The following is a 57164-nucleotide window of genomic DNA, read 5'->3' as shown; positions in this document are numbered from 1 at the left end:
TCGATCATGTACTTGAAGTATTCGACGTGGCCACCCTGGTAGCTCGACACGGCAATGCCCTGCACGTCTTCCTGCAGCGCGGCGTTGACCACCTCGTCCACCGCGCGGTTATGCCCGAGGTGGATCACCTCGCAGCCCATCGACTGCAGGATGCGCCGCATGATGTTGATCGACGCGTCGTGCCCGTCGAACAGCGAGGCGGCCGTCACGAAGCGCACCTTGTTGCGCACCGGGGCAGGTTCGCTGACGGGCGTGGGATCGGCCGCGCGGGCAGCGGAAAGATCGGTCATGTCTCCACCTTCGTTGAGTGGGCGCCGGCGTTGGATGTGTTGTGGGCCGCACAGGGCGCGGCATGCCGGTCGGAAGATCGAATAGACAGTATTTTCGGGGTTGACGTAAACATCAACTCCCCCTGTGATAGCAGCTTGCAAACAACCTGCCTTTTCTATATACCGTCCACTTTTCATCAAAATAAACCAGTGGCATAGATTGCCGGGGGCTGAGGTTCGCGTCAGTCGCTCTATCGCTACCATCGGCATGCATCCGCGCTGGAAATACGAAAATCATGGCAGTTGGCAGCCCCGCAGAAAGAACAATGCCCAGGCTTGGCTCGGGTGCGCCAGAATCCGAGTCCCTAGCCTCTCCGCAACAAGCCGTCTCGCCAAAGAAGTCCAGCTACTACCGCCCAGATATTGACGGTCTGCGAGCAATCGCCGTACTCGCTGTGATTCTGAGCCATGCACAGATTGCAGGCTTCGCTGGCGGCTATATCGGAGTCGATGTCTTCTTTGTGATCTCAGGTTTCGTGGTCACAAACTCGATCCGGCGCGACCAAGTGGCGGGAATCTTCTCTCTTGGTGATTTCTACGCAAGGCGGGTACGTCGGCTCGCGCCAGCGCTGTATTGCATGGTCGGCGCGACGCTTGCGTTCTGTCTGCTCTACCAGTTCCCCGCAGAGAGCTTCGATACCCTGAAGAACGGGCTGTTCATTGCCATTCTGTCTTCAAACATCTTCCTAGCTCGCAAGACTGGATACTTTGATCCGACGGCCAATCAACTACCTTTCCTGCACACCTGGTCCCTGTCAGTGGAGGAGCAGTTCTACCTGATGTTCCCGCTACTGCTGATTGGACTCAGGAGGCTCAAGCCGGCAGCCCTGTTTGGTGTGATGTGCGCCCTCTTCATACTGTCTCTCGCGTACTCGCAGTATGCCGTTTCGCATTTCTTGCCAAGATCCTATTTCCAGATTCAAACCCGGGCATTCGAGTTCTTAGCCGGCGTCCTGCTGGCCTGCCTGCCCACGCGCTGGCAGGAGGTGAAACCACGGCTTTACCACGATGGCTTGTTGCTCCTGGGCCTCGCGATTGTCGTTGCATGCGCAGTTGAATTCACATCAAACACCCCCATGCCCGGCATGTATGCGTTGCTGCCGTGCCTGGGGGCAATGCTGGTCATTGCGTTCGGTTCTCGGGCGGCCATCCTGGGCCCAGTCCTTACAAATCCGGTGATGGTCTATTGGGGAAAGCTGTCATACACCCTCTACCTGTGGCACTGGCCAGTATTCTTCGCTCTCCGCAAATTCCATCTGACGTCTAACGCATGGGTTGTTGGCGGAATTGCGCTGTGTTTCGCCATTGCTGTGCCGACGCACCATTTGGTGGAACAACGCGTTAGGCATGCTCGATGGTCCAAGCTGAAAAGCTTGTTGCTCCTGCTCCTTGCGCCAGCGGCCTTGCTTGGGGCACTGACCCTCGCCTCCAAATGGACGAACAACTTCGAGGCGCTATACCCGGCGCCCCTGCGTCAAACCTTCGAACTGACGGGCCGGTCCATTTTTGATGGCGAGCGATCCCAGAAATGCTGGAACAAGGTCGAGATCACCTCACCGGAAGACTGCACCGTGGGAGATCCGCAAGCGGCTACGCATGCAATTTTCTGGGGTGACTCCCACGCGTATCACCTGATCAGTTTCATGGACAGCCTGGGGAGAGACTATGGGCTCTCCATTCATGATGTCACCCACACGATGTGCCCCCCTATGAGCGATGGCCCCGCTCGCGCGGGCACCCCCTTCCATCAAACACAGCGAGAGAACTGTCTCAAGCACAACCGTTTGGTCATGGACCATGTGCTATCGCACCCTGACATCACGGTGGTCATCATGTCGGCTGTGTGGCCAAACTACATCAACCAAGCCACGGGAGACCACGTTCAACCGACTCTCCATGGTTTCATGCCAGGCGACCACTATCTTGAAGATACCGTCGCCAAGCTGCATGCCGCTGGGAAGCGCGTCGTTCTTGTTGATGACATTCCAGGGGCCCCGCCCGAACTCGAAAACTGTGGGGCGAATCGCCTATACGGGATTAGCTTGCCGAACGGTGACTGTTCCTATCCCGCCTCGTATGCGAAGGACATGCATCAATCGACCGAGGCGTTGTTCGCAAAGATCACGAACGCCTTCCCTGAGGTCAAAGTCATTCACACATACTACGTACCCTGCGACGGCGAGCGGTGCACAACCGTGCTTGACGGCATCGATCTGTATAAGCACAACGACGTTGGCCACCTCGGATTCGGCGGCAGCGTCTCCTACTACCGCGCTTATCAAGCCCGACACCCCAATGAGCTAGCGGAAATTTTCTGCAGCGTGGGGCGGAATTGTTCGTACCGGCCAGAGGGTAGCCAACCTCACTAGGACCGCCCAGCACCCGTGTCATACCCGTGAAACAGCGAGGCCGCCATCACGAAGCGCGCCTTGTTGCTCACCGATGTGGGTTAAACGTCCACCGTCCTGGTGCGACGGGCACCTGATCAGCCGGCTCTTGTTTTCGGACCAATCCTAGCCACCTCCAGGCCGCCTTTCGGACTAATCCGACGGAAACCTCAGGCCGCTTCGCCCAACATTCCCGTCACACAAAACTTCACGGGAAATCACGTTGGGCCCCAAGCAAGGGCCGGGCGAGCCTTGGGCTCGGACGTGTTGACGTCGTATGGCACTCTCTTCTTCTTTAGTCACCAAGCTTCGCGGTATTGCCACCGGTGTGGCGCTCCTGTTCGGCGCATCGCCCGCCTTTGCCGACATCTTTGAACCCGGCGACGAAATCTCCGTCCAGGCCAGCATCTACAACATGCACTACAGCCGGGACGACCACTACATCAAGTACTCCCCGCTGCTGGGTGTTGAATGGCGCCGTGACAACGGCTGGCTGGTGGGCGCGGCGGCGTTCCAGAACTCGTTCGGCCAGCCTTCTCAACTGGTGTATGGCGGCTACCTGTGGAACCTGGGCAATACCAACTTCTACGGCAAGCTGACCGGCGGCATCCTGCACGGCTACAAGGGCGAGTACCAGAACAAGGTACCCCTCAACTACAAGGGCTTCTCGCCTGGAATCCTGCCGACGCTGGGCTACAAATATGGCCAGATTCGCACTGAGGTTCAGTTCTTCTGGACCAGCGGCTTCATGGTGACGGTGGGCTACTCGTTCAAGTAGGTCGCTGCGCCGCGCTTATTTGCGCAAACCGCGTCAGCGTGGGCGTGCGCAATCCGTGCACGAAGAACACAACGCCCCCCCTCCTTCCTTGGGGCAAGCCCCGTCTTGCGCACAATCCATACATATCGCTAGAGTCGGACTTTGGTCGGAAACGGGTCCGGCCACAGGGGGATATTCGAATGCCAAGCCGCGCAACGATGCGCTGGTGTCTGACCGCCATGCTGGCGTGCTCCGGCCATGCGCTGGCGTGGGACTACACGCCTGGCGCCATCCCCGGGCTGATCAGCGTGCTTGGCTTTCTGACCGCGCAAACGCAGGCGCTGGACCGCGCCATCCAGCGGTTCCCCGGCCAGCGCGAAGAGCTGATCCGCGCGCGCAACCAGTTTGACAACACCTTCCCGCAAGCGCTGGCACGCACACGCCGCCTGATCGCCGGGATTCCGCTGACGGATGATGAGCGCCAACTGTTGATCGAGCGGGCGCTCGACCTGCACCAACCCAGCGTGGCGATCTCCACGCAGACCCCGCAAACCGCCCACGCCCTGGCCCAGCGCGTAACGGACCGCGCCCAGGGCAGCCAGGACCGCCCGACGCTGCAGACGTTGCTTGCGGTGGTCTACGACGACCGGCCCGCCGAGGAATTGAGCAGCCGCTTCACGCAAAGCATCACGCTCTCTGACTGGCCGAACGCCAATGGCGCGAACGTGGCGCTGCGCTTGCCGTTTTCCTGGGAGCGCGTGCCACCCACGCCGCCGCGCAGACCTGATCCGGCGCGCGTGGCGATTGGCGCCTGGGCCAACCAGGGCGGCGCAGGGCTGTCGCGCATCGAGCTGATCGTGCGCCCCACGGAAGGCGAGCCCGAAGCTGTGCCTGACAGCCGCGAGCCCCGCTGGATGCGCGATGCCATCCGGCAGGCCGTGGCGCTGCCCTGCCGGATGACAGGCTGGGGCACACAGTCATTCGGCGGGCGCCCCGGCATCTGGGCCAGCTACATCGGCGATGCCCCCGGCCCGCACGCGCCGCGCGCCACGAGCAACACGTTCATCGGTCGCGTCTATATCGTCCCGACCGATGGCGCACTGGTGATGCTGCACATGCAATCCCCCGCCGCCTCACCTGAACAGGCCGGTGTCCTGCGGCAGCGCTACGAGCCGCTCTGGACGGCTGTGGCCACCTCCTTCGCCGTGTCCGTGCCCAAATCCTGACGGCACGCGCACCATCCGCGCGCACATCGCGGACCATTCGCACCAAATCAAGGCAGAAACGCACCGAAAGCGGGCTCAAGTTGGGCCGCGTTCGGACTCACTGGGCGAGCGCACGGCCGTGGTGCGCCAATTCGCGCTTCTGCACAGAGTTGGAACAACTTTTGCATCTGTCGGCGGCTTTTGCGTCATTTAAGGGCATCCTGCACTTGAACGGCGCTGGTCCCAACCCGCACGACAACCATAATGAACACCATCAAAACCGGGGGCGACGCGCTCTTCATCCTGCTGGGCGCGATCATGGTGCTGGCCATGCATGCCGGCTTCGCGTTCCTTGAGCTGGGCACCGTCCGCAAGAAGAACCAGGTCAATGCGTTGGTCAAGATCCTGGTCGACTTTGCCGTGTCGACCATCGCGTATTTCTTCATCGGCTATTCCGTGGCGTATGGCGTCAACTTCTTCACCGGCGCCGATGTGCTCGCGCAGCAAAACGGCTACGAGCTGGTGAAGTTCTTCTTCCTGCTGACGTTCGCGGCGGCCATCCCGGCCATCATCTCGGGCGGCATTGCCGAGCGCTCGCGCTTCGAGCCGCAACTGGCGGCGACCTTCGTGCTGGTGGGCTTCGTCTACCCGTTCTTCGAAGGCATTGCCTGGAACCAGCGCTTCGGCATCCAGCACTGGCTGCAGACCACGACGGGCGCGGAATTCCACGACTTTGCCGGCTCGGTGGTGGTGCACGCGGTGGGCGGCTGGATTGCGCTGCCGGCGGTGCTGCTGCTGGGCGCGCGCCATGGCCGCTACAAGGACGACGGCCGCATCGCCGCACATCCTCCCTCGAACATCCCGTTCCTGGCGGCCGGTGCGTGGGTGCTGGCGGTGGGCTGGTTCGGTTTCAACGTGATGAGCGCACAGACGCTGGACAAGATGAGCGGGCTGGTCGCCATCAACTCGCTGATGGCCATGGTGGGCGGCACGCTCACCGCGTGGTGGATAGGCAAGAACGACCCGGGCTTCTCGTACAACGGCCCGTTGGCAGGTCTCGTGGCGGTGTGCGCAGGGTCTGACGTGATGCATCCGCTGGGCGCACTTGCCACCGGTGGTATCGCTGGCGTGCTGTTCGTGTGGATGTTCACACGCGTGCAGAACGTCTGGCGCATCGACGACGTGCTCGGCGTGTGGCCGCTGCACGGGCTGTGCGGTGCGTGGGGCGGGATTGCAGCCGGCATCTTCGGGCTGAAGGCGCTGGGTGGCCTGGGCGGCGTGTCGTTCTGGGCGCAGGTGGCGGGCACCGCGGGCGGCATCGTGATCGCGCTGATTGGCGGCACGGTGGTGTACGGCGTGCTGCGCAAGCTGGTGGGCCTGCGGCTGGATCGCGAGGCCGAGTTCATGGGGGCCGACCTGGCCATCCACCGCGTGTCGTCCACACCAGAGAGCGAGACGCACTGGTAACACCGGCGGATGGCGTGCCGGCAATATCCGGCACGGGCCAACACGGAAGGCGGTCTTCCACTAGAGTGAGAGAGCGCCCCGCACCAGCGGGGCCGCATCCTTCGACGCAGGAGCACCGCATGCCCGATACCGCACTCGCATCCCCCATCATTGTTGAAGCCAATCCGCGTCGCGTCACGGTCACGTTCAACGGCCACACCATCGCCGACACGCGCGCCGCGCGCACGCTGCGTGAGCGCTCGCTCCCGCCCGTGCTGTACATCCCGCGCGACGACGTGCGGATGAACCTGCTGGAGCGGACCCAGCATCACACCCAATGCCCGTACAAGGGGCAGGCGTCTTACTACACCATCGTGGCCGGCGACGAACGCGCCACCAATGCGGTCTGGACGTACGAGCACCCCATTCCGGCAGCCGAAGCCGTGGCCGGCATGCTCGCGTTCTATCCGAACATCGTGACCATTACCGAGGCGTGAGCATTGCGCGTTGGGCGTTGACACGCCGGTGTCACGCGCACAGCGCAGGATGTGCTCGTTCCTCTTCTCACGGATCCTCATCCGTGAAAGTTCTGAGCCCGGCGCGGGAGTCACCTGTGGCCGGGTATTTTTTTGGGCAGGCGCCGGTACGGCCCTCGCCCGATCACGGTCGTTTGGTGAATTTGACACCGGTACAGACTCCCTGCCGTCGGTTCGAAAGCCCAGTACGCCGACATTGCAAACCCGCCTAGACCATGCGCAAGAACGCGAGTGCAAGTCGCAAGAAAGCCGACCGCAGCATCACCACGTTACTGTTTCCGGGCGAGCACTGACTGCAGATGTGTCCATTGACCGGAGCGCTTTAGAACTGCTTGCCAATGGACACGCCGGCAGTATCCTCGGCCAGGCGGACATTGGCGTTGCCGCCCCCGAATGCTGCCGGAATGGAGTTCGCGCCGTTGACCGTCTTTCTGAACGCGTGCCCGTAGAACACGCTGATTGAAGTCTTGCTGTCGGTCATCCAGGTGGCACCGATCGTTGCTTGATCTTGCACAACACCCGGCGCCAGGATATTCAGAAACGTCTCGGTGGATGCCACAGGCTGGGTCGAATGACTGTAGCCGGCGCGCAGCGTCAGATGGCTGTTGAATTCGTAGCTGGTGCCGACCTTTATCACGTTCGTATTGCGCCAACCGAAACCCGGGCCGTTTGCAGAACCGAGCGGATTTCCCGCGAACAGATTGGCGAGAGGATTGGCGATTGAATTCACATCGCCGTACAAGATCCTCTGGAAATCGGCAGCCACGGTCCAGGCGGGCGTCACCTTATACGAAATGCCAACACCAAAGTTCTCGGGAATATCGAAAGATCCACCATCCGCAAAAAGACCTCGGTATTTGTCAAAGCGGCCGTGAATCTTCGACGCCCACGTCACGCCAATGGTGAGAGCAGGTGTGATCTGGCCGGTGTAACCGAGGTGCACGCCGACCCCTACCGTCGAGTCGGCCCCCTTGTCAGTGACGTTGTCTGGTGCGACCGACATGCGGGCAAACGGCTGGAGACCGCTCGCTGTGAAGCGCTGATACGCGAAGTTCAGACCCAAGCCAAATGCGTGCCGATCTAACAGCTTGTAGGCAATCGTCGGCGAGAGAAACACCTGTGCCAGGTCGACCCCAGCAGATCCAGTGGCACCGAACGCTCTATACGGGTTGTTCGCGTAGCCGGTATCGAGCCCGCCGTTTGCATAAAGCGCTAAGCCTGCATAGATATCCGGAAGAACCCGGTAAGTGACGCCGAACTCCGGAATCGCAAAGACCGAACGGTTGTTGCCATCGTAGTGACCATTGACACCAAAGCCGTTACCCGTGACGTCTGTCCCCCGCTTGGGGAAGAAAAGGCTGATGTCGCCATCGACGCGGTTGCCCACAAAAGCGATGCCGGCAGGGTTGGCCGCTGCAGCCAGCGAATCTTGTGGCAAGCCGATGCCCACGCCCGCCATGCCTTGGGAAGAAATCCCATAGCCGTTGGAAAAATAGCCGTTCGTGGCCCACGCAACGGCTGGCGTTGTCAGTGTGACAGCCAGCAACGCGCGAGCGATCCTCCGCAAACTCATATGCTCCCCCGAAGACCGATTGATATAGGTAATGGGGACACAGAGTAGCCATCGCGACTGGCGCAACGAACGAACCTTTTCCTCAAAGGTTATGACGAAGACGCGTGTACGTCCTGGTCTCGCATGTTCAGCGAGTTGCGCAACGCCAATCCGTGGTCGGCGGCATATCTGACCGATGCCTCCAGTTGGCGCCGGAGGTGGCCTCCCCCCTGAGTTGGTCAGCGGTCGAGAAGCGAATAAAGGAGTACGCTACCGGCACAAAATAACCCGTTGGAAAATGTGCCCTGAAGATGGTATCTACCGGATTGTCAAATTGAACAGATAAGTCATGCTGGACTTCCGCACCTACGGCCTGGCCGCTCCGCCTCACGCACATGACTTTGTGCAAGTCGTGATGCCCGCGCGCGGCGTGCTGGAGATGGACGTGGACGGCCGCGGCGGCTGCGTCGATGTGCACCACGCCGCGCTCATCCCCGCCGATGCCACACATGCCTTCGAAGCTGCCGGGACGAATACCTTCATCGTGCTGGACGTCGCCGCGCAAGCCGTTGAGGCGCCTGACCTGCGTGGCCTGGCCGACCGCGTGTTCTTCCCGCTCACCCCCGGGCTGCGCGCGCTGACGGCGTGGTTGCAGAGCGCACATGCGCCCTACGCACCATCGGCCGGCCCCGTAGTCGATGCCACCCTGGCAAACGCGTGGTCGACCCTCGCGCTGGCGACGCTGGCCGCGCATCCGGCCAATCAATCGACGCAGTTGCGCGCACGCACCGACGCGCGCGCGGAGCAAACCTGGCGCACCATCGATCAGCGCTATGCCGATCTGCTGACCCTCGACGAACTCGCTGCCGATGTGGGCCTGAGCACGCGGCGCCTTGCCACGCTGTTCCGTGCTGCATACGGCACCACGCTGCACGCACGCCTGGCGGCGGTACGACTGCACCACGCGTTGTCGCTGCTCGAAACCACCTCGTTGCCCATCGCCGAAGTTGCCGCACGCACCGGCTACTACGACCAGAGCGCGCTCACGCGTCACCTCAAGGCCACGCACGGCATCACGCCTGCGGCTGTGCGGCGCGGCTGAATCGCCCCCTCTCGTTTCCATTTCCGTTTTTGCCTAAGCGCGGCCGTCTTCACCAAGACGGATGACACGCGCACGCGCAGAGTGCCGGTTCGATTGATCTTCCGGACCAGGCTCTCCACATGGCTGTTGGCGACACCTCCACCGCACCACACCTCGTGCAGGCGCAGCACGACGCACGGCGCGACCACCTCATGGGCCTGGGCTGTGGCGTGGCCGCGGGCGCCCTGTGGGGGATCATCTTTGTGGCGCCCAAGATGCTGCCGCAGTTCTCGCCCCTGGCGCTGTCGGCGGCGCGGTATGTGCTGTATGGCGTGCTCTCTCTGGCGCTGGCCTTGCCTGTGTGGCGCACGCTGTGGCGCAAGACGACACGGCGTGATTGGGTGGCGCTGCTGGTGCTGTCGTTGCCGGGCAACCTGCTGTACTACCTGTGCGTGGCGGGTGGCGTGCAGCGTGCGGGCGTGGCGCCGGTGTCGTTGATTGTCGGGCTGCTGCCGGTGACGGTCACCCTGGCCGGCGCGGCGGAACACGGCAGCTTGCCGTTGCGGCGGTTGGCGCTGCCGCTGCTGATGGCGGTGGCGGGGGTGGTGTGCATCTACCTGGATGCGCCGGCCATGCGTGCGGATGCCGGTGGCAGCACGTACCTCATCGGCTTGCTGATGGCGGCTGGGGCGTTGGCGTGCTGGACGGTGTATGCGGTGTGCAATGCGCGGTATTTGCGCAAACACCCGCAGTTCACGAGTCGGGAATGGTCCCTGCTGACGGGCATTGCGACGGGGGCGCTGTCGTTGGTGCTGGCGGTGCCGGCATTTCTGATGCCGGGAATGGCGACGGCGTCTGCTCAGCCGGCATCGGCGTGGGTGCTGTTCTGGTTGATCAATGCAGGGGTGGCATTGGGGGCATCAGTGCTTGGCAACAGCCTGTGGAATGCGGCCAGCCGGAAGCTGCCTTTGACGTTATCCGGGCAGATGATTGTGTTTGAGACGGTGTTTGCGCTGCTGTACGGATTTGTTTATGAGGCACGCTTGCCTCATGGGTTGGAGGTGGTGGCTGCGGTTTTGTTGGTGAGTGGGGTGGCATTGGCTGCTCGGCGGCATGTTTAGGTTTTTTTGTTGGTGGTTCATCCCTTGTTTCATCCCCTGCCGGGGCCGAAACAGCAGCAAACCACCAACACCAAAACCCCAACCGCAAAAAAACCAATCTCCCCCGTTTGACGCCCCCAAAATTTCATGGATAACTGGTGGCTCATTCCCAACAACAAAGAGACCCCACCATGACCCTCCACACTTGGCTCGCCTTCATCGGCGCCAGCATCATCATCCTGCTGATCCCCGGCCCCACCATCCTGCTGGTGATTGGAGATTCGCTGGCCAACCGTGGCCGCTCGGCGTGGAGCACGGTGGCCGGCGTGGCCGCCGGTGACACCACCGCCATGGCTGTGTCCCTGGCCGGTGCGGGCGCCCTGCTCGCCGCGTCCGCCACGGCATTCACGGTGCTCAAGCTCATCGGCGGTTCGTACCTCGTCTACCTGGGCATCAAGTCGATCCTCAGCGCCCGCCGCCTGCGCGATGACGCACCGGAAGCCACCATCCCCGTGCAGCAGAAGTCCGGGGGCCGCCGCTTCTTGTCCGCGTGGACGGTCACGGCGCTCAACCCCAAGAGCATCGTCTTCTTCGTCGCCTTCGTGCCGCAGTTCATGTCGGCCGACCAGACCTTCCTGTCGCAAAGCGTGATCCTGCTGCCGACCTTCGTGTGCCTGGCCGCCGCCAACGCATCGATGTACGCGCTGGCCGCCAAGCTGCTTGCCAAGCGCCTCACCAGCGTGGCCGCGCAGCGCCGCTTTGGCTACACCGGCGGCGCGGTGATGGTCGGCGCAGGCACGCTCACGCTCGGCATGCAAGCCTGATCACTGAACCCCCGATGCCCCGCAGCTACCTCCGCCCCGCGCCCACCGGCGCCCACGGCCACCACCGCGTCACCAACATCGAGCTGTTCTTCGATCTGGTGTTCGTGTTTGCCGTGACGCAGCTCTCGCACCTGCTGATCGGCAACTTCACGCTCGAAGGCGGCGCGCAGGCGCTACTGCTGATGCTGGCGGTGTGGTGGGTGTGGATCTTCACGTCGTGGGTCACCAACTGGCTCGACCCCGAGAAGCTCGCCATCCGCATCCTGATGCTGGTGCTGATGACGGCGGGGCTGCTGCTCTCCGCATCGCTGCCACAGGCGTTCGGCTCGCGCGGACTGGCGTTTGCGCTGGCCTATGTGTTCATGCAGTTCGGGCGCACGCTGTTCTTCCTGTGGGCCGTGCGCCATGAATCGTTGAGCATGCGGCGCAACTTCCAGCGCATCGGTGTGTGGCTCGGCATTTCGGCGGTGCTGTGGCTGGTGGGTGGGCTGTCGGACGTGCCCGTGCGCTGGGTGTGCTGGATCCTCGCGCTGGCCATCGAATGGATCGGCCCGTCGACGGGCTTCTACACGCCAGGCCTGGGCCGCTCGACCACCGACGACTGGAATGTGGAAGGCGGCCACATGGCCGAGCGCTGCTCGCTGTTCATCCTCATCGCGCTGGGCGAGTCCGTCACGGTGACGGGTTCGACGTTTGCCGGGCTCGACTGGAACGCCGCCAACATCGCGGCGATGGCGGTGTCGTTCATCGGCAGCCTGGCGATGTGGTGGCTGTACTTCGACACGATTGCCGAGCGCGGCGCGCACACCATGTCGCACTCGGCAGATCCAGGGCGCCTGGCGCGTCTGGCGTACACCTACATCCATGTGGTGCTGGTGGCGGGCATCATCATTGGTGCCGTGGCCGATGAGTTTGTGCTCGCGCACCCGGTGGGCCATCCGCATGCGGGCGCGGCGCTGGCGGTGCTGGGCAGCGCGGGGCTGTATCTGCTGGGCAACCTGCTGTTCAAGTGGGCGATCTTCGGGCGGGTACGCCCGGCGCATGTGGTCGGAGTGGTCGCGCTGGGAGCGGCATGGCTGGTGGCGGATGGTTGGTCTGCGCTGACGGTGTCCGCGCTGGCAACCGGGGTGCTGTGCGCCACCGCTGCGTGGGAGTGGTATGCACGCTCGTGCGAGACGCCCGAACCCGCACAGGTGCACGGCCACTGAACCAAGTGGCCACCCAGAAATTCCGATTTCTGGTCATTACAAAAGGCCACTCACGCACCTAATCTGTCAACCAACACGACAGAAACACGAGGGCCCCGCCATGATCGACCTCTACTACTGCGCCACCCCCAACGGCCTGAAGATGGCGCTGTTCTTTGCCGAAACCGGTTTGCCGCACCGCGTCATCCCGGTGGATATCAGCCGGGGTGACCAGTTCAAGCCGGAATTCCTGGCCATCTCGCCCAACAACAAGATCCCGGCCATGGTCGATCACGACCCGGCCGAGGGGACCGAGCCCGTGGTGCTGTTCGAATCGGGCGCCATGCTGCTCTACCTGGCCGAGAAAACCGGCCAACTGATCCCGCAGGACCTGCACGGCCGCATGGAAGTACTCAAGTGGCTGTTCTGGCAGGTGGGCGGCCTGGGCCCGATGGCCGGGCAGATCGGCCACTTCAACGTGTACGCCCCCGAGCGCGTGCCCTACGCCATCGAGCGCTATACCAAAGAGACCAACCGCCTGTACGGCGTGCTCGATCGCCGCCTGGCCGATCGCCCGTACATTGCCGGTAACGACTACACGATCGCCGACATCGCGGCCTACCCGTGGATCGTGCCGCACGCCGGGCATGGGCAAGACCTGAACGACTTCCCGCACCTGCAGCGCTGGTTCGAAGCCGTCGGCGCCCGCCCGGCCACGCAGCGTGCATATGCCGGCGTAGAGCGCGCCTACTCGCGCCGCCGCGAAGACATCTCCGACGACGAGCGCGCCGTGCTGTTCGGCCAGACTGCCGACACCACCGCGCGCTGACGCCTGCGGAGCCGCGCGCTCCGCCCCTCCCCCGCTTTCCTCTTCTGACAGGAGCCGACCATGCCGGCATCGCTGTGGTGGTTGTGCCTGGGCGCGTTCGCCATCGGCACCGAAGGATTCATGATTGCCGGACTGCTGCCGACGCTCGCCGCAGACCTGGGCGTGAGCGTGCCAGCGGCGGGGCAGCTCGTCACCGTGTTTGCCGTGACGTATGCCGTGGGCTCGCCCGTGATGGCGACGCTGCTCGGCAACGTCGACCGGCGCCGCGTGCTGATCGGTGCGCTGGCGATCTTTGCGGCGGGCAACCTGCTGGCAGCCAGTGCGCACGGCTTTGGGCAGTTGATGGCGGCGCGCGTGCTGCTGGCACTGGCCGCCGGCGTATTCCTGCCGACGGCCAATGCGGTGGCGACCTCGCTGGTGCCGGCCGCCCGCAGCGGCTCGGCGCTCGCCATCATCACGGGCGGCGGTACGGTGGCGGTGGCGCTGGGCGTGCCGCTGGGCGCGTGGATTGCCGCCCAGGGCGATTGGCGTTCGACGTTCGTGGCGTGCGGCGTGTTGTCTGCGCTGGCAACCGCGGGCCTCGCCTTTGGCTTGCCGCGTGCGCTGCCGCACAGCGTGACCACGCTGGCGCAGCGCCTGAGCGTGGCGCGCCGGCCGGGCATGCTCGGTGCACTGGCCGTGTCCGCGCTGTGGGCGGCGGGCGGCTTTACGTTCTACACGTATGTCGCGCCGTTCTTTGTGCAGGGGTTGGGTTTCCAGCCGCAGCATGTGGGCATCGTGCTGTTCCTGGTGGGCAGTTTTGCAGCGCTGGGCACCGGGTTGGGCGGGCACATGACGGACCGTGCAGGCGTCGCCCGCGTGCTGGCGGTGAGCAGCGTGGGCATTGTGTTGGCGTTCTCGGTGCTGTCATTGACGGTGCAGGTACTGCATGGCGCACCGGCTGCCGCCATTGCCATCGGCGCGGTCGTGCTGTGGGGCATGGCGGGCTGGGGCTTCGGGCCGGCGCAGGCGACACGGCTGATCCGCCTCGCGCCGGAGGTGTCGCCAATCACGCTGTCATTGCATGCATCGGCGGTGTATGTGGGGATTGCGCTGGGGTCGAGCGTGGGGGCGCTGGCACTGGCCCACGGCGGGCCGGGCATGCTGGGCTGGGCGGCAGCGGCATGCCATGTGGTGGCGGTGGTGCTGTGGCGGATGGGTGCGCGGCCTACGCCGCAGACCACCCCGCCCGTTCGAAATGCGGAGCCCAGCGCTTAGGCGTCAGGCTCGTGCGACCGGGACTTCGCAGCCCGCACGACGCGCGCTGCGCCGATCCACATACGGCAGCACAAACATGACCAGCCCCGTGATCATCAACAACGCCAGCGGCAACAGCGGCGCATACGTGATCCACGCGGGCGGCGTCCCGCGCGTCATGGCGACAAAGTTGGCGATGACCGTCAGCGTGAAGGCCATCGACACCCAGCGGTGAAACTGGCGAAGTCCGGTGCGGGCGCTCATTTGGCGCCGCCAGCCGCCTGGATCATCTTCCAGCCGTTGCCGGCGGGGTCGCGAAAGCCGGCATCGACGCTGCCGAAGCGCTCGACCGGCTCCTGCGTGAACTCCACGCCGCGCTCGCGCAGTTGCTCGTAGGTGGCGCGGCAGTCCGCCACGGTCAGCACCAGCGGCGGCATCGCACCCTTGGCGACCATCGCGCGCAGCGTCTGCGCGGTGGCTTCGTCGTGGATGGGCGGCCCGGGCTGGAACAAGCCGAGCTGGAATGACGGCTGCTCCGGATGCTGCACCGTCAGCCAGCGGTACGGGCCGTTGCGCACATCGGTATGCACACGGAAACCCAGCTTGTCGACATAGAACGCCAGTGCAGCGTCCTGGTCGTCCACATACAGCCCGACTACGTTGATCCCTTGGCTCATCACCGCTCCTTGTTGTTGGTGGGTGACGGATTTGTACCCTCCGCCAGTTGGCGGCGCTTCTCCGAAACTGCTGTGACGAGGTCGGGCCGCTGCGCCGCCTTCAGCACGCAGGCGGGCACGCGGTCGAGCTGTTGCTGCGGTGCGGTGGCCTGAGCCTCGCGGCGCAGGGTGGTCGGGCTCTGCCCGGTGATGTCGCGAAAGATGCGGCCGAAGGTGCCCAGGCTCTCCCAGCCGGTGGCGAAGGCAATCTCGATGATGAGCAGGTCGGTATCACGCAGCAGCGTGGTGGCCTGCTCAATGCGGCGCGTGAGCAGGTAGCGGTGCGGCGGAATGCCGAAGGCCTGCTTGAAGGAGCGCGCGAAGTGCGCCTCCGACACCCCACTCACCTCGGCCAGCCGCTTGACGGGCCAGTCCTCGTGCGAGGCGGCGTCCATGCGGTCTTTGGCGCGCAGCAGGCGGCGCAGCAGTGCCGGGGCTTGCTGCGCATCGGCGGCGCCCGGTTCGGTGGTCGTCTTCACCGGGCGCCTCCGCGGGCCGGGTCAGGCGCGCTTGACTTCAGCGATGGCACCCGCCAGCTTGGCGATGCCCTCTTCCACCTGCGCGAGCGACGAGGTGGCATACGACAGGCGCAGCGTCGAGCGATCCGGATCGACCGCGTAGAACGCCGCCCCAGGCACGAAAGCCACACCGCGCTCGATGGCAATCTTGGCCACGTCAGCGGCATTGCGGCCCGGCAGGCGGCCCCACAGGAACATGCCGCCGCGCGGGCGGTTGAAGGTCAGTTCGCTCTCGGGCAGCAGCGCACGCAGGCCATTGGCCATGGCGTGTGCACGCTCGGCGTAGGCAGCACGCGTGCGCGGGAGCACAGTCTCCAGACGGTTGCTACGCAGATAAGCGGCCGCCGTAGCCTGCGCAAACGTGGAGGTGTGCGCATCGGCAAACTGCTTGACCATGACGGCGTTGCCCAGGAGCAGCGACGGGGCGATCATCCAGCCCACACGCAGCCCCGGCGCCATCACCTTCGACAGGCTGCCCAGATAGACCACCCGGCCCTGTGCACCTTCCGTCTGCTGGGAGAGTGCATACAGCGACGGCGGCGGCGGTGCATCGAAGTACAGCTCGCCGTACGGGTCGTCCTCGACGATCAGCAGGTTGTGGCGCACGGCCAGCTGCAGCAAGCGCTGACGGCGCTCCAGGCTCATCAGCGCGCCGTTGGGGTTGCCGAAGTTGGGGATCACGTAGAGGAACTTTGGCTTGCTGGTGGCGAGCGTCTTTTCCAGCGCATCCACATCCAGGCCGTCGGCATCGGTCGGCACGCCGGCCACCTTGGCGCCGTACAACTTGAACGCCTGGATGGCGGCCAGGAAGGTCGGCGCCTCCACCAGCACCGTGTCGCCCTCACCGATCAGCACCTTGCCCAGCAGGTCCAGGCCTTGCTGCGAGCCGGTGGTGACCAGGATGTCGGTGTTGACGATGCTGACGCCGCGCGCCTTCATCAACGTGACGATAGCCTCGCGCAGGGGCTCGAAACCTTCGGTGGCGCCGTATTGCAGCGCGCGGGCGGCATCAGCGGTGAGCGCGCTGTCGGCGGCGGCCTTCAGGCCTTCTATGTCAAACAGGGCCGAATCCGGAAAGCCGCCGGCAAACGAGATCAGGCCCGGCTTGCCGAGCACCTTGAAGAGTTCGCGGATGGCGGAGGTTTCAACGTTTTGCAGGCGCGGGGCCAGCAGCGATTGCAGGAAATCCATGGCGTGCGTGTCTCTATATGGTTCGAGTGCCCGCCACTTTACGTGATGTGCGCCGGCGCTGCATGCGAACAAGCCATCACAAGGCTGACTACAATGCCGCAGTCCATTTCCGCCCACCCCAGACAGGAGCGCAGCATGGCCGTCCGACGCATCGTCCCCAACCTGCATGCCCCCGACCCGGCGCGCGCCCGCGCGTTCTATGCCGACCTGCTCGGCCTGGAAGCCGTGATGGATCACGGCTGGATCGTCACCTTTGCCGACACCCATGCCACGATGGCACCGCAGGTCAGCATCGCCACCGAGGGCGGCTCGGGCACCCCGGTGCCGGCGCTGTCCATCGAGGTGGACGACGCCGATGCCGTGCATGCCCGCGCCCTGTCGCTGGGCCTGGAGATCGTCTACCCGCTCGTCGACGAACCGTGGGGCGTGCGGCGCTTCTATGTGCGCGATCCGTTCGGGAACGTGGTCAACATCCTCGCGCACCAGTAAGCGCGCAGCACACACAGATACGAAAACGCCCGCATGTCGGTAGACGATACGGGCGCGGATTGGCTGCGGTGACTTCGCTGCAGCTACTTCGATTTGGCCTTCGGCTTGTGCTTGCCCTTGTGCGTCTTGTGCGCCTTGGGCTTCTTGTCGATCACACGGGTGATGCCGCTGGTGGCGGGCGGGTCGCTTGCCGGGAAGGTGCCTTCCACGGCCTGCTCGATCAATTCCTCACGCTTGTGGGCGTGCGGGTGCGTCTCTTTCTTGCCGCGTTGCATGGTGGGCTCCGGTTCGCGTTGGTATTCAAGCCCACGCGAATGCCGTGCCCGCCCGGGTCAGCAGCCGGCCGTCACAGCACGCGCACCAGCACGGGGGCACCCGGCCCGACGGTCTCCACATCAAACGCCACCGGCAGGAACTTCTCGATCACGCTGAGGTTGGTCAGCAGATGCGACGAAGCCGCCACTGCGGTGAGGCTGCCGGCACCGGCCAGCGCCATCGGCAAGACAAGCTGATCGGCCAGGTATTCGTCCACCGCCGCCGTGCTTTGCAAGTAGCGCAGTGCTGCGTGGGCGACGTCCTTACCGATGGTCTCGGCCGTCACGCCGCGCTCGCCGAACCCGGTCAGCACCTCGGTGACGTGCTCGTGCACGATGTCGAGCACGAGCGCATTGCCGGGGCCTTCTGCATTGCCGAGATCGCGCACCGTGCCATCAACACCGGGCACGAGACGGCCCAGCATGTCCAGCTCCCGCCGTGCTACGCCGCCGCGCACACCTGCAACAATGCCTTCGGCACGCAGCGCCTGTTGCGCGCCGCGCTCGGTCAGATGCAGTGCATTCAGCTGGCCTGCGCACGGCGTGATCGTCGCCTGTACCTCGCCGCCGCCAGCCGGGTAGAAGCCGTGGCGCTTGAGCGCGAGCGTCTGCGTCACGCCCATGCGCGCGACCAGCGGCAGCCACGCGCGGATGAGGAAGTCGACCGGCGGCGCCGCGCGGTTGTGCGTGCCGCCGCTCACCGACACGGTGCTCGGCGCATCGGCAAACCATAGCGCGGGCAGGATGGTCTGCAGCACCAGCGTGCAGCTGCCGGCCGTGCCGATGGCGAAACGGTAGTCGCCACCACGGATGGCGCCGGGCGTGAAGCGCAGCGTCTGCGAACCGGCTTCTGCGCCTTCCACGGTGGCGCCGCTGATCTCCACAGCGGCCTGCACGGCGGTCAAATGCTGACGCAGCAGACCAGGCTTGGAACGCTTGGCGCGAATGTTGTCGATCTGGAACGGCGTGCCCGTCAGCATCGACAGCGTGAGCGCGGTGCGCAGGATTTGTCCGCCGCCCTCGCCCTGCGCGCCATCGAGTTCGATGCAGGTGGCGGGTTGCGATTGAAACTGCAATTGGGTGTTCATGGTTTGTTCTTCTTGTTCGTTTGCGCACCCGCCAGAGGGGGTGCGCGTCAGGTTGTACAGGGGGTGCGCGTCAACACGGTGTCGTAGAGGAACGCGTCCAGCGCTGTCGGATTGCCTGTCGCCTGGCGGAAATCTGCCGGCACGTCTTCCTGCGCCAGCGCCCGTTCGATAAAGGCGTGGATGCGCGGGAAGCGTGCACCGTATTCGGCCTCGCCGGATTCCATCTTGATCGCCAGCAACTGGTTGATCTCGTCGCGCAGCGCGGTGTCTCTCACCATCACGTCAGCCAGATCAGCAAAGCGCATCGGCGGGATGCCGCGCCCTTCGTCGATCCACTGCGCGGCCAGCAGGGGACGCAGCACGTACAGATACTTCTTCATGCGCACGGTCTCGCCCTGCAGATAGCCGCGAAAGTTTTTCGCCGCCATCGATACGTAGTGCCAGCGCCCCTTTCGCTCGGAGAAGAACGTCGGCGCGAGCATGCGCATGCGCTCGGCCAGCGCCGCGTCCTGGCGATACACCACCGGCGAGGCGAGCCACTCCAGCAGCGTCGGGTTGGAGCGGTGCATGAGCTGCAGCGCCTTGCGCAGTTCCCAGCCGGAGATGTCGAGCTCGTCGCTGATCGGCAGTTCGATCACGTCTCGCTGCGGCTCGACGCGCAGATACCACTCGGGTTGGTGCACGTAGACGAAGCGCACATCGTAGTCGCTGTCGGGCGAGGCAAAGCCCCAGCCGCGGCTGCCGGATTCGCAGGCGAATAGCACGCGGACGTCGTGCTGCTGCTCGATGCTGGACAGCTCCGCCAGCACGCGCTCGCGGATGGCGTCGGAGACGGGGTGGGAATACAGAAACGTCATGGTGTTCACTTGTTGTTCTTGTTGCATGAAACGCGGTCGGGCACGGCGGAAAACCACCGTGCCCGCTGCAGGCAAAAAGACCGCACGCGAAGGGGGAGCCTACCCCTTCACACACACCACCTGGCGCAGCGTATGCACGATCTCCACCAGATCCGCCTGCGCGGACATCACGTGGTCGATGTCCTTGTAGGCCATCGGGATCTCGTCGATCACGTCGGCGTCCTTGCGGCATTCCACGTGGGCCGTGGCGCGAATCTGGTCATCGACCGTGAAACGCTTCTTGGCCTGCGTGCGGCTCATCGTACGACCCGCACCGTGGCTGCACGAGCAGAAGGCCTCTTCGTTACCCAACCCGCGCACGATGAAGCTCTTCGCCCCCATCGACCCCGGAATGATCCCGAGCTGCCCCTTCTGCGCTGACACCGCACCCTTACGCGTCACCAGCACGTCGCGCCCGAAGTGGGTTTCGCGCTGCACGTAGTTGTGGTGACAGTTCACCGCTTCCACGTCGGCCGCGAACGGCTTGGTGATGACCTTGCGCGCGGCCGCGATCACGTTCTGCATCATCGTGGCGCGGTTGCGGCGCGCGTAGTCCTGCGCCCAGCCAACGGCTTCAACGTAATCGTCAAAGTGCTGGCTGCCTTCTTCAAAGTACGCCAGGTCACGGTCCGGCAGGTTGGCGATGTGCTGTCGCATATCGGCCTGCGCCAGTTCGATGAACAGGTTGCCGATGGCGTTACCCACCCCGCGCGAACCCGAGTGCAGCATGAACCAGACGCGTTGCTCTTCATCCAGGCAGACCTCGATGAAGTGGTTACCCGTACCCAGCGTTCCCAGGTGCTTGTGGTTGTTCGTCTTGTTCAGCTTCGGGTACTTGTCGGTGATGCGCTTGAAGCCGTCGACGAGTTCACCCCACATCGCATCGACCGTTTCCGGCGGCGTGTTCCAGGCGCCCTTGTCGCGCGGCCCCGGCGTACGGCCGTGCGGCACCGCGGCTTCGATGGAGCTACGCAGGCCGTGCAGGTTGTCCGGCAGGTCAGTTGCCGTCAGCGTCGTGCGCGCGGCCATCATTCCACAGCCGATATCCACACCCACTGCCGCCGGGATGATCGCGCCCTCGGTCGGGATCACGCTGCCGATGGTCGAACCCTTACCCAGGTGCACGTCCGGCATCACGGCCAGATGCTTGAAGATGAACGGCATCTTGGCCGTGTTCATCAGCTGCTTGCGGGCGTCGTCTTCGACCGGCACGCCGTTGGTCCACAGCTTGATGTCGGCGCCGTTTTCGACGTGGAGGGTGTTGTACTTGCTCATGATCTTTCGTTGCTTCCGTTCTTTTCATTATGGGGCCCGATGTCGCATTGGCAGTGACATCGGGCGTTGCATTGGGGGCGGCGACTAAAGTTGGCGAAACATCGTGCTCGACTTAACGAGCACACGCGCTCTATCCGCTGAGCTACGGTCCCCCTGATTTGGGACCGGCGGGATTCGAACCCGCGTCTCGATCGTGACAGGATGTAGTTCCACCGGGCATTCGCCGAAAAACTAAAAGGTGGTGCGACTAGGGGAGCGAGTGGTCTCACGCTTTCGCGCGGGTCGGGTTCGAACCGACTAGATACCGATGTACACCCGCAGGCATTCGCACCTGGCGCGTCAGGACAAGCTCTTCAGCATTCGTGACGCGCCGGTAAAACGTTGTTGTTCATCACATGACGGCCTACAGCACCGTCGCCTCAATGGCCTCGACCCAATGGCCAGCGCCAAAACTGCCAGACGCAAACTGCGCGATCACGTCGAACACCGCATCGCCAAAACCGCCGACGTTGAGGATGTCCTCACGCTCCATCGCCTGCGTGGTGCCGTACGGCTGCAGGTCGATGCAGACCAGCTTGGCTTGCGGGTTACGCAGCTTCAGCAAGTCCCACTGCAGCATCGTTTGCGTTGCGCCGTGACGCGTGGCATCCACCCACGATTCGTTGTCCGACACCAGGATCACCACATCGACCTTGGCGCGCTCTGCCACCAGCTTGGCCAACGGCGCCGAGCAGTTGGTACCGCCGCCACCGATGGCCGCCAGCTTGTCGGCATTGGTCATGACCGAATCACGGGCGTTCAGGCGCACATCCACCACACGCTGCTCGAACGGCAACACACGTGCCTTCGGGTGCGAGCGCAGGATGGCGGCGGCCACCAGCGCAGCCACGTCGATACAGCGCACGACCGAAGTCGCGCCTTGTCGCCAACCCGTCACCGGGCTGCCCATCGAGCCGGACACGTCCGGACACACGACCACGTTGCCCTCCAGCTTCGGCACGTTGGCCAGCGACACATCCAGCGCGTCCTGCAGCGCTTCACGCACCGCCAGCGGCACCGGATCCACCGCTGAACGATAAGCCGCCAGCAGCTGGTACGGATACACGCGCGCCTTGCGCACCTGCGCCGCATCCGCCAGACGGGCCGCCACACGCTTGGTCACACCCGGCAGGCTGAACGCACCTTGGCGGCCCAGCGTATTCAGGTTCATGCGCAGCGCGTGCCAACCCATGCGCTCCGACAACACCGCCCATTGCGCGGCGTTCAGCGGCGCGTTGGTCAACAGTTGAAACGGCACATCCGGCAGCGCCTTCGACTCACCGGCGCGGAAGGCACACAGCTCACGCGTTAGCGGCGGCAGTTGTGCAGCGTCATGCGGCTTGCCGATCAGCCACGCGAAAAAGGCTGCACGCCAGGCTTCCGCCGGCTTCGGGTGCACCATCTTCACGACATCCGCTAGCGACGGCGCGCTGCCCACAGCAGCCTTCAGCAGCTGCACTTCCGTGGCGGTATTCAGCCACGTCTGCACGAGCTTCTTCGGACGGCTGCCGAGCGACTTGCGACCGGTGGCGCCGCTGCGCACGATCTGCACGAAATTGCGCAGCATCTTGCCGGTGTCGATCGTGCGGCTGAACACCGTCGGCAGCAGCGCACTGCCCTTGGCCGCCAGCACGGCGGTCAGCAAGGCCGGCATGTCCTTCATCAGACCGCGCTCGCGGCTGTACACCGCGGTCTTGGCGATGAAGGCGTCGTCCACTTGCAGCGCCAGTTGCAGCACGTCGGCCAGTTGCGTCTCGGCCGAAGCGTAGAAGGTGTGGTTCAGGCAGCCCGTCATGGCCAGTTGCGCCAACTGGTGCTGGGGCGACATCGCATACGCCGGAGCGCCTGCCTGGTTGATCGCGTCGGTCGTATTCGCCTGGACCGTCTTCGCGAGCAAGGTCTGGAACAGTTGCTGGTTAGCCATTTGGCATCTCGCGTTGTGTTGTTGATGCCTTCTCTAGTGCAATGGGTGTGCCAGGTCACCTCCAGCTTGCCGAATCTCAACCTATCTATTTGATTTTATTGGATTTACGACGAAACAACGCAGATGTAGGCACGCCAAACTTCCTGAAATCGCGATCCATTGATATATTGATTTATCTTTTTGGATAGCACCTCAGCATGCGCAAAACCGTCGCCATCGGCTTTGTCGGTACCACGCTCGACTACGTGGGCAAGGGCGCCCAGCGTTGGGAGCGCTGGCGGCCCACCGTCGGCCTGTGTCAGCAGGACGACCTCGTTATCCACCGGCTGGAGCTGCTGCACGACGCGCGCAGCCGCAGCCTGTTCGAGCGCCTGCGCGATGACATCGCCGCCGTGTCGCCCGAAACCGAAGTGCGCAGCGTCGAAATCGCATTGCGCGACCCGTGGGACTTCGAAGAGGTCTACAGCACGCTGCACGACTTCACGCGCGGCTACGCCTTCGACACCGAGGCCGAGGACTACCTCATCCACATCACCACCGGCACGCACGTCGCGCAGATCTGCTGGTTCCTGCTGGCTGAGGCGCGCTATCTGCCAGCGCAGCTCATCCAGACCGCGCCACCGCGCAAGAAGGAACTCGGCAACATCACTGGCAGCTACAGCGTCATCGACCTGGATCTCTCACGCTACGACAAGATCGCCACGCGCTTTGCACGCGAGCGGGAAGACACGGTCTCGCTGCTGAAGTCGGGCATCGCCACGCGCAACCCGGCGTTCAACCGGATGATCGAGCAGATCGAGCGCGTGGCGTCGCGCTCCAAGGCGCCGATGCTGCTGTTCGGGCCGACAGGTGCCGGCAAGTCGTTCCTCGCGCGGCGTGTGTATGAAATGAAGAAGGCGCGCCACCAACTCGCCGGCCGCTTTGTCGAGGTGAACTGCGCCACGCTGCGCGGTGACAGTGCAATGTCTGCGCTCTTCGGCCACGTGAAGGGCGCCTTCACCGGTGCGCAAACCGAGCGCGCGGGCCTGCTGCGCAGCGCGGACGGCGGCCTGCTATTCCTCGACGAAATCGGCGAACTGGGCCTGGACGAACAGGCCATGCTGCTCAAGGCCATCGAAGAAAAGCGCTTCCTGCCCTTCGGCAGCGACCGCGAGGTGGAGAGCGATTTCCAGCTCATCGCCGGCACGGTGCGCGACCTGCGGCAGTGGGTGGCGAAAGGCCGTTTCCGCGAAGACTTATACGCGCGGATCAACCTGTGGACCTTCGATCTGCCCGGCCTGGCTGATCGCCCGGAAGACCTGGAGCCGAACCTGGATTTCGAACTCGCGCGTTTTGCCCGCGAGCACGGCGAACAGGTGCGCTTTCACACCGAGGCGCGGCGCATCTATCTGAAGTTCGTCACCTCGCCACAGGCACGCTGGACGGGCAACTTTCGCGAGCTATCGGCCTCCGTCACGCGGCTAGCGACGCTGGCCGAAGGCGGCCGCATTACCGAGGCCGATGTCGCTGACGAGATCGCGCGTCTGCAGCGCACGTGGGCCGAACCGGATTCGGCAGGCGAGGACGGGGCGCTCGCAGATCTGCTCGGCGACGAAGTCGCATCCATCGACCTGTTCGACCGCATGCAGTTGGAAAACGTGATTGCCACGTGCCGCGAATCGGCATCACTATCGGATGCCGGGCGCCGGTTGTTTGACGTGTCGCGCACCGAAAAGGCCAAGGTCAACGACGCCGACCGGCTGCGCAAATACCTAGCGCGGTTCGGGCTGGATTGGGCAACCGTGCGCGCAAGCTAGGTGCTCGGTGAGATGGCCGTCCATCCCTCGCCGTTCCCGTCGAAACCTGCCGCGATAATCCACCTGGGAAACCTCACCATCTTCATGATGGGCGCGCAGCACGCGGGACAACAGCCGCGCGACGCAGATTCAGTTTCAACGCCAGGCAGAAAATCCCACCCTGTCCGTCAACGCTGCATGGAAGCCGCCAGCGTCTTGAGGTTGACCGGATCCACATGCACAAACCCGCCGCGCGGGCTGTCGATGTCGGCAATCAGCATGAACGACAGGGCCAGTACCAAGGGCAGCAGCAACTGCAGCACCCCGCGCATGCGTGCGCTGCGCGTGCCGTAGCCGACCATGAACGTACCGCATGCCCCCACCATGAACAGCAGCACCCAGGCTGCCACCGGAATACGGTTGCGCCATGCGGCTTGGGTATAGCCCTGCGCGTTGAGCACGTCGTTCATGCCACTCACGGCCAGTGCAACGATGGGCGTGGGTTGTGCGGCGGCGGGCCCAAGCACCGCCGCCCATAAGGCGTCTTGCTGGCGCGAGGTTTCCACCTCGAGTGCGGGCAGTTGCCTGGTGTCGTGGCTGCTGTAGAGCTGGATGCGTACATCCACATACTTCGCCAGCAAGCCGCGCAGGTTGGCGGCATCGGGTGCGGGCAGCAGGCTGGCACGCGCATATTCGGTGCCGATTGCGTTGGCCTCTTCCTCTTCGTAGTTCTTGCGCGTGTCGTATCGGCTGATGGCCATCGAAAACGTGAAGCCGATCATCAGGCCGAGCAGCGTGAGCGTGGCCGCCTGAATCACGTCAAAGTCTTCGTGCGTGCTGCCATCGAGCGCACGGCGCTTTGACACGGCCGAGCCGATACGCGCTGCCCCCGCCAACACGATCAGCGCCATGAGGAACACCTCGATCGGATGATCGATCACCACGCCCATGAGACCCTCACCGGTGTATTTGTGACGGCATGAGCATACGGCTTCTGCCACCAGGCGGGCACGGTGTCAGGCGGTCGGCATGGCGTGCGGGTCGACGCTGCAGCTTGGGTGATCTTCGTTGTGATGGTGCTCGCGCAGGGCGCTGGGAATGCCGGTTCCTGCCAGGCCATCTGCCGCCAGCCACGCGGCGGTGGCAGCAGCGGCACGGTCGATCAGCTCGCCGCAGCGGGCATAGTCATAGGGTGATACGTCAAGCGGGCACAGCGGCGGCACCACGGCAATCGGCACCTGCCCCGCCCAGCGCTCCAAGTCCTGCACCAGTTGGCGCGCCACCAGCAATGACAGCGCGTTAAGCGCGTGCTCGATGGCGCTGCGCGGGGCACGCCGGTCTGCGCAGGCAAAGCCGGCCGGCAGCACAACCACACGCGTGGCACCCAGGCGGATGGCGGCGGAGATCGGCGTGTTGTTGGCGACACCGCCATCGATCAGCAAGCGATCGCCCACGCGCACAGGCGGAAACACCCCAGGAATGGCCGCACTGGCCAGCACCGCCTGCACGATCTGGCCCGACGACAGCACCACCTCGGCGCCCGTCTGCATGTCGGTGGCCACCACGTGCAGCGGCAACGCCGCCGCCTCCAGCATGGCCTCCGAAAAATGCCGCGTCAGCAGCCGTGCCAAACCGGACGCATCCACCAGATGCGCACGCCTGCCGCCCAGCATGCCGAACATGGCACGCCACGACCATGGCATCACATCCGCACGGCGCACGCCGCGCCAGAGCGCTTCGAGCTGTGCTGTGCCTGCAGCATGCGGGTTGCACGCGAAGAAAGCGGCATTGATGGCGCCGGCCGACGCGCCAATCACCATGTCCGGGACGACGCCCGACGCTACCAGCTCGCGCAGCATGCCGGCCTCGATGGCACCCAGGCTGCCGCCGCCGGCAAAGACAAACGCTGTTCGCTCCGCTCTGTCCATGATCGATTCCGCGCCGCAACAAAGTCGGAGCGCTGAGGGGAAGACTCGATCAGAGTAGACCGCGACGGCGGTTGCGGCTAGGCGTGCGAGAGGCGATCAGCGTGCGTTCCGGGCGGCATCCGCCATCGGCTTCCAGTGCAGGAAGCCAAACAGCAGCGTCAACAGCACACTGTCGAACAACGGTCCTTTGTGCAGCGCGATCTTCCGGAAGCAGAACATCACTTCCAGCACATGCGCGGCCAGCAGCACCAGGGCCGCGATGCGCACCCCATAGATGACGTCCGGCGAGAGTGGCAGCGGCGTGACATAGCTACCCAGTGCAACGCCATACACGACGAGCAATAGCACCTTGTTGAGGAAATAGAACACGCGGACGTCTCCCGAAGTGTGGGTATTGAATACGGATTCAGCGTCACGGCAGCATAACGGGCGCGTGACCGGGCGCGGGCGCTTTAAACGCGACACATCTGCGCGCAGACCTCGCCCCCTCCCGTGAACTGCACGATCGATCGCAGCGACGTGCAGACTAAGGTGATGCGCTTCGCAGAGACAGATCTGGATGTACCGTCCCGTGAAGCCGAATTGCGCATGCACGGCGTGTACGCAATCTTGCCCCCGAGCTTCGGGCAGCCGGAGTGATCATCGCCTGCCGCGCCAGGTCAATCAAACTGCCTCATGGGGGGGGGGTGACGCCATGCGGTTCGCCAGCAGGCGCCACCTTGAGCAATTACCAGGTGTATGGGAAGCGTAGCGTGAAGACGTAGTTGGGGGCATCCGGTGTCAGACCCATCGCCAACGTCGCGCTGATCGACAGATTCTTCGTCAGCACATGGCTGATGCCGAAGGTCATCGTGCCAACGTTGGTCTTGCTGCCTACGACCGATTGCTCCGCACCGCCGTCCGGCGTGATGTGGGTGTTGCCTGAGAACGCGGTGCTATACGCCATCGTCAGCGCCGTGCGGTCGTTCAGTGCCAGCGCCAGCCCCCCGCCCAACGTGATGGTATCGCCCAGCTTGACCTTGCCCGGCTGCACCACGCCCGCCGTGGACGAGAGGTCGGCAAACGAGCGCGGCACAAAGTACGTGTAGCTGGCATTGGCAAACAGCACCACCGGGTCGTACGTCTTCAGAAACGACATGCCCAGCGTGCCGCTCCACACACCGTTGCCCGTGGGCAGTTGCTGGTCGATGATCAGGTTGTTGTTATTGCTGTCGGCCTGGATCAGCTTGATGCCGAACGGTGAGCGCCCCGTGGGTGCACGCACGCGGAAGCTACCCACAATGTCCGGCCAATCCGCAGACTCTTTGACGAGTTGGTAGTAAATGCCGGCACTCACGTCGCCCAGGCCAGCGGAGGACTTGTCTGCCTCGCTTACCGTGCTCGACGCCCCGCCCGCGCCGCCGCTGAAGAACGTGCTGGAACGGTACACCGCCGGCACCGTGAAATCCGCACTCAGCCGATCGCTAAAGCCGTAGCGGCCTGTGATGTCGAAGGTGGTGACGTTGGCCTTGGTTTGGACCAGGTTGATCTGCCCGAGGAAGATCGCATCCAACGCCAGAAAGCCCGAAAGCGCGAGATTGCGGCGATCGTAGTAGCTGTAGCTGATGCCGGTATCGAGCGTGAAACGTCGCTCGAATAGCGGAGCATGCTCAGATTGGAAGACAAGGTCCTTGCTCTGGATGCGAGGCTTGTCATTGGGATCTGGGCGGGCGGCGGTTGTGCTTTCCGATGCAGGCGCCGTGCTGCCGGATTGGGCAACCAGTGCGGCTGAAGGCGTTTGTGTTGCTGTCGTTGAGGCTGCCGCTGGTGCCCGTGTGTTGCCGCCGCCGACACCTCGACCGCGCACGCGCACTAGCTCCAGATCGCCGACACGCTCTTCCAACGCGTCAATGATCTTCTGCTGCCGTTCAATGATGCGCTGCAGGCGCGCCAGCCGCGCGTCGAAGGAGTTGTCGTCGGACTGTGCCGATTGCGCCCAGGCCGCTGCAGGAAGCAACGACCAACATGCCACTGCCCACGCCACTGCCGTGCGTCGGTGTCCCATGTTTCCCCCCGGAAAGCAAGGCGGAGGCTGAAAAGCCCCCATTCCGGCACACTGGCCCAATTGCCAAGCGCCGACTCTCAGCCTGCCTGTGCGTTCTTTTATTGCGTCGTTATAGGGAATTCTGCCTCGCCAAGTCTAGCGGCGTAAACCCGCCACCGACTGCAATGCCTGCGCCACGCCGATCTGTGCCAGCTGTTGGCGCGACATTGTCTGAATCTGCAGCTGGATCGACAACTGGTTGGCAATCAGCTGCGCATTGCCCGCCATTTGCGCCACCTGCATCACGCTCCCCGCCGCCCCGGCCAGATTGGGTGTCACCGACTGCGAGGCAACGCCCATCGGGCTGGTGATGGCAACCTGCACGCCGCCCGCGCCCGCCTGGGCCTGAGCGGTAAATCCATTCTGTGCCGCCGTCGCCAACGCACTGCCCGAAGGCAGTGTAGGCAATGGAGCGGTCTGCATCGAGATGGATGTGGTGTTACTAGCCAGATTGTTGTTGCCAGCCACCTGTGTCACCTGGCCGACACCGTTGACCTGTACCCCTGCCCCACCTGAGGCGGTCGCCCCGGATGAGGCGCCTGCTAGCGCGCCGGCGCCCATCTGCACGGATGCCTGCGTGCTCGCCGCAACATTGGCGGTACTGCTACGCAGATTGGTCGCCAGCATTCGGGCTTCAGCCGCTGCCTGACCGGCCTCGTTGCGCCATTGCGAGGCCATTTCAATCATGAAGCCGCTCACAATGCTGGCGCCCAGGTATTTGCCGCGCTGTTGCGCCAGCTCGCCATCATCGGCCAGCTCGACAACGGTACCGGAATGAAACAACACGGCACTATCGTGCGCATCGGACGCCTCGGCAAGGTTGGGAAGCGTCCCTGCGCTGGCGCCGGCACACCAGCCGGCATACGCCAGCGGCAGCATCCATGCGAGTGTCTTGGTTTTCATCAGAACAGGTCCCACCGAGCAGGCCCGAATTCCATCTGGATCGGCAGCGCCCCACCGGAGAACGCGGCATTCTCACGCGCACGCAGGGTAGGAGCATTGGTCTGCATCAATCCGGAATCGGCCTGAACGGACACGTCGCCGACAATTGCGAAGACAAGGCCGTTCCACGCAGGCGCAAATTCCCATTCCTGCATGATGCGGTTACCCAGCGCGGGGTCGGCGATGAACACCCGCCCCTGGGCCGCACGTTTGACGACCACGAAGTGTTGGTACCCGTTCAAGCTCAGCAAGACGATCACCGGGATCGCCAGATCACGCAACGCCGCCATATCGACACGGTAGCCACGGCCGCGAAAGCCCAGTGTCTGCACGTAGTTGCGCATATCGAGCATGGAGAATCCCTGCTCGGCGACCTGCTTTGGGTCGCTCACGTTCATCATGTCAGCAATCACCCGGCGCTCGTCGATGTCCATGCCATAGCCATAGCGCAGCAACGTGCCGACCGCGGCAGCCCCGCAACTGAAATCCTGCTGCTGGCGCATCACGCTGCGATAGCGCAACTCCGCCATGCTCTTGACCGGCTTGTTCAACGGCATCTCACTGTCCGCGCGTAAAGCGATCGCGCTCTCCTGGGCGCTTGCCTGCGCTGCCCATAAACCGCATGTGCAGACGAGACACAGCCCAATCGTGCCCATTGATCGCCGGTTCAGTCGCATGACTCCCCCCCAAGGGGACCAGACACCCGACCGCTGGCTCGCGGCCGGGTGAACGGACGTTGCTTTAGTTCGCGCCCTTGGCGGTGGCGATTGCCAGACCGTTGTGCTGCAGGTTACCCGCGCCAGCGGCGATGTTCACGCCGATATTGCCCATGGCGTTCATCAGCGCGGTACCGTTCAGCGATGCAACGTTGGTCGGATCGCAACCGTTCAGACGCAGCGAGTTGTTGTCGGCCGACTGTTTGTTGTAGTCGGTTGCCTTGGCGATACGGCCCGAGCTGTTGGTCGAGGCCGCCAAGCCGTTCTCTTGCAGCTCGCCTGCACCCGCGGCAATGTTCACGCCGATGGTGCCCTTGGCGCCGTTGAGTGCGCTGCCGCCCAGCGATGCCTTGTTGACGGCATTGCCGATTGCCAGAGACTCACCCGGGTCCGACTGGGTGTTGAACACCTGCGCGGAGGCAAACACCTTGCCTGCATCCACTGCAGCCAGTGCCACGTCGTTGGACTGCACGTTGCCTGCGCCTGCCGTTACGTTCACGCCAACCGCACCCTGCGCGCCCTTGAGCGCTTGCCCATCAACCGTCGCCTTGTTGCTGCCGCGCGGCAGGTCGACCGAGTTGTTGTTGCTGGTCTGCGTGGAATCGACAACGGCCGACGATTCCGAGCTGAACGGCACAAAACCCAGTGCCAGGCCGTAGCCCCGCACATAGATGTCATTGCTGATCTCGGTCACGTTGCTGATGACCGCCCCGGATGAGCGCGGACCTTCGTCGCGGCCCTGGGCCTGGGCGGCACCTGCAGCAAGCAGGGCGAGTACAGCAATGGCAGTCAGTTTGGCTTTCATGGTGATCTCCCTTCCTTTGTTGCCGTTAAAAAAGAGTGCCCGCCGGGGGACGGAGCACAAAGACGTTGGACACGACATTCCCCGTTCCTGCCGCCTGGTTCACCTGCACAACGCCGGAGGTATTGCGCAACGCGGTCGATGCAATCGACGCGTCTTGCCTGCCCTCCGCCGCGGGCGCGGCATCCTGACGACGAGACTGCGCAGCTACGCCAGACAGCGCACTGTCGGCGAGCGACTCAATATGGTGGGATTGCTGTTGCACAACAGAAGCGGTGGGGGCGATCACCGCGACGTTCACTTGCGCATTGCCGGCACCGCTGGCCTGGTTGATCGACACGAGCCCCGCCGCGCCATTGAAGGAAGACCCCGCCAGGCGGCTCGATGCCGACAGGCCCGGCGCGGCTCGCCCGACAACCTGGGATGACACGACGCCGGCTGCATCGGTAGACAAGGCCGCCAGGTTCGCCTGGGCATTACCGCCCCCCGACACCTGATTGACGGCGATGCGTCCGGCCGTGTTGGCAGCGGCATCCCCATCAATCACGGCAGACAGCGGTGTCCCCTGGGCCCATGCCGCGCCGGTCGCCACGATGCTCATCGCCACCACAACGTGGGGCAGCGTTAGCGACTTCACGGCTGACCACCTCGTGAGAGCGGCGCCAGCGCACCACTGATCTGCGAAGCGATGCCGGCCGTGGCCTGCACCACTTGGCCACCCACACCGCCAACGGCCGCACCACCTACGGCGGTTCCAACTGCGAGCCCGCCCGCTGCGGGCTGCACCCCGCTCGACTGCGAAGTCAGCACATGCTGCAATCCGGCGGTGGTGTTGGCGGCGGATGCATGCGACGTGCTGAGTTCTCCGTCAGAGAGCACAGACATGACCGACCCAACGGATTGATTGAACGCCTGGGTAGGAAACGGGCTAACCGCGGTGCGCACCGGCAAGGAGTCAGTGGACACGCCCCGATAGGCGATGCGCGGCGTGACATCGCGCTGGACGATGATGTCGCCCTCATCCGCAAGCGCGGGCGTCATCGCTGGGCCTGTGGCCAGTACGGCTAGCGCGATCGCGCAATTGATTGGCAAGCGCCAGACATGGCGCTGCGAGGTGATTGTCGGCATGGCTCGCTCCTCCCCGGGGGGGCGTATAGCGACATCTATGCCATGGCGACTAACCTCTTGATTCGCTTAGAAATTCACCCTAGCCCAATGACAGTGTGTTGCTCAAGCACGCATTTTTGTGTCATGGCTGAAACAGGCAGGTCATTGAATTTTTGGAGTCGCAAGCTGGCGCGAACTGGAAATCGCCCGCATTCAGCACATCACCACATGGTGTTTGAATCTCGTTGTTCTGGCTGGATGCAACCTTGTCGGGCAACAAGCTTGCTCATGCAATGAATAGGCAGCCCCACCGCATCACGTCCTGTTTCGCGCGATGCATGGGTGGTTCGGATTTGTCAGGCGGCTGCAGGTCGACAGCCACCTGCCCCTAAGGGGTCCTTAGCGGCGTTGCTCGTCCGGCGCCCGCGGGGCCAGTTCGCTGAGGCGGGACAAGAACAGCTTGAGGATCGGTGAAGCGTTGGATCGGCTGTGGCCGACGACGAGATCGATCATTGGCACGTCTCCCGCCAGCGGCCGGCTCACCACGGACCACGGCAGCAGGTTCTCCACATAGTCGGGAATCAGTGCAAGCCCCCGCGTCGAGGCCACCAGCGACATCACCATTGCCGGGTTGTCCACACCCTGCGTGGGCGTCAGCGACACGCCTTCGCGCTGCAGATAGTCCTCCACAACCGCACGCAGCACCCGAGCCTTGTTGGCCATCCCCACAAAGGGCTGCCCCACCAGTTGTTGCGGCCGGATGCGCTCTTGCGCGGCCAGTGCATGGTCGCTCGGCATCAACACGACCAGGGGCTCGCGCCCGACCGTTGTGTAGTCCAGATCAAAGCCCGGCTCGGCGCGCAGAAAAGCCAGGTCGAGCCGGCCTCGCGCCAAGGCATCCGCCAGGTCTGGTGAGTAATCGCTGGAGACCGTCACGTCGATATTCGGCAGCTCATCGCGCAGCAGGTGTAGCGCCTTCGGCAGCCAGGTCATCTCCTGTCCCGTCAGGAAGCCCAGCGCGAAGCGCTGTTTGCTCGGCTGCGCGGCCCGACGCGCAGCCTCGATTGCCGCATCGACCTGGCTCAGCGCCAATCGCGCGTGATCGATGAAGGCCTTCCCCGCCGGCGTCAGTTCGACACCGCGCGCGCTGCGGCTCAGCAGTTCCACGCCCACTTGGTCCTCCAGATCGCGGATCTGCCGGCTCAGTGAAGGCTGGGAGGTGTGCAACCGCCGCTCGGCGGCCACCGTCAGGCTGCCGGTCTCGGCCACGGCGATGAAGTAACGCAGATGTCTCAGTTCCATACGTGCCCCATGCATTTCAGGCATCCCCACCAGCTTACAAAGTCTTTTTGTTCCGGGGCGGAAATCCCTAAATTCTCTTCCATGGCGACGGGGGCAGCGGCTTCCAGACAACGGAAACGGCCCCTCGCCCCATGCATCCACAGTCATACCTCAAGGAACCTATCATGAACCATCCCGTCATTCTCATCACCGGCGCGCTGACCGGCATCGGCCGCGCCACCGCCCTGGCATTCGCCGACAGCGGCGCCCGTCTCGTCATCTCTGGCCGTCGGCCGGCCGAAGGCAAGGCGCTGGAGTCCGAACTCCGTCAGCTGGGTGCCGAAGCCCACTTCATCCAGGCCGACGTCCGGCACGACCGCGAGGTTCAGGATCTGGTGGACCAGACCGTGGCCCACTTCGGGCGCCTTGACGTGGCCGTCAACAACGCCGGCACCGAAGGCCAGCCCGGCCTGATCGTCAACCAGACCGCTGACAGCTACGCCGCCACCTTCGACACCAACGTGCTAGGCACGCTGCTGAGCATGAAGCATGAGCTGCGCGTGATGACCGCCCAGGGCAGCGGCAGCATCGTCAACATCTCGTCGACCTATGGGCACGAAGGTGCGGCTTATGCATCGGTGTACGCCGGCAGCAAGCACGCGGTCGAAGGCATGACCAAGTCGGCCGCACTCGAAGTGGCTGCCTCGGGCGTTCGCGTCAACGCCGTGGCCCCCGGACCGACCGATACCGGCATGCTGGACCGCTTCACCGGCACACCGGAGAACAAGGCCGCACTCGCTTCGGGCGTGCCGCTGGGTCGCGTCGGCAAGCCGGCTGAGATCGCGGCGGCCGTGCGCTTTCTGGCCTCGGAGGCCGCAGCCTTCGTGACCGGCCAGATCGTCACGGTCGACGGCGGCAAGACCGCCGGCTGATCCGAGCCGCGCCAAGCCGGCGCGGCCCTTCCCGTCTTCCACGCAACGCCCCGGTTTACACCGGGGCCGGGCAGCGCTTTGCCCGCTCAAGGATTGCGCCAACCTCATCAGGAACACGACCATGCCTACCTTCACTCACCACACCGCCCCGACCCAACACGTCGAGGCCAACGGCATCCGCTTCGCCTATCGCCGGTTCGGCAAGTCGGGAGGCGTGCCGATTATTTTCAACCAGCACTACACCGGCACCATGGACTATTGGGACCCGGCCGTAACCGATGGCCTGGCCCAGACGCGTGAGGTGATCCTCTTCAACAACGCCGGCGTGTCCAGTTCATCCGGCCAGACGCCGACCAGCTTCCCGGAGATGGGCGCCAACGCGATTGCCTTCATCCGCGCGCTCGGCCTGGAGCAAGTCGATGTGCTGGGCATCTCGATTGGCGGCTTTGTCGCACAGGAGATCGCACTGCAGGGTGGTGATCTCGTCCGCAAGATCATCCTCGTCGGCACGGGCTATCGCGGCAACGACATGACGGCCAGCCGTTCGGCAGAGATCTTCGCCGGCAGCTACGAGCCGCCTGAACATCTTTGGCTGGCGGTGCACTTCGCACCGTCCGAGGCCAGTCAGAAGGCTGGACTCGCCTTCCTCGAACGCAAGTGGCTTCGTAAGGATCGCGATCCGGAGGTGAGCGCGCAGACCGTCGCTGCCCAGGGCGAAGCGATCGGCAAGTGGATCTCGTCGGATGAGAACGCGCTGGCCTACCTGAAGTCGATCAAGCAGCCCACGCTGGTCGTTCAGGGCAGCAACGACGTGATCATCCCGACGGCCCACTCGGTCACGTTGCAGCAGCACCTGCCAAACGCAGAGCTGGTGATCTACCCCGACGCCAACCACGGCTCGATCTATCAGTACCCGGACCGCTTCGTCGCGCACGCCGAACAGTTCCTGTCCTGAATGAACGCGCAACGTCTTTGGAGATCGCCATCATGAACTCACTCACAGGCAAGACGGCGCTCGTTACTGGCGCCTCGCGCGGAATCGGCCGCGCCACCGCCCTGGCATTGGCCGCGGCCGGCGCCCAGGTCCTGGTCCACTTTGGCAGCGGCGAGAAGGAGGCGGCCGCGGTCGTCGACGAGATTCGCCGCGCCGGCGGCAAGGCCGAGAAAATCGCGGCAGACCTGCGCGCGTCGGAAGGCCCTCACCAATTGGCCGAGCGTGTTCGCGCCATCATCGGTGGACGGCTGGACGTGCTGGTAGCCAACGCCGGCATCGCCAAGGCCGCGACGCTTGAGGAGACGACGGTCGAGGACTTTGACGCACTCTTCGCCGTCAACGTGCGTGCACCGTATTTCCTCGTGCAGCAACTGCTGCCCGCACTGTGCAAGGGCAGCAGCATCGTCCTGCTGTCTTCCCTGGCGGCACACGCTTCGGTCGGCACGCTCTCCGCGTACTCAGCCACCAAGGGTGCGATCGACACGCTGGTGAAGCACTGGGCTGCGGCGCTCGGGCCGCGTGGCATCCGCGTCAACGCGGTGGCACCCGGCGTTGTCGAGACCGAGATGTCCAGCTTCACCAAAACCGACGCTGGCCGCGAGGCGACCCTGGGCATGCAGGCCCTGCAACGCCTGGCCCAACCCGAAGACATCGCCAGCGCCGTCGCATTCTTGGTTTCAGACCAAGCGCGCTGGATCACCGGCGACACGCTGCGCGTAGATGGCGGCTCCAAGCTCTGAGGCGCACGCCCTCTTTTAATCTTTCAAGGAATTCAAATGAAGCTCTATCACTCCACCTCGTCTCCCAATTCGCGCCGCGTGCGCATCCTGCTGGCCGAGAAGGGCCTGACACCCACGTTGATCCCCGTCGACCTGGGCAAGGGCGAACAGCATGGCGACGCCTACCGCGCCATCAATCCGCGCCGCGTGGTGCCGACGCTGATCATGGATGACGGCACGGCCATCGGCGAAGTGCCCGTCATCAGCCGCTACCTCGATGACATCCATCCGACGCCGTCGCTCTTCGGCACGACGCCGGCGCAGCAGGCCGTCATCTCGATGTGGGATCGCCGCATCGAGCAGGAGGGATTCGCTGCCGTGATGGAAGCGATCCGCAACAAGGTCGCTGGATTGAAAGGCCGCGCAATATCGGGACCGCATGACTACGAGCAGATCGCCCAGTAGTCCATGCCAGACATAAGGCCCGCGACAACAGACTCCTTGGCTGCAGAAGCGTCGCGGCTTGCAGTTGATGTTGATTTGCACGGAATCCTGACCCACCCGAGGTAGGTTTTTGCATCGAATGTTGACCCACGTATAGAACACTGTCCCGCTCGGCAACGAGCGGGAGATCGGAGTGATCGACGTGGCCATACTGAGCATCATTCGACGCTGGCATCTTCGCGACCAGATCCCGCTGCGCGAGATCGCCAGACGCCTGGGCATCTCCAGGAACACGGTCAGGCGCTATCTGCGCGCTGACACCACGGCACCGGCCTATCCTGCACGGCAGAGTCCGAGCAAGCTCGACGGCCATGCCGCCAAGCTCTCCGCTTGGCTCAAGACCGAGGCCAACAAGCCACGCAAGCAACGGCGCACACTCAAGCAGATCCACACTGATCTGTGTGCCTTGGGCTTCACCGGCTCCTACGATCGCGTTGCCGCATTCGCTCGCCGCTGGCGCCAGGAGCAACAGGAGCAAGCCCGCACGTCGGGGCGAGGCACCTTTATCCCACTGCGCTTCGCAGAGGGTGAGGCCTTCCAGTTCGACTGGAGCGAGGACTGGGCGGTCATCGCCGGCGAGCGCACCAAGCTGCAAGTGGCTCAGTTCAAGCTCAGCCACAGCCGCGCATTCTTCCTGCGCGCGTATCTGCTGCAGACCCACGAGATGCTGTTCGATGCCCATCACCACGCCTTTGTGGCCTGGGGCGGTATCCCGCGTCGCGGCATCTACGACAACATGAAGACCGCCGTGGATCGCGTGCGCCTGGGCAAGTTGCGTGACGTCAACTTGCGCTTCAGCACCATGGTCAGCCACTACCTGTTCGACGCCGAGTTCTGTAACCCGGCCTCGGGCTGGGAGAAGGGGCAGATAGAGAAGAACGTGCAGGACAGCCGTCACCGCATCTGGCAACGCATCCCTGCATTCGGCTCTCTGGCGGCACTTAATGACTGGCTGGCCGACCAGTGCGTACGGCTGTGGCAGCAGACCCGCCATCCTGAGCTGGACATGACCCTCTGGGAGGCCTGGTCGCTGGAGCGGCCACACCTGATGCCCGTGGGGCAGCCGTTCGATGGCTTTGTGGAGCACACCAAGCGCGTCTCACCAACCTGCCTGGTGACCTTCGAGCGCAACCGCTACAGCGTACCGGCGTCGTTTGCCAACCGGCCCATCAGTCTGCGCGTCTATGCCAATCGGCTCGTGTTCGTGGCCGAAGGCCAGGTGATTGCCGAGCACGTGCGGCACATCGACCGTAGCCATCTTCCGGGGCGCACAATCTATGACTGGCACCACTACCTCGCGGTGCTGCAGCGTAAGCCCGGTGCGCTGCGTAACGGCGCACCGTTCGCCGAACTGCCAGAGGGCTTCCGACGCCTGCAATCCACACTGCTCAAACGCCCTGGTGGCGATCGCGAGATGGTCGAGATCCTGGCGCTGGTGCTGTTGCACGACGAACAGGCCGTGCTCACTGCGGTGGAGCTCGCACTGGAGGCGGGTGCCCCGTCCAAGCAAACCATCCTGAACATCCTCAGCCGCCTCCTGGAAGGCGAGCCCGTGGCACCGATCACCTCACCACAGGCACTGGCGCTGCACGTCGAACCGCAGGCCAACGTCGGCCGCTACGACAGCTTGCGAGATCGGGAGGTGCATCATGCAGCATGAAGTCATGTTGGAGATGCTCAAGTCGTTGAAGCTGCACGGCATGGCACAAGCGCTGGGCGACCTGGCGGCGCAGGACTCGCCGGCCTACCAGTCGGCCGTGGCCATCCTGTCGCGTCTGCTCAAGGCCGAGCTCACCGAGCGCGAGGTGCGCTCGCTGGCCTATCAGATGAAGGTGGCGCGCTTCCCAGCCTACCGAGACCTGACCGGCTTCGACTTCAGTTGCAGCGAGGCCAACGAAGCACTGGTGCGGCAGCTTCACCGCTGCGAGTTCCTCGAGTCGGCGCACAACATCGTGCTGGTCGGCGGCCCAGGTACGGGCAAGACCCATCTCGGCACCGCCATCGGCGTGCAGGCCGTGGAGCACCATCACCGTCGAGTGCGCTTCTTCTCGACCGTGGAGCTCGTCAACGCGTTGGAACTGGAGAAGGTCTCAGGCAAGCCGGGACACCTGGCCACGCGACTCATGTATGCCGACCTGGTGATCCTCGATGAGCTGGGCTATCTGCCGTTCAGCCAGACCGGCGGCGCATTGCTGTTCCACCTGATCAGCAAGCTCTACGAGCGCACCAGCCTCGTCATCACCACCAACCTGAGCTTCGGCGAATGGTCCAGCGTCTTCGGGGACGCCAAGATGACCACCGCGCTATTGGATCGCCTCACGCACCACTGCCACATTGTTGAAACCGGCAACGATAGCTATCGTTTCAAGCACAGCACCACCCAGCCCAAGAAGGAGAAACGCACCGCCAAACAACCCGCACAAAGCGACACCTAACAGCCTTTGGGGTGGGTCAGTTTTCGATGCAAATCCTGGGTCAGGATTCGGTGCAAATCAACACAGTTGAATATGGCTGTTCTAGCGGAAGAAGCTTCGTGCCCGCGTGCTCGCGTCTATTTTCGCTCATAGTGTGGGCTGCATTGCCGATGCGCGCTGTTGTCAATCGACCGCCGCTGGCCGAGGGCGGACTTCCGGCACCGGAACTGGCTTGCCATGGTTAGGCAGCCGCTAATTCTCCCTCAACATGGTTGAGGATTATTGCCAGCGAGGTCGGTGGGCTCGTCTTGAGCGCGTCCATACCAATCTCGTAGGGGTCAACTTGCGCGTGTCGGTTCGATACCTTCGCAAAGTTGCCGACCACATATCGGCCGAAGTAACGTGAACCCTCGATGTCATTGACTGACCAGGAACCACTATAGCGGACGACCAGGTACTCGCCAACGTAGTAGGCCAAGCGTGCAAGAAGCCAGGCTCGGTCGTCGCTGCTAACCTCTTGCCGTTGGAGCCAAGCGTCCAGGCCCGGCAGAAAGAGTGCCGGCTCGTTGAGGATTCGGTATGGCTCAGCGAACCCAAGTCGTTCAGCGAAATCGACAAGGACCGGCATTCTTTCAGCAAGAAACGACGGAAACTGAGACTTGCGCGCTTCTATCAATGCACCCTCCGACGTCAGTTATAGACTCTCTCGACTGCCGCTGACCGCCAAGGCCCGCGAGTTGTCGATTCAACTCATATCCTGCCACAGACGTCGACATCTGCTCCTCGCCGAAAGAGGTCAATCCGCGCTGGCCTGCTAGCATCGACGCTAGAGACCTTTGAGGCCAAGCCCATGTCCTTCACCTCGTGCGACAGAGTAGGCATCAAAAGTGTCTACGCTGAATAGAACGTACACGAGTTCCCCGTTGCTCTCCCGACGAAATCCGAGCTGGTCGCCGAAGCAGGTCTCGGCAAAGAAGACCGGCCCGCCATCGCGCGGCAGTGGGTAGATGCTGCGCCAAAAATCTTTCCCATTCCAGGCGAGAAGGGAGTCACGAGGGGCGCCTTCAACTTGGTCTCCAAAGAAGTAGAGGACCCGGTCACCAAAGTACCCTGCCCCGATTTCCCGCCAGAAACTCACTATCTCTTCTGGAACAACGCAACCCAGCTCACGTTGAATCTGGCCGGCCAACGAAGCCCAGTTGACCGGCGCGGAGAACTCATGCTCCTGCGGGAATGCATTCAGAAAATTCTCGAACACCTGTTCAGTCAGGTTCTAACTAGCCGGTACGCACTGCTAGACGAAGAGAGATATGACGCGGTGCGAATGGCACTAGGCCTTCCCGCCAAGGGTATGCACTATTCCCCTCTAATCAGCCCGATGCTTGGCGGCTCGCAAACATCCCATCGCGCAATACTGGCTCCCATACGACTTCATCGTGGAAGTGCGCGCTCTGCGCGAACGCTGGAATCGCTGAGTCGCGTTGGGTAGCGCCATTGGGCGTGCGCTTGGGGGACGCTGGGTGGAGAGGCGAAAGAGAGAGGCTCGATAGAGAAGAACACCCGACGCAAATCCGGACGTCTGCCCGGTCCACCTGGCGTTTCAGTTAATTGTTGCGCCGCTGGGAAACCCAATGTCCACAATGCATTCGCGGACGGCGGCGCAACAACTTCTGAAACGCGGCGCAACAACTATTTCAAATCGCTACTTCTTTTTTGCACAGCGACCGTGTTTACTCGACTGTGACCGACTTGGCGAGATTGCGCGGCTTATCCACATCCGTCCCACGCGCCAGCGCCGTGTGATACGCCAGCAATTGCAGCGGCACCACGTGCAGGATCGGCGAGAGCTGCCCATAGTGCTCCGGCATGCGGATCACCTGAATACCATCGCTCGACTGGATGTGCGTGTCGGCATCGGCAAACACATACAGCTTGCCGCCACGTGCACGCACTTCCTGGATGTTGGACTTGAGCTTCTCGAGCAGCGCGTCGTTCGGGGCCACCGTCACGACCGGCATCTCGTCGGTCACCAGGGCCAGCGGGCCGTGCTTGAGTTCACCGGCCGGGTAGGCCTCGGCGTGGATGTAGGAGATTTCCTTGAGCTTGAGCGCGCCTTCCAGGGCAATCGGGTAGTGCAGGCCACGGCCCAGGAACAACGCGTTCTCACGACGGGCAAACTCTTCCGACCACGCGATGATCTGCGGCTCCAGCGCCAGCACGGCGTTCAGTGCAGACGGCAGGTGGCGCAGGTGGCGCAGGGCGTCTTCTTCCTGCGCGTCGCTCAGATGGCCGCGCAGTTTGGCAAACGTCAGCGACAGCATGTACAGCGCAGCCAGCTGCGTGGTGAACGCCTTGGTGGAGGCCACACCGATTTCCGTGCCGGCACGCGTGAGGAACTTGAGTTCGGTCTCGCGCACCATGGCGCTGGTCGCCACGTTGCACACAGCCAGCGTGTGCTTGTGGCCCAGTTCGCGTGCGTGGCGCAGCGCGGCCAGCGTGTCGGCGGTCTCGCCCGATTGCGAGATCACCACGACCAGCGCGTTCGGGTTGGGCACCGTCTCGCGATAGCGGTATTCGCTGGCGACTTCCACCTGTGTCGGGATCTTAGCGATCGACTCCAGCCAGTACTTGGCGGTGCAGCCCGAGTAGTAGCTCGTGCCGCAGGCCAGGATCAGCACGCTGTCGACCTTGGACAGCACCTCGGCCGCATTCGGGCCGAACAGGTCGGGGCCAAAGCCCAGCACGCCATCAATCGTGTCGCCCAGCGCGCGCGGCTGCTCGAAGATTTCCTTCTGCATGAAGTGGCGGAACGGGCCGAGTTCCACGGCGGCGGCGTACCCACCAACCTCCTTGACCTCGCGCTCGGCCGGCTTGTCATGCACGTCCACCACGGTGAAGCCCTCGCGGGTGATCTCCACCACGTCGCCTTCTTCCAGGTAGGCCATGCGGCTGGCGGTGCCGGCCACGGCCAGCGCGTCGGAGGCGAGGAACGACTCGCCATCGCCCAGCGCCACCACCAGCGGCGACCCTGCGCGCGCACCCACCACCACGTCGGGGTTGTCGCGAGCGAACACGGCAATCGCGTAGGCGCCATGCAGGCGCTTGACGCTCGCGCGCACCGAGGCAAACAGGTTGCCGCGCGTGGCGCTGCTCGGGTACGTATAGGCCTGGTGGATCAGGTGGGCGACCACCTCGGTGTCGGTCTGCGATTCAAAGCCGTAGCCGACGGCCTTGAGCTCGTCGCGCAGCGCTTCGTAGTTCTCGATGATGCCGTTGTGCACCAGGGCGATGGTGTCGCCCGAGAAGTGCGGGTGGGCGTTGACGGTATCCGGCTTGCCGTGCGTGGCCCAGCGCGTGTGGGCGATGCCGATGGCGCCGTCCAGGTGGCTGGTCTGCGCCTGCGTGTCGAGGTCGGCCACGCGCGACACGGTGCGCGCACGCTCGAGCTGGCCATCGCGCTGCACGGCAACACCGCACGAGTCGTAGCCGCGGTATTCCAGACGGCGCAGGCCTTCGATCAGGACGGGAACGATATTGCGCGTGGAAACCGCGCCGACGATACCGCACATGTTGATTTCTCCAGTTTGAGCACAGCGCCGTGATGCGCTGTACTCGGTACGCATTCAGTATCGATGCTCGTGCGCCGCAGCGGCATCCGCTGTTCGGCGCAGGCGGGCATCCGACGCCGCTTCAGGCGCCCTTCTTCTGTTTGACCGGGCGCTGCCAGCTGTCAATGGTGACTTGGCGCGCACGCGAGACCGTCAGCTTGCCATCCGGCGCATCCTTGGTCAGCGTGGTGCCGGCACCCAGCGTTGCGCCCTTGCCCACGCGCACCGGCGCGACGAGCTGCGAGTCGGAGCCGATGAAGGCGTCGTCTTCAATGACGGTGCGGAACTTGTTCGCGCCATCGTAGTTGCAGGTGATGGTGCCAGCGCCAATGTTCACGCGTGAGCCCACCGTGGCGTCGCCCACATAGGCCAGGTGGTTGGCCTTGCTGTGTGCCGCGACCTGGCTGTTCTTGACCTCGACAAAGTTGCCGATGTGCACATCTTCGGCCAGTTGCGTGCCCGGGCGCAGGCGCGCATACGGGCCGATGCGCGAGTCGGCGCCCACGCTGGCCTGCTCGATATGGCAGAACGGCAGGATCTCGGCGCCGGCATGGATGGCCGATTCGCGGATCACGCAGTTGGCGCCCACATGCACGCCGTCCGCCAGCGCCACACGGCCCTCGAACACGCAGTTCACGTCGATCACCACATCGCGGCCGCAAGACAGGTGGCCGCGGATATCGATGCGCGCCGGGTCGACCAGCGTAACGCCGTCTTCCAGCAGTTGCTGCGCGAGGTTGCGCTGGTGAATGCGTTCCAGCTCGGCCAGCTGCACCTTGCTGTTGACGCCCAGCGTTTCCCATTCGGCCAGCGGGTGAGCGGAAGTGATTGGCACGCCGTCGGTGGCGGCGCGCTCAATCACGTCGGTCAGGTAGTACTCGCCCTGCGCGTTGTTGTTCGACAGCGTGGCCAGCCACGTTTTGAGCTTGGCCGTCGGGCAAACCAGAATGCCGGTGTTGACCTCGTGAATGGCAAGCTGTGTTTCGTTGGCGTCCTTCTGCTCGACGATGCGGGTGATGCGGCCGGCAGCGTCGCGCACGATGCGTCCGTAGCCGGTCGGGTCATCCAGGTGCACGGTCAGCACGCCCAGATGATCCTGCCCGGCCGCACCGACCAGCGCATTGAGCGTTTCTGCGCGGGTGAGCGGCACGTCGCCATAGAGCACCAGGGTGGGCACGCTCTCATCCAGCTGGTCAAGCGCCTGCATGACGGCGTGGCCGGTGCCGAGCTGCTGCTCCTGCGTCGCGAAGGTGACATCGGGCGCGCCGACCATCTCACGCACGCGCTCGCCGCCGTGGCCCACCACCACCACCAGGCGTGTCGGCGACATGGACCGCGCGGTTTCGATCACGTGGGCCAGCAGCGGTTTGCCGGCCAGCGGGTGCAGCACTTTCGGCAGGGCGGAACGCATGCGTTTGCCCATGCCGGCGGCAAGGATGACGATATTCACAAGGAGGTTCCTAGAGTGACTCGAAGCGATAGCCTGCGGCGGGTATTCGGGCATGCCAACAGCCGCCCGGAACCTGCTGCCCGCCACCTCCCCTCAAGTTGGCCGGACCGCCTGCAAACCCTTCTATGGGGCGCATTTGCGGCGTATAAGACACAGATGAAAAATTTTAACATGGGGCCTCCCCCCCAGCTGAACCCGTCAAATGGTCGAATTGTTGCAATTGCGCCATTGCCAGGCCGGTTAGTCCGCTGGGTGGTCGTGCTGGCGGCGGTCGTCTCGTTGGGGTGCCTGCAGGCCTGCAGCACCATGAAAATCGGCTACCAGCAAAGCAGCCGGCTCACCTACTGGTGGATCGACGGGCAATTCGACCTGCAGGACGCACAGACCGCTCCCACGCGCGAGGCCATCGCGCGCTTCTTTACATGGCATCGACAAGATCAGCTGCCTCGCATGGCTGCCGTGCTTGAGCGCGCACAAAGCGACTTGCAGCAGCCTGTTTCCGCGCAGCAGATACGCGTGTATCAAGACGCTTTCCAGCAGTTCGGGCGCGCAGCCTTCGACCAGGCCAAACCCGACATCGCCCGCCTGCTGTTGAGCACCACGCCTGCACAGCTCGCGCATGTACAAAAGAAGCTGCAGGAGAGCAACGACAAGTTCCAGCACCGCTATTTGGACGACGATGCGGAAGAACGCCTGCGCGCTCGCCTCAAGAAGGTCATGGAAGACGCCCGTTTGCTGTACGGCAATTTCTCGGCCGCACAGGAAGAGGCCATCCGGTCAGCCATCGCCCCGATGGTGGACAGCACCCCCGCCCGATACGACGAGCGCATCGCGCGCCAGAAAGTCTGGCTGGCACTGATTGCCCGCGTGCAGCAGGAGCACCCGGACGAAGCGACCGTCGTGCAGTGGCTCACCGCCTATGCCGACCAGTGGCAGCACGCGCCCGGGGAGCGCGGCGTCCAGCAGCAACTGCGACGGGAAGCGGACACCGCGATGCTGGTCACCATCGCCAATCTGACGACGCCGCGCCAGAAACAACATGCGCGCGAGCGCCTGCAGGGTTGGATCAACGATGTGCGTGACCTGATGCGCGACGGCGAGACCGGCGCCGCGCATCAGGCGCAGAACAATTGAACGCCGCGATCAGTTCGCGGCGGCTTCGTCAGCGGCGGCCGTATCGGCGGGCTTGCGCTCCGAATTGCGCTCGAAGCGCACGAACTCGATGCGGTCGTCATGCGAGCCGGCAAACACCAGCGGCGCCTGATCGTACGAGGTCTGGCCGAACAGCGAGTCCTCGCCGATCTTGGCCAGGCCCGTGGAGAGGCCGTTGAAGTCGAACAGCTCCGTATCGGCCAGGTGCGAAGGCACGACGTTCTGCAGCGACGCGAAGATCTTGTCGGTGCGGCCCGGATGTTGGCGCTCCCACTCCAGCAGCATCTCCTTGACCTTCTTGCGCTGCAGGTTTTCCTGCGAGCCGCACAGGTTGCACGGGATGATCGGGAACTCCATGGCGCGCGCGTATGACGCGATGTCCTTTTCCGCGCAGTAGGCCAGCGGGCGAATGACGATGTGGTCGCCGTTGTCGGTGGCCAGCTTGGGCGGCATCGCCTTCATCTTGCCGCCGAAGAACATGTTCAGGAAGAACGTGTTGACGATGTCGTCGCGGTGGTGGCCCAGCGCGATCTTGTTGGCGCCCAGTTCCTTGGCGGTGCGGTAGATCACACCCCGGCGCAGGCGCGAGCACAGCGAGCACGTGGTCTTGCCCTCGGGCACCTTCTCCTTGACGATCGAATACGTGTCCGCCTCGACGATCACGTACTCCACCCCCGTCTTCTTCAGGTAATTGGGCAGCACGTCTTCCGGAAAGCCGGGCTGCTTCTGATCGAGATTCATGGCGATCAGCTTGAAGTTGACGGGCGCGCGCTTTTGCAGCGCCATCAGGATCGACAGCATCGTGTATGAGTCCTTGCCGCCGGACAGGCACACGAGGATGGTGTCGCCGTCCTCGATCATCTTGAAGTCGCCGATGGCGCGACCGACCGCCGACTGCAGGCGGGTTTCGAGGCGGTGGAAGTTATTGGAAAACGTCATGGCATGCTGACCCCGCCAGCGCTGAATAATGGCCGAACGGGCGTCAAATCGTGAGGAAAATCAGTATTTTAGCGTGCCCCGGCAGCCTGCGGGGGCACCGTCTGCAGGCTTGGACGAACCGGCCTAGAATCGTCTGCTTCATCCCCTGCCCAACATGGAGACAGCAATGCGGATTCTGGTACTCGGCGCCGGCGGCACCGGCGGCTATTTCGGCGGACGGCTCGCCCAGGCCGGCGCAGACGTGACCTTTCTGGTACGCCCGGCGCGGGCGGCACTGTTGCGCGCGCAAGGTCTGGTGATCCGCAGCCCGGCGGGCGATGCGCAGTTGCCCGTCCAGATCATCACCGCCGACGAGGCTAGCGCCTGGGGCCATGCCGATCTCATCCTGCTGAGCTGCAAGGCCTATGACTTGGACGACGCAATTGCCGCGATCCGCCCCACGGTGGGCGAGCGCACTGTCGTGCTGCCGGTGCTCAATGGGCTGGCGCACTTGGAGCGGCTCGATGCTGCGTTTGGGGAATCGCGTGTGCTGGGTGGTTTGTGCCACATCAGCGCCACCACTGCGCCTGACGGTGCAGTGCTGCACCTAGGGTTTGGACAAGGCCCGGCGGCGCAGTCCATCACCTTTGGCGAGCGCACGCCGCATGCCCCACGTGCGCGCACCGAGGCCATCCGCAACGTGTTCGCCACGGCCAGCTTTGACTCGGTGCTGGCCGACAATGTGATGCAGGACATGTGGGAGAAGTTTGTCTTCCTGACCTCGCTGGCGTCGATGACGTGCCTGATGCGGGCCAACGTGGGCGAGATCGTTGCCACGGATGAGGGTCGTGCGCTGAACGAGGAAATGTTTGCGGCGTGCCAGGCGGTGTCGGCTGCATCGGGGTATCCGATCCGTACGCAGGCGCGTGAGCGTGGTCAGTTGGTGCTGACGCAGGTGGGGTCACCGCTGACGGCATCCATGCTGCGGGATCTGGAAAACGGTGGCCGCGTGGAGGCGGCGCATATCGTCGGGGACATGCTGCAGCGGGGGCGCAAGCTGGGGGTGGATGTTTCGCTCCTGCGGGTGGCTTATGCGCATTTGCAGGCGTATCAGCAGCGGTTGTTGCGGCCTGCTGTTTGAGCGGTGGTGTTTTTTTGGGGAGGGTTGGGGCTTGGTGGTTCACCTCCCTTTCATCCCCTGCCGGGGCTGACTCACTTTCTTTGTCTTGCCAAAGAAAGTAAGCAAAGAAAGGCGCGCCCGAGATGGCGACACCCTCCTTGAATTTCTGTCGCAGGGAGGGGAAGGGGAAAACTCGCTTCGCTCAAACAGTTCCCCTTCCTTTTTCCTCCCTGCAACAGAAATTCAAGGCGCCATCTAGGGCAGGGTACGGCCAAACCACCTGGAGGCAGGTGTTGGGGCAAAGTTCATCTCTTTACTGCCAACCGCCACCTAGTGCTTGCATCAGGGCGGCGGAGTCCAGCAGACGATCGGCACGGCTCTGTACCTGTTGCAGCGTTGCCTGATCAACCTGGCGCTGTGCGTCCAGCAGCGTGAGCGTGCTGATGCCACCGGCGGCGTGGCGAGCTTGGGCGGCTTGCAATGTCTGCTGGGCCTGATCGGTTGCCAGTGCTCGCGCCTGCAGTGCTTGCGCGTCGTTGTGTACGGCGTGCAGGGCGTCGGCCACTTCCTGCAAGCCTTGCAACACGGTCTGCTTGTACGCCGCGCCTGCTGCGTCATAGGCCGCCTCAGCCTCACGCTTCTTGGCGCGCAGCGTGCCGCCGTGGAAGATCGGCTGCGTGAGCCCGGCACCCAGGTTCCAGATGCTGGAGCCGGCGCCCAGCACATTACGGAAACCCGTCGTCTCAGAACCCAGCCCTGCGGACAAGGTGATCCGCGGAAACAGGTTGGCCGTGGCAACACCCACATTGGCACTCGCTTGGTGCCACATCGCCTCGGCGGCGCGGATGTCGGGTCGGCGCTGTGCGAGCGTCGATGGCAATGACACGGGCAGCGGGTCAGGCAAGCGCAAGGCATCGAGCGTGGGCAAGTCCGGCAGCCCTGCCCCTGGCTCACGACCAAGCAGCACCGACAACCGATGCCGCATCTGCGCAGCCTGCTGGGCGAGCGGTGGCAGGGTTGCCTCCGTCTGCGCGACGAGGGTGCGTTGCGAGAGCACGTCAACGTTCGCCACACCACCCAGGTTCAAGCGACGCTCAGTAATCTCGAGTTGCCTGCGCTGCTCGGCCACCAACCGCTGGGTGGTGGCGATCTGCGCATCGAGCGAGGCGATGCGCACCACCGACGTCACCACATTGCCCGCGAGTGCCAGGCGTGCCGCCTCCAACTCATAGCGCTGCGTATCCACTTCCGCACGCGACGCTTCCAAGGCCCGGCGCACGCCACCGAAGATGTCCAACGCATACGACACCGACAGCGATGCCGAGTACAACGTGAACGGCCCCGGCTTGGGTGTGTTGAAACCAAACGCTTCCGGGTTGACTTGCTGGCGCACGGCAGACACGGTGCCATCCACCGTGGGCAGCGCATAGCCGAATTGCGCCTCGGCTTCAGCCTGGGCCTGGCGCAGGCGTGCCTCGGCTTGTGTCACCGATGGGCTGGCACGCAACGCTTCATCGACCAGCGCGTCGAGCGCTGGAGATTGAAACAGGTGCCACCAATCGGCCGGCACATTGGCGTCCGCCAAATGCTGCGTTTCACCACCGGGAACGGGCGCCGACGCCGTCTCGCGCGGCACGGGCTGCGCCGAGTAGCCCGAGGCCACGGGTGCAGCGGGCGTCTTGAAGTCGGGGCCGACGGCGCAACCGCTCATCGCCAATGCAACAGCCAGCACCGTACTCAAGCCCAACGCACGCGCCACCTGCAATTGCCCAAGCGCCAACACATGCCCACTGACGGTTTGGCCGTACCCTGCCCTAGATGGCGCCTTGAATTTTCGTAAGCGGGCGGAAAAAAGACGGGAAACTGTTTGAGCGAAGCGAGTTTTTCCCGTCTCCGCCCGGTTACGGAAATTCAAGGAGTCTTTCGCCATCTCGGGCGCGCCTTTCTTTTGCTTACTTTTCTTTGGCAAGACAAAGAAAAGTGAGTCAGCCCCGGCAGGGGATGAAACAAGGGATGGACCACCACGGCCATCACTGCGAAACATCAGAAACATATGCATGGCCGCCACCTCAATCCAGCGTCTTGCGATAAAACCGCAACGCAATACCCAGCACCACCACCGTAAACACCATCAACGGCCAGATGCTGGGCCACAGCTCAAACCACCCATTGCCCTTGAGCAAAATCCCACGCGTGAGCCGGTTGAAGTACGTCATCGGCAGCAGGTTGCCAATCACCTGCGCCCACTTCGGCATGCCCACAAACGGAAACATGAACCCCGAGAGCAGGATGTTCGGCAGGAAGTAGAAGAACGTGAGCTGCGTCGCCTGCAACTGGTTCTGCGCGAGCGACGACAGCGTGATCCCCACCGTCAGGCTCGCCACGATGAACAGCAGCGCTGACACGTAGACCATCCACACACTGCCGACAAACGGCACCTGAAACACGAAGTACGCCATCAGCAGAATGATGGTCACCTGCACCAGCCCGATGAAGATGTACGGCACGATCTTGCCGGTCATCACCTCCAGCGGATGCACGGGCGTAGCGAGCAGGTTTTCCATGGTGCCGCGCTCGCGTTCGCGCGTCATGGCCAGGCCCGTCATCATCACCATGGTCATCGTGAGGATGGTGCCCATGAGGCCGGGGATGATGTTGTACTGCGTGACGCCTTCCGGGTTGTAGAGCTTGTGGACGCGCACGTCGAATGGCGGTGCGTTGCTCGTCGCACCACCGGTGCCGCCAGCCAGCGGTGCCAGCGCGCCCTTCATGTCCTTGTCGACCACGCCTTGCACCAGTTGTGAGAGCGAGGCTACCGCCAGGCCTGTCGCGGCCGGGTCAGTGGCATCCGCCTCGACCAGCAGCGAGGGCTTCTCGCCGCGCACCAGCTTGCGCGTGAAGTCCGGCGGGATGGAGACCACGAACTGCAGTTGCCCCTTAGCCAGCGCCTCGCGCCCCGCCGTTTCGTCGGGCAAGGTTTTGGCCAGGTCAAAGTAGTTGGAGTTGCGCATGCCGGCCAGGAAGCTGCGCGTGAACTCGCTCTGATCCGCCGCAATCACACCGGTCAGCAGGTGCTTCGGATCGCTGTTGATGGCGAAACCGAACAGAACCAGCTGCATGATCGGAATGCCGATCATCATGGCGAACGTCACGCGGTCGCGCCGCAGTTGCAGGAACTCCTTGAGCACCACGCTCCACCAGCGCTGGAACGAAAAGCGGTTGCCGTTGAGGGTGATGCTCATGGCTGCGCTCCATAGTTGTCGGACGAGCCGCGCATCATGTGGATGAAGACGTCTTCCAGGCCGGTGTCGATGGGCTCCACGCGCACGCCCGATTCACTGGCCAGGCCGCGCAGCGTGGCCTCCAGCGCCTGCGCATCGGCGCCCGTCACATGCAGCACGGAGCCAAACGCAACGGTCTGGTCCACACCGGGCTGGCCCTCGAGCTTGCGCCCCAGGTCCACCAGATTGCCGCCCATCACCGACCACGTTGACAACCGCTGGCTGGCAATCACCTCGCTGGCGGTGCCTTGCGCCAGCAGTTCACCGTAGGCGATGTAAGCAAGCTTGTGGCAGCGCTCGGCCTCATCCATGTAGTGCGTGCTGACCAGCACCGAGATGCCTTGTGCAGCAAGACGATGCAGTTCTTCCCAGAAATCGCGGCGGGCTTTCGGGTCGACACCGGCGGTCGGTTCGTCGAGCAGCAGCAGCTCTGGCTGATGCAGCATGCAGGCCGCCAGCGCCAGCCGCTGCTTCCAGCCGCCCGACAACGCGCCCGCCAGTTGCTTGGCACGCGAGGCGAGACCAAGGTTCTCCAGCGCATGATCCACCGCCTCACGCCGGTTCGGCATCTCATACAGACGCGCAACGAAGTCGAGGTTCTCGCGAATGGACAGATCATCCCAGTACGAGAAGCGCTGTGTCATGTAGCCGACGCGGCGCTTGATCTGCGCGGACTCCTTGAGGATGTCGTAGCCCAAACACGTACCGCTGCCACTGTCGGGCGTAAGCAGCCCGCACATCATGCGGATCGACGTGGTCTTGCCGCTGCCGTTGGGCCCGAGAAAGCCAAAGATCTCACCGCGCGCAACCTGCATGGAGAGGTCTTTCACGACGTGCTTGTCGCCGAAGTGCTTGTTCAGTACGCGCACGTCGATGGCGTAGTCACGCCCACTCGCACCGCCGTCGTTGTGATGGCCCGAGGTGGTCATGGCAACGTCACCTCAACGGGCTGCCCCGGGCGCAGCTTGGGGCCATCGGCCGCCGTGGGACGCGCTTCCACCATGAAGACGAGCTTGTCGCGCGTGGTGTTGCTGTAGATCACGGGCGGCGTGTACTCGGCCTCGTTGGCAACGTAGGTGACGGTGGCGTTCACATCTGCCGCGCAGCCATCGCAGTGAATGCGCGCCGCCTGCCCCGGCTTGAGCGAACCAACCACGCCCTGGGGCACGAAGAAGCGCACCTTCACGTTGGCCGGAGGCAGCATGCGGACGACCGGGCTGCCGGCGCCCACCCATTCCCCTTCTCGATACAGGGTGTCGAACACAAGGCCGCCTTGGCTCGCCTTCTGCGCCTTCTGGTCGAGCCGCCATTGCGCTTGCGCGACGGCGGCACGTGCGGCCTCAACCTGTGCCGCTTGCGCGCGGATCTGGTCATTGCGTGCTGGCAGTCGAGCGATGCGCAGTTGGTTGGTCAGCTCGCGCACGTGCTGCGCGTTGGTCTGCGCGGTGGACCGGCTGGTATCAAGCTGCGCCTGCGGGATGCCGCCCGCGCGGAACTGCGCTTCGTCGCGCGTGAGCTGGATGGCCGAGAGCTTGTCGGCCGCCACCGCCTGCGCCAACTGCGCACGCACGGCATCCACTTCGGGCACACGCTTGCCGAGGTTCAGATCGGCCAGTTGAGCTTCGGCCGATTGCAACTGCGCCGCCGCCTGCTGGCGCGCCGCGGTTTCATCGACGGACTCGAGCACGAACAACGGCGCCCCAGTACTGACGGTCTGCCCGCGCTGCACGCCCAGGTGGTCCAGCCGCCCGCCTACGGGCGAGGCGACATAGACGAACTCGCCCTCTACATAGCCTTGATAGGTGTTGGCGTCCTGCTTCGCACAGCCACTCAACGCTGCAACTGCCGCCGCAACCGCGACCAGACACGCCGTTCTACCGTTCCACAACACTTGCCGCATACCGTGCTCCGCCGGAATGGATTGATGCGATTGATCCGTTGCTATGCCCTACTTGTGCGTCTTGCTCTTGGCTGCCTTGGCTGTCTTGGCTGTCTTGCCACTAGCGTCCGCTGCCGCTGCGCCCGGGCCGATGCCGTGCAGCAACAGCGCCGCCACATGCCGGCCAATGGCCTCGTCATCCACCTGATCTGCCAGAGGCAAGCGCCCCCAAAGCGGCCGCGTGGCCAGCGGCAGCATCGCCAGGCCGATCACCGAAAGCATCAACAGCGGCGGCTGCAAGGCGGGGTTCACTGCTCCGGCAGCCTGCGCTCGGGTGATGCGCCCCACGATCAGCTTGGCGCGCTCCAGTGCGATGCGCTCAAACACACGCTCGCGCAACTGACCACCCTCGCTGGCGATCTCGCGAATCCATAGCGTCGGAAACCACGGCGTGCTCGCCGCCATCGCCACCATGCGCTGCGCCACGCCCGCAATCGTCTGCGCCAAGTCAGGCAAGTGACTGTCGTCGGCAATGCGTTCCAGCGCCGGCCCCGTCACCTGATCGATCAGCGGACGGATGCGCGCCTCCACCACCGCGTCGAGCAGTTGATCGCGCGTCTTGAAGTGGTAGTGCACCATCGGCGCCGTCACGCCAGCCTCGCGCGCGATGGCGGCGAGCGTGGTCGGGCCGACACCATCACGTGCGAACAACGTCACGGCCATGTCGAGCAGGCGGTCGCGCAGGTCGTCCGGCGTCGCGCCATCGCGTCGGCGGGGACGGCCTGGGCCGCGTGGGGAAGGTTTGCGTGTTGCCATGCGCCGAATATTAATTGTCGAATTAATTAATTTCAAGGCAAGGACACGGTGCCGAGCAACTCAGAGAGATCGACTGCGCATTCGGGGAGGCGAGCGAGACTCGTACGGTGGCTGGAAGCAAGGCGGAGCCGGGATAGCGTCAGCACTGCCGCTACGACAGCCGCATCCGCTTCGACGCGGCTCTCGCCTCAGCCATTCGCGGTTGCGGCATCGAGCTGGGCAAGGCGTACGAGCAGACGATCCTGCGCTTCGCTCGGGAAGCTCGACGTGCGGCGCACGGCAAACACGGTGTTCAGGCAGCGCCGCGTTGTCGTCGGCCGCACGACTTGCAGGCGTCCGCGCTCCACCGCTTCCTGAATGGCATGCAGCGGCAGCACGGACCAGCCCACGCCCGCCTCCACCAGCGTACTCACCTCCTCCAGGTCCGACACGTGGTGCGCGCTGACGGTGGTCTCGGGCAAGCGGCGGAAGAGCGCCTTGAACCACAGGCCGTACACCGCATCGGACTCGTCATAAGTGACGAAGGGCAGCGCAGCGCAGTCAGCCAGCGTGCGCGGGGCGCCCTGCTCACGCAGCGCGCGCGCACTGCACGCGAGCACGAACTCCTCGGTGTAGGCAGCGTGGTGCTCGAACAGGCGTGAAGTGCGTGGTGTGTAGACAAAGCCAAGGTCTGCGCGGCCGGACTCGACATGGCCGAAGACTTCGTCATCGCTGCCGAACGCCAGCTCCAGACGCACATCGTCGAGCAACGGCGCGTCGGATTCCGGCGACGGCGTCAGCAGTGCCGGCATCAGCACATAGCGCCCGAAGCTGGAGCCGCTGGCCAGCTTGAGCGACACGCGCTCCATCTCGCCGCTGTGCAGTGCGGCGCGCAATTCATCCAGCCCGGCAAACGCATCACGGCACCACGCACGCACGGAAGCACCGGCCCGCGTAAGCACGAGCTTGCGCCCCGAGCGCTCGAACAGGGGCACGCCCAGCCATTGCTCCAGCTGCCGCATCTGGTACGACAGCGCCGGCTGCGACACGGCCAGGCGGTCAGCCGCGCGCACGAAGCTGCCCTCGTTGGCGACGGTCAGGAAGCTATGCAGATAGCGCAGCGGCGAGTGGGACATGGGCATCGCCGCTCACAACGCTCCCCTGGCGTCGTTGCGCCGACTTGTCGTACTTCAGTACTGCCTACGTCGGCGCGCCTAGCCAGGAGAGCGTTGTGAGCGGCTCCTTAATTGATCAAATTTTTGGATCGAAAAACCAAAAACATTCGATTTGATTTTGAGTTTGTCAGATCGCAGAATTCGCCGCAAGTGAACGACCAACGTGCCCGGAGGCCATCATGACGACCGCACTGCAACATCCGAGCTATGCCCTGGAAGCCGCCTACGGCGCGCGCAACTACGCGCCCCTGCCGGTCATGCTGGAACGCGGTGAAGGTGTGTGGCTGTTCGATACCGATGGTCGCCGCTATCTGGACATGATGTCGGCGTATTCAGCCGCCAGCTTCGGGCACTCGCATCCCAAACTGGTTGCGGCGCTTGTGGAGCAAGCCGGCCGGCTGACGCTCACTTCGCGCGCCTTCCACAACACCGAACTCGGCCCCTTCCTGGCTGACGTGTGCCGCATCACGCGCATGGATCGCGCGCTGCCGATGAACACCGGCGCCGAAGCCGTGGAAACCGCCATCAAGGCCGCCCGCAAATGGGCGCGTGATGTGAAAGGCCTGGCGCCCGACGTGGCCGAGATCATCGTCTTCGAGAACAACTTCCACGGCCGCACGACCACCATCGTCGGCTTCTCGTCGCATGACCAGTATCGCTACGGGTTCGGGCCGTTCGCGGGGGGCTTCCGGCGCATCCCGTTTGGCGATGCCGATGCGTTGCGCGCCGCTATCGGACCCAACACGGGTGCCATCCTGATGGAGCCCATACAGGGCGAAGGCGGCATCGTGGTGCCACCACCGGGCTACCTGACACTCGCGCGGGAACTGGCAACGCAGCACAACGTGTTGCTGGTCTGCGATGAGGTACAAACCGGCCTGGGCCGCACCGGCGATGTCCTGGCGAGCTGGCACGAAGGTGTGGAGGCCGATCTGGTGGTGCTGGGCAAGGCATTGGGCGGCGGTATGGTGCCGGTGTCGGCCATTGCCGGGCGCGAGTCGGTCATCGGGGTGTTCCAACCGGGCGACCACGGTTCGACCTTCGGCGGCAACCCGCTGGCAGCGCACATCGGCCGCGCGGCACTCGCCTTGCTGATCGAAGAACAACTGCCGCAGCGTGCGGCGCGCCTGGGTGACGCCTTCATCGCCGAGTTGAAAACGCTGGTCGGGCACGGCGTGCGCCAAGTGCGCGGCCGCGGCCTGATGATCGGCCTGCAACTCGACGCCGACATCGAAGCCCACGATTTTGTCGTGGCGCTGGCCGAACACGGCGTGCTGTCCAAGGACACCTACGGCAATGTGATCCGCCTCACACCACCGCTGGTGATCGGTCAGGCCGAACTGGAGCTGGCGCGCGACGTGATCCGCCGCACGCTGGCCGACTGGCCGCGCCGCAAAGCGGCATGAACGACGACTGCATCAAGGGGAGCAACACATGACCATCATTGACCTGATCGGCGCGGCCATCGGCTGCGGCGCGCAAGACGACGGCTGCAAGGACGGCCCGCGTGCGCTGCTGCAGGCCGGCGCGCTGGCGCGGTTGCAGACGCCGGATACGCACGGTGGCTTGGTCCACGACATCGAGCTGGCAACGTCGGCCGGGCACAACCGGTCTGCGCGGCTGGCAGCGCTGCCGGGCGTGGCGGGCTTCTCGCGTGCGCTGGCCGATGCGACGGCGCACAGCGTGCGCGAAGGGCACGTGCCGGTCGTCATCGGCGGCGATCACTCGTGCGCGATCGGCACGTGGTCGGGTGTCGCGCATGCCTTGCGCCCGAAGGGCCCGCTCGGCCTGATCTGGATCGATGCCCACCTCGACAGTCACACACCGCAGACGAGCGACTCGGGCGCGATCCACGGCATGCCGCTGGCAACGCTGCTCGGCCACGGTGCACCGGCGCTCACGCAGGTGCGCGATGCCGCGCCCAAACTGCTGCCGCAACACGTCGTGGTGATTGGCGCACGCAGCTACGAGCCGGCCGAACGCGCGCTGCTCGATCTGCTGGGCGTGCGTGTGATTGATGCCGCTGAAGTGGCACGCAACGGCTTGCGTGCTGTGATGGCGGACGCCATCCGCTTGGTCACGTCAGGCACGGCGGCCTTTGGCGTCACGCTGGATCTGGATGCCTTCGACCCCGAAGTGGCACCGGGTGTGGGCTCACCCGAGACAGACGGGCTCACCGCGCAGGGCATGACGCAAGCGCTGGCCGCCTGCGCACGCGACGCACGATTTGCAGCATTCGAACTGGTGGAATACAACCCGCGCCATGACAAGGGCGGGATCACGGCGCACCTGGCGCTCGACCTGCTGGGCAGCGTCGCGGGCGCGTTGCACGCCCAGCGCCGTGAATATGCGAGTGCTGCTTAATCCTTGATGCGGAACACTTCCACGCCCACCGATTCGCAATCCGGATAGACATCCGGCTTCTCCGTCGACACCCGGGCGGCGCGCACGTGCGGGTGCTTGAGCATCGCCGCCAGCACGTCATCGCACAGCGTTTCCTGCAGGTGAACGTGGCCCTGCGCCATGCGGCGCGCCACGGTATCGCGCATGAAATCGTAGTCCACCACTTCATGCAGCTTGTCCTGCGTGGGCGACGAGTATTCCAGCGGCACGTACAGCTCGATGTTGATCAGGACGCGCTGCTCGCCCTTCTTCTCGAAGTCGTGCACG

General features: G+C 64.1%; 56 protein-coding genes (2 of these 56 cut by a window edge). 23 read left to right on the top strand and 33 right to left on the bottom strand.

Annotation, left to right across the window (positions count from 1 at the left end):
* Positions 1 to 290: the start of a fused isobutyryl-CoA mutase/GTPase IcmF gene (gene icmF / locus V6657_RS00545; RefSeq protein WP_048933218.1), read on the bottom strand. The gene continues 3010 nt to the left of window position 1, outside the view; the window shows 290 of its 3300 coding nt (coding positions 1-290); the start codon lies at positions 288 to 290; its stop codon lies off the left edge, out of view.
* Between the two features lie 275 nt (positions 291 to 565).
* Between icmF and V6657_RS00540 the strand changes: the two genes are divergently transcribed.
* The 5 genes from V6657_RS00540 (at position 566) to V6657_RS00520 (ending at position 6621) form a co-directional block, all read left to right on the top strand.
* On the top strand, positions 566 to 2698 hold the full coding sequence (locus V6657_RS00540) for an acyltransferase family protein (protein WP_082170151.1): 2133 nt from the start codon (positions 566 to 568) through the stop codon (positions 2696 to 2698).
* A 295-nt stretch (positions 2699 to 2993) separates the two neighbouring features.
* Positions 2994 to 3494 carry a sn-glycerol-3-phosphate transporter gene (locus V6657_RS00535; RefSeq protein WP_137884678.1) on the top strand — a complete coding sequence of 167 codons (501 nt, stop codon included), beginning with the start codon at positions 2994 to 2996 and terminating at the stop codon, positions 3492 to 3494.
* A 179-nt stretch (positions 3495 to 3673) separates the two neighbouring features.
* On the top strand, positions 3674 to 4699 hold the full coding sequence (locus V6657_RS00530) for a hypothetical protein (RefSeq protein ID WP_048933215.1): 1026 nt from the start codon (positions 3674 to 3676) through the stop codon (positions 4697 to 4699).
* Between the two features lie 243 nt (positions 4700 to 4942).
* The gene (locus V6657_RS00525) at positions 4943 to 6145 is read left to right on the top strand and encodes an ammonium transporter (RefSeq protein WP_048933214.1); all 1203 of its coding nucleotides are present in this window, start codon (positions 4943 to 4945) and stop codon (positions 6143 to 6145) included.
* A 119-nt stretch (positions 6146 to 6264) separates the two neighbouring features.
* The gene (locus V6657_RS00520; protein WP_048933213.1) at positions 6265 to 6621 is read left to right on the top strand and encodes a DUF427 domain-containing protein; all 357 of its coding nucleotides are present in this window, start codon (positions 6265 to 6267) and stop codon (positions 6619 to 6621) included.
* A gap of 361 nt (positions 6622 to 6982) precedes the next feature.
* Here V6657_RS00520 and V6657_RS00515 read toward each other — a convergent pair whose 3' ends face one another.
* Complete coding sequence (locus V6657_RS00515) at positions 6983 to 8233, bottom strand: outer membrane protein transport protein (protein ID WP_048933212.1); 1251 nt, start codon at positions 8231 to 8233, stop codon at positions 6983 to 6985.
* Between the two features lie 328 nt (positions 8234 to 8561).
* Between V6657_RS00515 and V6657_RS00510 the strand changes: the two genes are divergently transcribed.
* The 6 genes from V6657_RS00510 to V6657_RS00485 all read left to right on the top strand — a co-directional run bounded on the left by V6657_RS00510 (position 8562) and on the right by V6657_RS00485 (position 14490).
* Positions 8562 to 9314, top strand: a complete 753-nt coding sequence (locus V6657_RS00510) for an AraC family transcriptional regulator (protein WP_048933211.1) — start codon at positions 8562 to 8564, stop codon at positions 9312 to 9314.
* Positions 9315 to 9433: 119 nt separating this feature from the next.
* Positions 9434 to 10414: a DMT family transporter gene (locus V6657_RS00505; RefSeq protein ID WP_048933210.1), complete on the top strand. Its 981-nt coding sequence runs from the start codon at positions 9434 to 9436 to the stop codon at positions 10412 to 10414.
* 170 nt (positions 10415 to 10584) lie between these two features.
* Positions 10585 to 11217 carry a LysE family translocator gene (locus V6657_RS00500; RefSeq protein ID WP_048933209.1) on the top strand — a complete coding sequence of 211 codons (633 nt, stop codon included), beginning with the start codon at positions 10585 to 10587 and terminating at the stop codon, positions 11215 to 11217.
* Positions 11218 to 11231: 14 nt separating this feature from the next.
* On the top strand, positions 11232 to 12425 hold the full coding sequence (locus V6657_RS00495) for a low temperature requirement protein A (RefSeq protein ID WP_048933208.1): 1194 nt from the start codon (positions 11232 to 11234) through the stop codon (positions 12423 to 12425).
* Between the two features lie 100 nt (positions 12426 to 12525).
* Entirely contained in the window at positions 12526 to 13233 is a 708-nt protein-coding gene (locus tag V6657_RS00490) for a glutathione binding-like protein (protein ID WP_048933207.1), read from the top strand.
* Positions 13234 to 13293: 60 nt separating this feature from the next.
* Complete coding sequence (locus tag V6657_RS00485) at positions 13294 to 14490, top strand: MFS transporter (RefSeq protein ID WP_048933206.1); 1197 nt, start codon at positions 13294 to 13296, stop codon at positions 14488 to 14490.
* 3 nt (positions 14491 to 14493) lie between these two features.
* On the opposite strand, the gene V6657_RS00480 is transcribed toward V6657_RS00485, so the two are convergent.
* From V6657_RS00480 to V6657_RS00465, 4 genes are read right to left on the bottom strand one after another with little or no spacing between them, the layout of a single operon-like run.
* The gene (locus V6657_RS00480; protein WP_048933205.1) at positions 14494 to 14733 is read right to left on the bottom strand and encodes a hypothetical protein; all 240 of its coding nucleotides are present in this window, start codon (positions 14731 to 14733) and stop codon (positions 14494 to 14496) included.
* Positions 14730 to 15146, bottom strand: coding sequence for a VOC family protein (locus V6657_RS00475; protein WP_048933204.1), 417 nt, complete (start codon positions 15144 to 15146; stop codon positions 14730 to 14732). The genes V6657_RS00480 and V6657_RS00475 overlap by 4 nt, the downstream gene beginning before the upstream one ends.
* Positions 15146 to 15664 (bottom strand): AraC family transcriptional regulator, encoded by a 519-nt coding sequence (locus V6657_RS00470; protein WP_048933203.1) that lies wholly within the window; start codon positions 15662 to 15664, stop codon positions 15146 to 15148. Before V6657_RS00470 ends, V6657_RS00475 begins: the two co-directional genes overlap by 1 nt.
* A gap of 21 nt (positions 15665 to 15685) precedes the next feature.
* Positions 15686 to 16894: a PLP-dependent aminotransferase family protein gene (locus tag V6657_RS00465; RefSeq protein ID WP_048933202.1), complete on the bottom strand. Its 1209-nt coding sequence runs from the start codon at positions 16892 to 16894 to the stop codon at positions 15686 to 15688.
* 135 nt (positions 16895 to 17029) lie between these two features.
* Between V6657_RS00465 and V6657_RS00460 the strand changes: the two genes are divergently transcribed.
* The gene (locus V6657_RS00460) at positions 17030 to 17383 is read left to right on the top strand and encodes a glyoxalase superfamily protein (protein WP_048933201.1); all 354 of its coding nucleotides are present in this window, start codon (positions 17030 to 17032) and stop codon (positions 17381 to 17383) included.
* An 83-nt stretch (positions 17384 to 17466) separates the two neighbouring features.
* Here the strand turns inward: V6657_RS00460 and V6657_RS00455 are convergent, their stop codons facing one another.
* From V6657_RS00455 to V6657_RS00435, 5 genes are all read right to left on the bottom strand, one after another.
* On the bottom strand, positions 17467 to 17658 hold the full coding sequence (locus V6657_RS00455; protein WP_048933200.1) for a hypothetical protein: 192 nt from the start codon (positions 17656 to 17658) through the stop codon (positions 17467 to 17469).
* A 71-nt stretch (positions 17659 to 17729) separates the two neighbouring features.
* A complete protein-coding gene (gene rtcA / locus V6657_RS00450) occupies positions 17730 to 18785 on the bottom strand; it encodes an RNA 3'-terminal phosphate cyclase (protein WP_048933199.1) in 1056 nt (351 codons plus the stop codon).
* 47 nt (positions 18786 to 18832) lie between these two features.
* Complete coding sequence (locus V6657_RS00445) at positions 18833 to 19669, bottom strand: nucleotidyltransferase domain-containing protein (protein ID WP_048933198.1); 837 nt, start codon at positions 19667 to 19669, stop codon at positions 18833 to 18835.
* Between the two features lie 72 nt (positions 19670 to 19741).
* Positions 19742 to 20956: an RtcB family protein gene (locus V6657_RS00440; protein WP_048933197.1), complete on the bottom strand. Its 1215-nt coding sequence runs from the start codon at positions 20954 to 20956 to the stop codon at positions 19742 to 19744.
* Positions 20957 to 21359: 403 nt separating this feature from the next.
* Positions 21360 to 22919, bottom strand: a complete 1560-nt coding sequence (locus tag V6657_RS00435) for a TROVE domain-containing protein (RefSeq protein ID WP_048933196.1) — start codon at positions 22917 to 22919, stop codon at positions 21360 to 21362.
* A gap of 197 nt (positions 22920 to 23116) precedes the next feature.
* Between V6657_RS00435 and rtcR the strand changes: the two genes are divergently transcribed.
* Entirely contained in the window at positions 23117 to 24715 is a 1599-nt protein-coding gene (rtcR, locus tag V6657_RS00430) for an RNA repair transcriptional activator RtcR (protein WP_048933195.1), read from the top strand.
* Positions 24716 to 24882: 167 nt separating this feature from the next.
* Here rtcR and V6657_RS00425 read toward each other — a convergent pair whose 3' ends face one another.
* The 10 genes from V6657_RS00425 to V6657_RS00380 all read right to left on the bottom strand — a co-directional run bounded on the left by V6657_RS00425 (position 24883) and on the right by V6657_RS00380 (position 33574).
* Positions 24883 to 25644 (bottom strand): hypothetical protein, encoded by a 762-nt coding sequence (locus V6657_RS00425; protein WP_048933194.1) that lies wholly within the window; start codon positions 25642 to 25644, stop codon positions 24883 to 24885.
* A gap of 66 nt (positions 25645 to 25710) precedes the next feature.
* Positions 25711 to 26622 (bottom strand): patatin-like phospholipase family protein, encoded by a 912-nt coding sequence (locus V6657_RS00420; protein ID WP_048933193.1) that lies wholly within the window; start codon positions 26620 to 26622, stop codon positions 25711 to 25713.
* 96 nt (positions 26623 to 26718) lie between these two features.
* Positions 26719 to 26991 carry a DUF1145 domain-containing protein gene (locus V6657_RS00415; protein WP_048933192.1) on the bottom strand — a complete coding sequence of 91 codons (273 nt, stop codon included), beginning with the start codon at positions 26989 to 26991 and terminating at the stop codon, positions 26719 to 26721.
* Between the two features lie 358 nt (positions 26992 to 27349).
* Positions 27350 to 28666 carry a hypothetical protein gene (locus tag V6657_RS00410; protein WP_048933191.1) on the bottom strand — a complete coding sequence of 439 codons (1317 nt, stop codon included), beginning with the start codon at positions 28664 to 28666 and terminating at the stop codon, positions 27350 to 27352.
* Between the two features lie 135 nt (positions 28667 to 28801).
* Positions 28802 to 29608 (bottom strand): hypothetical protein, encoded by an 807-nt coding sequence (locus V6657_RS00405; protein ID WP_048933190.1) that lies wholly within the window; start codon positions 29606 to 29608, stop codon positions 28802 to 28804.
* Positions 29608 to 30177, bottom strand: a complete 570-nt coding sequence (locus V6657_RS00400) for a C39 family peptidase (protein WP_338754774.1) — start codon at positions 30175 to 30177, stop codon at positions 29608 to 29610. The genes V6657_RS00405 and V6657_RS00400 overlap by 1 nt, the downstream gene beginning before the upstream one ends.
* A 211-nt stretch (positions 30178 to 30388) precedes the next feature.
* Positions 30389 to 31168 (bottom strand): hypothetical protein, encoded by a 780-nt coding sequence (locus tag V6657_RS00395; protein ID WP_048933188.1) that lies wholly within the window; start codon positions 31166 to 31168, stop codon positions 30389 to 30391.
* A gap of 25 nt (positions 31169 to 31193) precedes the next feature.
* Positions 31194 to 31802, bottom strand: a complete 609-nt coding sequence (locus tag V6657_RS00390) for a hypothetical protein (RefSeq protein WP_048933187.1) — start codon at positions 31800 to 31802, stop codon at positions 31194 to 31196.
* A complete protein-coding gene (locus V6657_RS00385) occupies positions 31799 to 32293 on the bottom strand; it encodes a hypothetical protein (protein WP_048933186.1) in 495 nt (164 codons plus the stop codon). The genes V6657_RS00390 and V6657_RS00385 overlap by 4 nt, the downstream gene beginning before the upstream one ends.
* A gap of 378 nt (positions 32294 to 32671) precedes the next feature.
* Positions 32672 to 33574: a LysR family transcriptional regulator gene (locus V6657_RS00380; RefSeq protein WP_048933185.1), complete on the bottom strand. Its 903-nt coding sequence runs from the start codon at positions 33572 to 33574 to the stop codon at positions 32672 to 32674.
* Positions 33575 to 33738: 164 nt separating this feature from the next.
* Here V6657_RS00380 and V6657_RS00375 point away from each other — a divergent pair, with 164 nt between their 5' ends.
* The 6 genes from V6657_RS00375 (at position 33739) to istB (ending at position 39137) form a co-directional block, all read left to right on the top strand.
* Positions 33739 to 34485 carry a glucose 1-dehydrogenase gene (locus V6657_RS00375; protein ID WP_048933184.1) on the top strand — a complete coding sequence of 249 codons (747 nt, stop codon included), beginning with the start codon at positions 33739 to 33741 and terminating at the stop codon, positions 34483 to 34485.
* 121 nt (positions 34486 to 34606) lie between these two features.
* Positions 34607 to 35440, top strand: a complete 834-nt coding sequence (locus tag V6657_RS00370) for an alpha/beta hydrolase (RefSeq protein WP_048933183.1) — start codon at positions 34607 to 34609, stop codon at positions 35438 to 35440.
* Between the two features lie 32 nt (positions 35441 to 35472).
* Positions 35473 to 36219, top strand: coding sequence for a glucose 1-dehydrogenase (locus V6657_RS00365; protein ID WP_048933340.1), 747 nt, complete (start codon positions 35473 to 35475; stop codon positions 36217 to 36219).
* 36 nt (positions 36220 to 36255) lie between these two features.
* Positions 36256 to 36663: a glutathione S-transferase gene (locus V6657_RS00360; protein ID WP_082170150.1), complete on the top strand. Its 408-nt coding sequence runs from the start codon at positions 36256 to 36258 to the stop codon at positions 36661 to 36663.
* A gap of 172 nt (positions 36664 to 36835) precedes the next feature.
* Positions 36836 to 38362, top strand: a complete 1527-nt coding sequence (gene istA, locus V6657_RS00355) for an IS21 family transposase (RefSeq protein WP_012760797.1) — start codon at positions 36836 to 36838, stop codon at positions 38360 to 38362.
* Positions 38352 to 39137, top strand: a complete 786-nt coding sequence (gene istB, locus V6657_RS00350) for an IS21-like element helper ATPase IstB (protein WP_004630242.1) — start codon at positions 38352 to 38354, stop codon at positions 39135 to 39137. Before istA ends, istB begins: the two co-directional genes overlap by 11 nt.
* Before the next feature lie 220 nt (positions 39138 to 39357).
* Here the strand turns inward: istB and V6657_RS00345 are convergent, their stop codons facing one another.
* From V6657_RS00345 to glmU, 4 genes are all read right to left on the bottom strand, one after another.
* On the bottom strand, positions 39358 to 39792 hold the full coding sequence (locus V6657_RS00345; RefSeq protein ID WP_137884806.1) for a hypothetical protein: 435 nt from the start codon (positions 39790 to 39792) through the stop codon (positions 39358 to 39360).
* 150 nt (positions 39793 to 39942) lie between these two features.
* Positions 39943 to 40374 (bottom strand): hypothetical protein, encoded by a 432-nt coding sequence (locus tag V6657_RS00340; protein ID WP_048934478.1) that lies wholly within the window; start codon positions 40372 to 40374, stop codon positions 39943 to 39945.
* 472 nt (positions 40375 to 40846) lie between these two features.
* Positions 40847 to 42685, bottom strand: a complete 1839-nt coding sequence (gene glmS, locus V6657_RS00335; RefSeq protein WP_048934477.1) for a glutamine--fructose-6-phosphate transaminase (isomerizing) — start codon at positions 42683 to 42685, stop codon at positions 40847 to 40849.
* A 121-nt stretch (positions 42686 to 42806) separates the two neighbouring features.
* Positions 42807 to 44174, bottom strand: a complete 1368-nt coding sequence (glmU, locus tag V6657_RS00330) for a bifunctional UDP-N-acetylglucosamine diphosphorylase/glucosamine-1-phosphate N-acetyltransferase GlmU (protein ID WP_048934476.1) — start codon at positions 44172 to 44174, stop codon at positions 42807 to 42809.
* 15 nt (positions 44175 to 44189) lie between these two features.
* On the opposite strand from glmU, the gene V6657_RS00325 reads away from it, so the two are divergent.
* Positions 44190 to 45308 (top strand): DUF6279 family lipoprotein, encoded by a 1119-nt coding sequence (locus V6657_RS00325; RefSeq protein ID WP_338754768.1) that lies wholly within the window; start codon positions 44190 to 44192, stop codon positions 45306 to 45308.
* A 9-nt stretch (positions 45309 to 45317) separates the two neighbouring features.
* On the opposite strand, the gene ttcA is transcribed toward V6657_RS00325, so the two are convergent.
* Positions 45318 to 46265 (bottom strand): tRNA 2-thiocytidine(32) synthetase TtcA, encoded by a 948-nt coding sequence (gene ttcA / locus V6657_RS00320; RefSeq protein WP_048934475.1) that lies wholly within the window; start codon positions 46263 to 46265, stop codon positions 45318 to 45320.
* A gap of 166 nt (positions 46266 to 46431) precedes the next feature.
* Between ttcA and panE the strand changes: the two genes are divergently transcribed.
* The gene (gene panE, locus V6657_RS00315) at positions 46432 to 47385 is read left to right on the top strand and encodes a 2-dehydropantoate 2-reductase (RefSeq protein ID WP_048934474.1); all 954 of its coding nucleotides are present in this window, start codon (positions 46432 to 46434) and stop codon (positions 47383 to 47385) included.
* Between the two features lie 292 nt (positions 47386 to 47677).
* Here the strand turns inward: panE and V6657_RS00310 are convergent, their stop codons facing one another.
* The 6 genes from V6657_RS00310 to V6657_RS00285 all read right to left on the bottom strand — a co-directional run bounded on the left by V6657_RS00310 (position 47678) and on the right by V6657_RS00285 (position 54455).
* On the bottom strand, positions 47678 to 49111 hold the full coding sequence (locus V6657_RS00310; RefSeq protein ID WP_137884811.1) for an efflux transporter outer membrane subunit: 1434 nt from the start codon (positions 49109 to 49111) through the stop codon (positions 47678 to 47680).
* A 322-nt stretch (positions 49112 to 49433) separates the two neighbouring features.
* Positions 49434 to 50600: an ABC transporter permease gene (locus tag V6657_RS00305; RefSeq protein WP_082170229.1), complete on the bottom strand. Its 1167-nt coding sequence runs from the start codon at positions 50598 to 50600 to the stop codon at positions 49434 to 49436.
* 2 nt (positions 50601 to 50602) lie between these two features.
* Complete coding sequence (locus V6657_RS00300) at positions 50603 to 51574, bottom strand: ABC transporter ATP-binding protein (RefSeq protein ID WP_048934472.1); 972 nt, start codon at positions 51572 to 51574, stop codon at positions 50603 to 50605.
* On the bottom strand, positions 51571 to 52545 hold the full coding sequence (locus tag V6657_RS00295) for an HlyD family secretion protein (protein ID WP_048934471.1): 975 nt from the start codon (positions 52543 to 52545) through the stop codon (positions 51571 to 51573). The genes V6657_RS00300 and V6657_RS00295 overlap by 4 nt, the downstream gene beginning before the upstream one ends.
* A 48-nt stretch (positions 52546 to 52593) precedes the next feature.
* Entirely contained in the window at positions 52594 to 53340 is a 747-nt protein-coding gene (locus V6657_RS00290) for a TetR/AcrR family transcriptional regulator (RefSeq protein WP_048934470.1), read from the bottom strand.
* Positions 53341 to 53528: 188 nt separating this feature from the next.
* The gene (locus tag V6657_RS00285) at positions 53529 to 54455 is read right to left on the bottom strand and encodes a LysR family transcriptional regulator (RefSeq protein WP_048934469.1); all 927 of its coding nucleotides are present in this window, start codon (positions 54453 to 54455) and stop codon (positions 53529 to 53531) included.
* Positions 54456 to 54673: 218 nt separating this feature from the next.
* On the opposite strand from V6657_RS00285, the gene rocD reads away from it, so the two are divergent.
* On the top strand, positions 54674 to 55900 hold the full coding sequence (gene rocD, locus V6657_RS00280; protein WP_048934468.1) for an ornithine--oxo-acid transaminase: 1227 nt from the start codon (positions 54674 to 54676) through the stop codon (positions 55898 to 55900).
* A 28-nt stretch (positions 55901 to 55928) separates the two neighbouring features.
* Complete coding sequence (locus V6657_RS00275) at positions 55929 to 56858, top strand: arginase (protein ID WP_048934467.1); 930 nt, start codon at positions 55929 to 55931, stop codon at positions 56856 to 56858.
* Here the strand turns inward: V6657_RS00275 and V6657_RS00270 are convergent.
* Positions 56855 to 57164 carry the 3' portion of a dihydroneopterin aldolase gene (locus V6657_RS00270; RefSeq protein ID WP_048934466.1) on the bottom strand. It continues 83 nt past the right edge of the window, so 310 of the gene's 393 nt are visible here — the last part of the coding sequence; the start codon falls outside the window, past its right edge; its stop codon occupies positions 56855 to 56857. The two genes, V6657_RS00275 and V6657_RS00270, sit on opposite strands and share 4 nt — an antisense overlap.

The organism is Ralstonia sp. RRA, assembly GCF_037023145.1.
GTDB lineage: Bacteria > Pseudomonadota > Gammaproteobacteria > Burkholderiales > Burkholderiaceae > Ralstonia.
Note: the sequence above shows the minus strand (reverse complement) of the source record. Positions and strands in the feature narration are given on the sequence as shown.

Bases quoted from the DNA above. Each gene is read 5' to 3' on its own strand.
- V6657_RS00540 (WP_082170151.1), top strand. From the start codon at position 566: ATGGCAGTTGGCAGCCCCGCAGAAAGAACAATGCCCAGGCTTGGCTCG.
- V6657_RS00535 (WP_137884678.1), top strand. From the start codon at position 2,994: ATGGCACTCTCTTCTTCTTTAGTCACCAAGCTTCGCGGTATTGCCACC.
- V6657_RS00530 (WP_048933215.1), top strand. From the start codon at position 3,674: ATGCCAAGCCGCGCAACGATGCGCTGGTGTCTGACCGCCATGCTGGCG.
- V6657_RS00525 (WP_048933214.1), top strand. From the start codon at position 4,943: ATGAACACCATCAAAACCGGGGGCGACGCGCTCTTCATCCTGCTGGGC.
- V6657_RS00520 (WP_048933213.1), top strand. From the start codon at position 6,265: ATGCCCGATACCGCACTCGCATCCCCCATCATTGTTGAAGCCAATCCG.
- V6657_RS00515 (WP_048933212.1), bottom strand. From the start codon at position 8,233: ATGAGTTTGCGGAGGATCGCTCGCGCGTTGCTGGCTGTCACACTGACA.
- V6657_RS00510 (WP_048933211.1), top strand. From the start codon at position 8,562: ATGCTGGACTTCCGCACCTACGGCCTGGCCGCTCCGCCTCACGCACAT.
- V6657_RS00505 (WP_048933210.1), top strand. From the start codon at position 9,434: ATGGCTGTTGGCGACACCTCCACCGCACCACACCTCGTGCAGGCGCAG.
- V6657_RS00500 (WP_048933209.1), top strand. From the start codon at position 10,585: ATGACCCTCCACACTTGGCTCGCCTTCATCGGCGCCAGCATCATCATC.
- V6657_RS00495 (WP_048933208.1), top strand. From the start codon at position 11,232: ATGCCCCGCAGCTACCTCCGCCCCGCGCCCACCGGCGCCCACGGCCAC.
- V6657_RS00490 (WP_048933207.1), top strand. From the start codon at position 12,526: ATGATCGACCTCTACTACTGCGCCACCCCCAACGGCCTGAAGATGGCG.
- V6657_RS00485 (WP_048933206.1), top strand. From the start codon at position 13,294: ATGCCGGCATCGCTGTGGTGGTTGTGCCTGGGCGCGTTCGCCATCGGC.
- V6657_RS00480 (WP_048933205.1), bottom strand. From the start codon at position 14,733: ATGAGCGCCCGCACCGGACTTCGCCAGTTTCACCGCTGGGTGTCGATG.
- V6657_RS00475 (WP_048933204.1), bottom strand. From the start codon at position 15,146: ATGAGCCAAGGGATCAACGTAGTCGGGCTGTATGTGGACGACCAGGAC.
- V6657_RS00465 (WP_048933202.1), bottom strand. From the start codon at position 16,894: ATGGATTTCCTGCAATCGCTGCTGGCCCCGCGCCTGCAAAACGTTGAA.
- V6657_RS00460 (WP_048933201.1), top strand. From the start codon at position 17,030: ATGGCCGTCCGACGCATCGTCCCCAACCTGCATGCCCCCGACCCGGCG.
- V6657_RS00455 (WP_048933200.1), bottom strand. From the start codon at position 17,658: ATGCAACGCGGCAAGAAAGAGACGCACCCGCACGCCCACAAGCGTGAG.
- rtcA (WP_048933199.1), bottom strand. From the start codon at position 18,785: ATGAACACCCAATTGCAGTTTCAATCGCAACCCGCCACCTGCATCGAA.
- V6657_RS00445 (WP_048933198.1), bottom strand. From the start codon at position 19,669: ATGCAACAAGAACAACAAGTGAACACCATGACGTTTCTGTATTCCCAC.
- V6657_RS00440 (WP_048933197.1), bottom strand. From the start codon at position 20,956: ATGAGCAAGTACAACACCCTCCACGTCGAAAACGGCGCCGACATCAAG.
- V6657_RS00435 (WP_048933196.1), bottom strand. From the start codon at position 22,919: ATGGCTAACCAGCAACTGTTCCAGACCTTGCTCGCGAAGACGGTCCAG.
- rtcR (WP_048933195.1), top strand. From the start codon at position 23,117: ATGCGCAAAACCGTCGCCATCGGCTTTGTCGGTACCACGCTCGACTAC.
- V6657_RS00425 (WP_048933194.1), bottom strand. From the start codon at position 25,644: ATGGGCGTGGTGATCGATCATCCGATCGAGGTGTTCCTCATGGCGCTG.
- V6657_RS00420 (WP_048933193.1), bottom strand. From the start codon at position 26,622: ATGGACAGAGCGGAGCGAACAGCGTTTGTCTTTGCCGGCGGCGGCAGC.
- V6657_RS00410 (WP_048933191.1), bottom strand. From the start codon at position 28,666: ATGGGACACCGACGCACGGCAGTGGCGTGGGCAGTGGCATGTTGGTCG.
- V6657_RS00405 (WP_048933190.1), bottom strand. From the start codon at position 29,608: ATGAAAACCAAGACACTCGCATGGATGCTGCCGCTGGCGTATGCCGGC.
- V6657_RS00400 (WP_338754774.1), bottom strand. From the start codon at position 30,177: ATGGCGGAGTTGCGCTATCGCAGCGTGATGCGCCAGCAGCAGGATTTC.
- V6657_RS00395 (WP_048933188.1), bottom strand. From the start codon at position 31,168: ATGAAAGCCAAACTGACTGCCATTGCTGTACTCGCCCTGCTTGCTGCA.
- V6657_RS00385 (WP_048933186.1), bottom strand. From the start codon at position 32,293: ATGCCGACAATCACCTCGCAGCGCCATGTCTGGCGCTTGCCAATCAAT.
- V6657_RS00380 (WP_048933185.1), bottom strand. From the start codon at position 33,574: ATGGAACTGAGACATCTGCGTTACTTCATCGCCGTGGCCGAGACCGGC.
- V6657_RS00375 (WP_048933184.1), top strand. From the start codon at position 33,739: ATGAACCATCCCGTCATTCTCATCACCGGCGCGCTGACCGGCATCGGC.
- V6657_RS00370 (WP_048933183.1), top strand. From the start codon at position 34,607: ATGCCTACCTTCACTCACCACACCGCCCCGACCCAACACGTCGAGGCC.
- V6657_RS00365 (WP_048933340.1), top strand. From the start codon at position 35,473: ATGAACTCACTCACAGGCAAGACGGCGCTCGTTACTGGCGCCTCGCGC.
- V6657_RS00360 (WP_082170150.1), top strand. From the start codon at position 36,256: ATGAAGCTCTATCACTCCACCTCGTCTCCCAATTCGCGCCGCGTGCGC.
- istB (WP_004630242.1), top strand. From the start codon at position 38,352: ATGCAGCATGAAGTCATGTTGGAGATGCTCAAGTCGTTGAAGCTGCAC.
- glmS (WP_048934477.1), bottom strand. From the start codon at position 42,685: ATGTGCGGTATCGTCGGCGCGGTTTCCACGCGCAATATCGTTCCCGTC.
- ttcA (WP_048934475.1), bottom strand. From the start codon at position 46,265: ATGACGTTTTCCAATAACTTCCACCGCCTCGAAACCCGCCTGCAGTCG.
- panE (WP_048934474.1), top strand. From the start codon at position 46,432: ATGCGGATTCTGGTACTCGGCGCCGGCGGCACCGGCGGCTATTTCGGC.
- V6657_RS00300 (WP_048934472.1), bottom strand. From the start codon at position 51,574: ATGACCACCTCGGGCCATCACAACGACGGCGGTGCGAGTGGGCGTGAC.
- V6657_RS00295 (WP_048934471.1), bottom strand. From the start codon at position 52,545: ATGCGGCAAGTGTTGTGGAACGGTAGAACGGCGTGTCTGGTCGCGGTT.
- V6657_RS00290 (WP_048934470.1), bottom strand. From the start codon at position 53,340: ATGGCAACACGCAAACCTTCCCCACGCGGCCCAGGCCGTCCCCGCCGA.
- V6657_RS00285 (WP_048934469.1), bottom strand. From the start codon at position 54,455: ATGTCCCACTCGCCGCTGCGCTATCTGCATAGCTTCCTGACCGTCGCC.
- rocD (WP_048934468.1), top strand. From the start codon at position 54,674: ATGACGACCGCACTGCAACATCCGAGCTATGCCCTGGAAGCCGCCTAC.
- V6657_RS00275 (WP_048934467.1), top strand. From the start codon at position 55,929: ATGACCATCATTGACCTGATCGGCGCGGCCATCGGCTGCGGCGCGCAA.